Source organism: Pseudomonas sp. CIP-10, from assembly GCF_020911845.1.
Taxonomy (GTDB): domain Bacteria; phylum Pseudomonadota; class Gammaproteobacteria; order Pseudomonadales; family Pseudomonadaceae; genus Aquipseudomonas; species Aquipseudomonas alloputida.
Genome location: NZ_CP087160.1, coordinates 57,131 through 113,557 on the forward strand (window position 1 = coordinate 57,131; position 56,427 = coordinate 113,557).

General features: G+C 60.2%; 55 protein-coding genes (2 of these 55 only partly in view). 23 read left to right on the plus strand and 32 right to left on the minus strand.

Annotation, left to right across the window (positions count from 1 at the left end; genetic code table 11):
- The 5 genes from LMH93_RS00285 to LMH93_RS00305 all read right to left on the minus strand — a co-directional run.
- Positions 1-1,651, minus strand: partial view of a heavy metal translocating P-type ATPase gene (locus tag LMH93_RS00285; RefSeq protein ID WP_010951452.1) — the 5' portion only. The gene continues 347 nt to the left of window position 1, outside the view; 1,651 of the gene's 1,998 nt are visible here — the first part of the coding sequence; it begins with the start codon at positions 1,649-1,651; its stop codon lies beyond the left edge, outside the window.
- 202 nt (positions 1,652-1,853) lie between these two features.
- Positions 1,854-2,177, minus strand: coding sequence for a DUF2790 domain-containing protein (locus LMH93_RS00290; protein WP_003253432.1), 324 nt, complete (start codon positions 2,175-2,177; stop codon positions 1,854-1,856).
- 162 nt (positions 2,178-2,339) lie between these two features.
- Positions 2,340-5,501, minus strand: coding sequence for a CusA/CzcA family heavy metal efflux RND transporter (locus LMH93_RS00295; RefSeq protein WP_010951454.1), 3,162 nt, complete (start codon positions 5,499-5,501; stop codon positions 2,340-2,342).
- Between the two features lie 24 nt (positions 5,502-5,525).
- The gene (locus tag LMH93_RS00300; protein WP_010951455.1) at positions 5,526-6,776 is read right to left on the minus strand and encodes an efflux RND transporter periplasmic adaptor subunit; all 1,251 of its coding nucleotides are present in this window, start codon (positions 6,774-6,776) and stop codon (positions 5,526-5,528) included.
- 68 nt (positions 6,777-6,844) lie between these two features.
- Positions 6,845-8,116: a TolC family protein gene (locus tag LMH93_RS00305; protein WP_010951456.1), complete on the minus strand. Its 1,272-nt coding sequence runs from the start codon at positions 8,114-8,116 to the stop codon at positions 6,845-6,847.
- Positions 8,117-8,519: 403 nt separating this feature from the next.
- On the opposite strand from LMH93_RS00305, the gene LMH93_RS00310 reads away from it, so the two are divergent.
- The 3 genes from LMH93_RS00310 (at position 8,520) to LMH93_RS00320 (ending at position 11,467) form a co-directional block, all read left to right on the plus strand.
- Positions 8,520-9,863, plus strand: a complete 1,344-nt coding sequence (locus LMH93_RS00310; RefSeq protein WP_003253422.1) for an OprD family porin — start codon at positions 8,520-8,522, stop codon at positions 9,861-9,863.
- A gap of 488 nt (positions 9,864-10,351) precedes the next feature.
- Positions 10,352-11,026 carry a heavy metal response regulator transcription factor gene (locus LMH93_RS00315; RefSeq protein WP_003253420.1) on the plus strand — a complete coding sequence of 225 codons (675 nt, stop codon included), beginning with the start codon at positions 10,352-10,354 and terminating at the stop codon, positions 11,024-11,026.
- A gap of 117 nt (positions 11,027-11,143) precedes the next feature.
- Positions 11,144-11,467: a hypothetical protein gene (locus LMH93_RS00320; protein ID WP_010951457.1), complete on the plus strand. Its 324-nt coding sequence runs from the start codon at positions 11,144-11,146 to the stop codon at positions 11,465-11,467.
- Between the two features lie 101 nt (positions 11,468-11,568).
- On the opposite strand, the gene LMH93_RS00325 is transcribed toward LMH93_RS00320, so the two are convergent.
- The 6 genes from LMH93_RS00325 to LMH93_RS00350 all read right to left on the minus strand — a co-directional run bounded on the left by LMH93_RS00325 (position 11,569) and on the right by LMH93_RS00350 (position 18,418).
- Positions 11,569-12,096, minus strand: a complete 528-nt coding sequence (locus tag LMH93_RS00325; RefSeq protein ID WP_012269855.1) for a hypothetical protein — start codon at positions 12,094-12,096, stop codon at positions 11,569-11,571.
- Positions 12,097-12,285: 189 nt separating this feature from the next.
- Positions 12,286-13,683 (minus strand): hypothetical protein, encoded by a 1,398-nt coding sequence (locus LMH93_RS00330; RefSeq protein WP_224765890.1) that lies wholly within the window; start codon positions 13,681-13,683, stop codon positions 12,286-12,288.
- 81 nt (positions 13,684-13,764) lie between these two features.
- Positions 13,765-14,166: a hypothetical protein gene (locus tag LMH93_RS00335; RefSeq protein ID WP_012269857.1), complete on the minus strand. Its 402-nt coding sequence runs from the start codon at positions 14,164-14,166 to the stop codon at positions 13,765-13,767.
- Positions 14,167-14,525: 359 nt separating this feature from the next.
- Positions 14,526-15,962, minus strand: coding sequence for an IS1182 family transposase (locus tag LMH93_RS00340; RefSeq protein ID WP_028697700.1), 1,437 nt, complete (start codon positions 15,960-15,962; stop codon positions 14,526-14,528).
- Positions 15,963-16,588: 626 nt separating this feature from the next.
- Positions 16,589-16,996, minus strand: a complete 408-nt coding sequence (locus LMH93_RS00345) for an RcnB family protein (RefSeq protein WP_003253149.1) — start codon at positions 16,994-16,996, stop codon at positions 16,589-16,591.
- Positions 16,997-17,125: 129 nt separating this feature from the next.
- Positions 17,126-18,418: a sigma-54 interaction domain-containing protein gene (locus tag LMH93_RS00350; protein WP_185279851.1), complete on the minus strand. Its 1,293-nt coding sequence runs from the start codon at positions 18,416-18,418 to the stop codon at positions 17,126-17,128.
- Positions 18,419-18,640: 222 nt separating this feature from the next.
- On the opposite strand from LMH93_RS00350, the gene LMH93_RS00355 reads away from it, so the two are divergent.
- Genes LMH93_RS00355 through LMH93_RS00365 form a run of 3 tightly spaced genes read left to right on the plus strand, consistent with a single transcriptional unit; the run spans position 18,641 to position 21,649 of the window.
- Positions 18,641-19,525: an MBL fold metallo-hydrolase gene (locus LMH93_RS00355; protein ID WP_185279852.1), complete on the plus strand. Its 885-nt coding sequence runs from the start codon at positions 18,641-18,643 to the stop codon at positions 19,523-19,525.
- A 40-nt stretch (positions 19,526-19,565) separates the two neighbouring features.
- Positions 19,566-20,834, plus strand: a complete 1,269-nt coding sequence (locus tag LMH93_RS00360; RefSeq protein WP_185279853.1) for an NAD(P)/FAD-dependent oxidoreductase — start codon at positions 19,566-19,568, stop codon at positions 20,832-20,834.
- Positions 20,831-21,649, plus strand: a complete 819-nt coding sequence (locus tag LMH93_RS00365; protein WP_004575176.1) for a sulfite exporter TauE/SafE family protein — start codon at positions 20,831-20,833, stop codon at positions 21,647-21,649. Before LMH93_RS00360 ends, LMH93_RS00365 begins: the two co-directional genes overlap by 4 nt.
- On the opposite strand, the gene LMH93_RS00370 is transcribed toward LMH93_RS00365, so the two are convergent.
- Positions 21,638-22,525, minus strand: coding sequence for a LysR family transcriptional regulator (locus tag LMH93_RS00370; RefSeq protein WP_003253138.1), 888 nt, complete (start codon positions 22,523-22,525; stop codon positions 21,638-21,640). The two genes, LMH93_RS00365 and LMH93_RS00370, sit on opposite strands and share 12 nt — an antisense overlap.
- A 234-nt stretch (positions 22,526-22,759) precedes the next feature.
- Here LMH93_RS00370 and LMH93_RS00375 point away from each other — a divergent pair, with 234 nt between their 5' ends.
- Both LMH93_RS00375 and LMH93_RS00380 read left to right on the plus strand, forming a co-directional pair.
- Complete coding sequence (locus LMH93_RS00375) at positions 22,760-24,406, plus strand: GMC family oxidoreductase (protein WP_070095366.1); 1,647 nt, start codon at positions 22,760-22,762, stop codon at positions 24,404-24,406.
- Between the two features lie 97 nt (positions 24,407-24,503).
- Entirely contained in the window at positions 24,504-26,123 is a 1,620-nt protein-coding gene (locus LMH93_RS00380; protein ID WP_011953118.1) for an MFS transporter, read from the plus strand.
- Between the two features lie 174 nt (positions 26,124-26,297).
- Here the strand turns inward: LMH93_RS00380 and LMH93_RS00385 are convergent, their stop codons facing one another.
- The 4 genes from LMH93_RS00385 to glyQ are packed head-to-tail and all read right to left on the minus strand — an operon-like array spanning position 26,298 to position 30,660.
- On the minus strand, positions 26,298-27,083 hold the full coding sequence (locus LMH93_RS00385) for a lysophospholipid acyltransferase family protein (protein ID WP_010951467.1): 786 nt from the start codon (positions 27,081-27,083) through the stop codon (positions 26,298-26,300).
- 47 nt (positions 27,084-27,130) lie between these two features.
- Positions 27,131-27,658, minus strand: a complete 528-nt coding sequence (gene gmhB / locus LMH93_RS00390; RefSeq protein WP_003253129.1) for a D-glycero-beta-D-manno-heptose 1,7-bisphosphate 7-phosphatase — start codon at positions 27,656-27,658, stop codon at positions 27,131-27,133.
- Positions 27,659-27,661: 3 nt separating this feature from the next.
- Entirely contained in the window at positions 27,662-29,716 is a 2,055-nt protein-coding gene (gene glyS / locus LMH93_RS00395; RefSeq protein ID WP_004575173.1) for a glycine--tRNA ligase subunit beta, read from the minus strand.
- Positions 29,713-30,660, minus strand: coding sequence for a glycine--tRNA ligase subunit alpha (gene glyQ, locus LMH93_RS00400; protein ID WP_003253126.1), 948 nt, complete (start codon positions 30,658-30,660; stop codon positions 29,713-29,715). Before glyQ ends, glyS begins: the two co-directional genes overlap by 4 nt.
- 83 nt (positions 30,661-30,743) lie before the next feature.
- On the opposite strand from glyQ, the gene LMH93_RS00405 reads away from it, so the two are divergent.
- Both LMH93_RS00405 and LMH93_RS00410 read left to right on the plus strand, forming a co-directional pair.
- Positions 30,744-31,295 carry a DNA-3-methyladenine glycosylase I gene (locus LMH93_RS00405; RefSeq protein ID WP_003253123.1) on the plus strand — a complete coding sequence of 184 codons (552 nt, stop codon included), beginning with the start codon at positions 30,744-30,746 and terminating at the stop codon, positions 31,293-31,295.
- Positions 31,296-31,336: 41 nt separating this feature from the next.
- Positions 31,337-32,224, plus strand: a complete 888-nt coding sequence (locus tag LMH93_RS00410) for a lysophospholipid acyltransferase (RefSeq protein ID WP_003253121.1) — start codon at positions 31,337-31,339, stop codon at positions 32,222-32,224.
- 97 nt (positions 32,225-32,321) lie between these two features.
- Here LMH93_RS00410 and LMH93_RS00415 read toward each other — a convergent pair whose 3' ends face one another.
- From LMH93_RS00415 to def, 5 genes are read right to left on the minus strand one after another with little or no spacing between them, the layout of a single operon-like run.
- Positions 32,322-32,636, minus strand: coding sequence for a tetratricopeptide repeat protein (locus tag LMH93_RS00415; RefSeq protein ID WP_060538151.1), 315 nt, complete (start codon positions 32,634-32,636; stop codon positions 32,322-32,324).
- Between the two features lie 11 nt (positions 32,637-32,647).
- Positions 32,648-34,021 carry a Trk system potassium transporter TrkA gene (gene trkA, locus LMH93_RS00420; RefSeq protein ID WP_003253117.1) on the minus strand — a complete coding sequence of 458 codons (1,374 nt, stop codon included), beginning with the start codon at positions 34,019-34,021 and terminating at the stop codon, positions 32,648-32,650.
- A 23-nt stretch (positions 34,022-34,044) separates the two neighbouring features.
- The gene (rsmB, locus tag LMH93_RS00425; RefSeq protein WP_003253115.1) at positions 34,045-35,355 is read right to left on the minus strand and encodes a 16S rRNA (cytosine(967)-C(5))-methyltransferase RsmB; all 1,311 of its coding nucleotides are present in this window, start codon (positions 35,353-35,355) and stop codon (positions 34,045-34,047) included.
- The gene (fmt, locus tag LMH93_RS00430) at positions 35,352-36,284 is read right to left on the minus strand and encodes a methionyl-tRNA formyltransferase (protein WP_003253113.1); all 933 of its coding nucleotides are present in this window, start codon (positions 36,282-36,284) and stop codon (positions 35,352-35,354) included. Before fmt ends, rsmB begins: the two co-directional genes overlap by 4 nt.
- Positions 36,285-36,344: 60 nt before the next feature.
- Positions 36,345-36,851, minus strand: coding sequence for a peptide deformylase (gene def, locus LMH93_RS00435; protein WP_003253111.1), 507 nt, complete (start codon positions 36,849-36,851; stop codon positions 36,345-36,347).
- 206 nt (positions 36,852-37,057) lie between these two features.
- Here def and dprA point away from each other — a divergent pair, with 206 nt between their 5' ends.
- From dprA to LMH93_RS00450, 3 genes are all read left to right on the plus strand, one after another.
- Positions 37,058-38,155, plus strand: coding sequence for a DNA-processing protein DprA (gene dprA, locus LMH93_RS00440; protein WP_019750121.1), 1,098 nt, complete (start codon positions 37,058-37,060; stop codon positions 38,153-38,155).
- A gap of 42 nt (positions 38,156-38,197) precedes the next feature.
- Positions 38,198-38,755: an L-threonylcarbamoyladenylate synthase gene (locus tag LMH93_RS00445; protein WP_010951476.1), complete on the plus strand. Its 558-nt coding sequence runs from the start codon at positions 38,198-38,200 to the stop codon at positions 38,753-38,755.
- A gap of 447 nt (positions 38,756-39,202) precedes the next feature.
- The gene (locus LMH93_RS00450; protein WP_011953123.1) at positions 39,203-39,520 is read left to right on the plus strand and encodes a hypothetical protein; all 318 of its coding nucleotides are present in this window, start codon (positions 39,203-39,205) and stop codon (positions 39,518-39,520) included.
- 126 nt (positions 39,521-39,646) lie between these two features.
- Here LMH93_RS00450 and LMH93_RS00455 read toward each other — a convergent pair whose 3' ends face one another.
- The gene (locus LMH93_RS00455; RefSeq protein ID WP_003253102.1) at positions 39,647-40,624 is read right to left on the minus strand and encodes an NADPH:quinone reductase; all 978 of its coding nucleotides are present in this window, start codon (positions 40,622-40,624) and stop codon (positions 39,647-39,649) included.
- 134 nt (positions 40,625-40,758) lie between these two features.
- Between LMH93_RS00455 and hemF the strand changes: the two genes are divergently transcribed.
- Positions 40,759-41,670, plus strand: coding sequence for an oxygen-dependent coproporphyrinogen oxidase (hemF, locus tag LMH93_RS00460; RefSeq protein ID WP_185279854.1), 912 nt, complete (start codon positions 40,759-40,761; stop codon positions 41,668-41,670).
- 25 nt (positions 41,671-41,695) lie between these two features.
- A complete protein-coding gene (gene aroE, locus LMH93_RS00465) occupies positions 41,696-42,520 on the plus strand; it encodes a shikimate dehydrogenase (RefSeq protein WP_102886210.1) in 825 nt (274 codons plus the stop codon).
- 128 nt (positions 42,521-42,648) lie between these two features.
- Here aroE and LMH93_RS00470 read toward each other — a convergent pair whose 3' ends face one another.
- From LMH93_RS00470 to betC, 3 genes are all read right to left on the minus strand, one after another.
- Entirely contained in the window at positions 42,649-44,214 is a 1,566-nt protein-coding gene (locus LMH93_RS00470) for a SulP family inorganic anion transporter (protein ID WP_087535202.1), read from the minus strand.
- A 128-nt stretch (positions 44,215-44,342) separates the two neighbouring features.
- Positions 44,343-45,266 carry a choline ABC transporter substrate-binding protein gene (choX, locus tag LMH93_RS00475; protein ID WP_230064762.1) on the minus strand — a complete coding sequence of 308 codons (924 nt, stop codon included), beginning with the start codon at positions 45,264-45,266 and terminating at the stop codon, positions 44,343-44,345.
- Positions 45,267-45,280: 14 nt separating this feature from the next.
- Complete coding sequence (betC, locus tag LMH93_RS00480) at positions 45,281-46,798, minus strand: choline-sulfatase (RefSeq protein WP_011953129.1); 1,518 nt, start codon at positions 46,796-46,798, stop codon at positions 45,281-45,283.
- 108 nt (positions 46,799-46,906) lie between these two features.
- Here betC and LMH93_RS00485 point away from each other — a divergent pair, with 108 nt between their 5' ends.
- Positions 46,907-47,806, plus strand: coding sequence for a choline sulfate utilization transcriptional regulator (locus LMH93_RS00485; protein WP_003253089.1), 900 nt, complete (start codon positions 46,907-46,909; stop codon positions 47,804-47,806).
- Positions 47,807-47,927: 121 nt separating this feature from the next.
- Here LMH93_RS00485 and LMH93_RS00490 read toward each other — a convergent pair whose 3' ends face one another.
- Complete coding sequence (locus tag LMH93_RS00490) at positions 47,928-48,545, minus strand: NAD(P)H-binding protein (protein ID WP_003253087.1); 618 nt, start codon at positions 48,543-48,545, stop codon at positions 47,928-47,930.
- 52 nt (positions 48,546-48,597) lie between these two features.
- Here LMH93_RS00490 and LMH93_RS00495 point away from each other — a divergent pair, with 52 nt between their 5' ends.
- On the plus strand, positions 48,598-48,930 hold the full coding sequence (locus LMH93_RS00495) for a DOPA 4,5-dioxygenase family protein (RefSeq protein WP_003253084.1): 333 nt from the start codon (positions 48,598-48,600) through the stop codon (positions 48,928-48,930).
- A 120-nt stretch (positions 48,931-49,050) separates the two neighbouring features.
- Here LMH93_RS00495 and trpA read toward each other — a convergent pair whose 3' ends face one another.
- Both trpA and trpB read right to left on the minus strand, forming a co-directional pair.
- Positions 49,051-49,860: a tryptophan synthase subunit alpha gene (gene trpA / locus LMH93_RS00500; RefSeq protein WP_047603773.1), complete on the minus strand. Its 810-nt coding sequence runs from the start codon at positions 49,858-49,860 to the stop codon at positions 49,051-49,053.
- Complete coding sequence (trpB, locus tag LMH93_RS00505) at positions 49,857-51,074, minus strand: tryptophan synthase subunit beta (protein ID WP_004575268.1); 1,218 nt, start codon at positions 51,072-51,074, stop codon at positions 49,857-49,859. Before trpB ends, trpA begins: the two co-directional genes overlap by 4 nt.
- Positions 51,075-51,184: 110 nt before the next feature.
- Between trpB and LMH93_RS00510 the strand changes: the two genes are divergently transcribed.
- Positions 51,185-52,081 (plus strand): LysR family transcriptional regulator, encoded by an 897-nt coding sequence (locus LMH93_RS00510; protein WP_003253079.1) that lies wholly within the window; start codon positions 51,185-51,187, stop codon positions 52,079-52,081.
- Here the strand turns inward: LMH93_RS00510 and LMH93_RS00515 are convergent.
- Positions 52,078-52,401 carry a DUF883 family protein gene (locus tag LMH93_RS00515; protein WP_003253078.1) on the minus strand — a complete coding sequence of 108 codons (324 nt, stop codon included), beginning with the start codon at positions 52,399-52,401 and terminating at the stop codon, positions 52,078-52,080. The genes LMH93_RS00510 and LMH93_RS00515 overlap by 4 nt on opposite strands.
- Before the next feature lie 150 nt (positions 52,402-52,551).
- Here LMH93_RS00515 and LMH93_RS00520 point away from each other — a divergent pair, with 150 nt between their 5' ends.
- Positions 52,552-52,767 (plus strand): dodecin, encoded by a 216-nt coding sequence (locus LMH93_RS00520; protein WP_003253076.1) that lies wholly within the window; start codon positions 52,552-52,554, stop codon positions 52,765-52,767.
- A gap of 100 nt (positions 52,768-52,867) precedes the next feature.
- Positions 52,868-53,089, plus strand: coding sequence for a DUF1161 domain-containing protein (locus LMH93_RS00525; RefSeq protein WP_003253075.1), 222 nt, complete (start codon positions 52,868-52,870; stop codon positions 53,087-53,089).
- Between the two features lie 72 nt (positions 53,090-53,161).
- On the opposite strand, the gene LMH93_RS00530 is transcribed toward LMH93_RS00525, so the two are convergent.
- On the minus strand, positions 53,162-54,166 hold the full coding sequence (locus tag LMH93_RS00530) for an LLM class flavin-dependent oxidoreductase (RefSeq protein ID WP_003253072.1): 1,005 nt from the start codon (positions 54,164-54,166) through the stop codon (positions 53,162-53,164).
- A gap of 152 nt (positions 54,167-54,318) precedes the next feature.
- Between LMH93_RS00530 and LMH93_RS00535 the strand changes: the two genes are divergently transcribed.
- Positions 54,319-54,744: an OsmC family protein gene (locus tag LMH93_RS00535; protein WP_003253070.1), complete on the plus strand. Its 426-nt coding sequence runs from the start codon at positions 54,319-54,321 to the stop codon at positions 54,742-54,744.
- A 75-nt stretch (positions 54,745-54,819) separates the two neighbouring features.
- The gene (locus LMH93_RS00540; protein WP_003253067.1) at positions 54,820-55,053 is read left to right on the plus strand and encodes a DUF1161 domain-containing protein; all 234 of its coding nucleotides are present in this window, start codon (positions 54,820-54,822) and stop codon (positions 55,051-55,053) included.
- Positions 55,054-55,088: 35 nt separating this feature from the next.
- Here LMH93_RS00540 and LMH93_RS00545 read toward each other — a convergent pair whose 3' ends face one another.
- Complete coding sequence (locus LMH93_RS00545) at positions 55,089-55,502, minus strand: PA0061/PA0062 family lipoprotein (RefSeq protein ID WP_014859486.1); 414 nt, start codon at positions 55,500-55,502, stop codon at positions 55,089-55,091.
- 55 nt (positions 55,503-55,557) lie between these two features.
- Complete coding sequence (locus LMH93_RS00550) at positions 55,558-55,971, minus strand: PA0061/PA0062 family lipoprotein (protein WP_003253063.1); 414 nt, start codon at positions 55,969-55,971, stop codon at positions 55,558-55,560.
- A gap of 85 nt (positions 55,972-56,056) precedes the next feature.
- Here LMH93_RS00550 and LMH93_RS00555 point away from each other — a divergent pair, with 85 nt between their 5' ends.
- Positions 56,057-56,427: the 5' portion of an aminopeptidase gene (locus LMH93_RS00555; protein WP_230064763.1), read on the plus strand. The gene runs 703 nt beyond the window's last position; only the first 371 of its 1,074 coding nucleotides appear in the window; the start codon lies at positions 56,057-56,059; its stop codon lies beyond the right edge, outside the window.

The following is a 56,427-nucleotide window of genomic DNA, read 5'->3' on the forward strand; positions in this document are numbered from 1 at the left end:
CGCTAAGGCGCAGGTTTTTGATGGCCTTGACCTTGTCTTCCGGCATCAGGTCTCCCCACGCTTCATCTAAGCCAACTTGTTTGGCTACAGCCTCTGCAACGCGGTTGTGGTCTCCAGAAATCATGACCATGCGTTCGATGCCCATCTCTCTAAGCTTCTGGAGTGCCTCTTTGGCCCCCTCCCGGGGTGTGTCCAATAGCCCGATAGCGCCCAGATCCTTGTCAGCACGCCGTACCACCATGGTGGTACGGCCTGACTGACGTAGACGCTCCGCAGCCTCCAGGGCTGCCTTGCTGAGTGCGGGAATACCATTGGTACCGAACATCTCGACCTTGCCAATCCAGACGAACTGCCCATCAAGCTCAGCACGCACGCCGCGGCCAATCATGTTGCTCATGTTCTTGGCTTGGAATCGGCGCCGTGTGCCAATCATCTCTTCACCGTCACGCACAATTGCCGCAGCCAGCGGATGGTCGCTCATCGACTCCACAGCGATGGCGACGTTTAGCAGATCCTCGATCTGCGTGCCGCCTATGGGTATTACATCGGTGATACGTGGGCGCCCTTCGGTCAGGGTACCGGTCTTGTCGAATGCCATGGCATTCAATGATCCAAGCTCTTCAAGTGGCGCACCGCCCTTGATCAGCACGCCACCTCGGGCTGCCCTGGCGATGCCAGAGAGAATGGCGCTTGGTGTAGCGATCGCGAGCGCGCAGGGGCTGGCTGCAACCAGTACGGCCATCGCCCGGTAGAACGAGTCACGGAACGGCTCGTCAAGGAAAATGCCGGCAAATAGCAGCCCGACTACCAGCAGTAAAACCAACGGGACGAATATGCGTTGGAAGCGGTCCGTGAATCGCTGGGTCGGTGACTTCCTGACTTCGGCTTCACTGACCATCTTGATGACCCGCGCCAAGGTACTCTCCGTAGAGCGCCGTGTTACCTCAACCTCGATGAGCGTTTCGCCATTGATGGTACCGGCGAAGACTTTCGAGGCTGCATCCACTGCATCTGGCTTGCTGCGTGCGAGTTCGGCATCAGGAACAGGTTGCTTGTCCACGGGGACGCTCTCACCGGTTACTGGCGCCTGGTTGATACTTGAGGAGCCTACGACTACAAAACCATCGGCCGGCAGGCGGTCATTGGGGCGCACGATGACAACGTCACCGGGAACCAGCAGCTCCACGGGCATCTCCACCGTGCCATTTGCTCTGCGTACGATCGCGGTGGCTGGTGCGAGCTTGGACAGTGCCTCAATCGCTTTCTTGGCCCGCCCCATCGCGTAGCTTTCAAGGGAATGCCCCAGACTGAACAGGAACAGCAGCAGAGCCCCCTCCGCCCAGGCGCCGATGCTCGCGGCACCGACTGCGGCGAGAAGCATCAGCGAGTCGATCTCGAAGCGTTTCTGACGGATGTTGGTAACCGCTTCCTTAGTGGTGAACCATCCACCGAACACGTAGGCCGACACGTACAGAATCAGAGGCAGACGATCAATCAGGCCAAGTTTTCCTGCGAGAGCTCCGGCACCCAGGAGAGCACCACAGATCAGCGCGAAAATCAGCTCTGTGTTCATTCCAAAAATGCCGCCATGCTCATGGCTATGACCTTCATGCCCGGCTTGGTCATCAGGGCGTTCAAGCAAACTCTTCATAACTCGTCCCTTCTGGGGTCAAGGCTTCCAATTGCCCTCTGCAGTTGGGGAGCCGTCTCTGTTGGTTGGCTAAGATCTATTGCACGGTTTGCCCGAGCCCAGGCGTTAACATTTCGAAGCTATGGGGTATCGGGCGTAATAAAAAATGCCAGGCACTGCCTGGCATTTATGAATTCTCTAATTGTTCTGTTCAAATCGTTTACTACTTGTTGTTGATGCATTGCGAATACATCGAGTAACGAACAGTCTTGAGCGTGCCCTGGGAGTCCTCGAAGGTCATCAACCGTGGATAGACCTGGCAGGTACGGGGGTCCTGCGACTGACGTACGAATTTCGCAACGTCTATCTTCATGCCATATTTGTAATCCTGAATCTCTGGCATTGGCTTGCCATTTTTCTCCGCGTACTTGGCCACTGCGGTCTGGTGTTCCTTGGTGTATTGAAGCTGCTTGCTCTCGGAGAAAGTGTTGGCCTGCGAAGCCACCGAGAAAACAACAAGTGCAGCAGCGATAATTAGCTTTTTCATAAAACCCTCTCAATTTCAAAACTTCTCGGGCGTAACCTTAGCAATGCATAGGCATCACCGGCATGACGAGAAACTTACAATTTTGAAAGGTAAGTGCATCTACTTCACTTTAAACAAAAAAGCCCACAACACGTGTTGTGGGCTTCTCTTTAGCGGAGGCTGTTAGCTAACCACTTCGGCCTCGTCGCCGTCTTCATCCTTGCGGTGTGCCCAGTGATACAGGGCAGGCAGTACCAGCAAGGTCAGTGCGGTGGAGGACAGGATCCCGCCAATCACCACCGTCGCCAATGGCCGCTGAACTTCGGCACCGGTGCCGGTGGCCAAAGCCATCGGGATGAAGCCCAGGGACGCTACCAAGGCTGTCATCAGAACAGGTCGCAGACGGGTCAATGCACCTTCATCGACTGCCTGTCTGAGCGTTCGTCCCTCCTCCCTTAGCCCGCGGATGAAGGCAATCATCACCAGGCCGTTCAGTACTGCAACGCCGGACAGTGCAATGAAGCCGACACCTGCCGAGATCGACAGTGGGATGTCCCGCAGCCACAACGCCACAACACCACCGGTGAGTGCGAATGGAATACCGGTGAAGACCAGCATGCCGTCCTTCAGGTTGTTGAACATCAGGAACAACAAGGTCATGACCAGCAGCAAGGCGACTGGAACAACGATCTGCAGGCGTTTGGCAGCCGACTGCAGCTGCTCGAACTGGCCCCCCCAAGTCGTCCAGTAGCCCGCAGGGATTTGCACCTTCTTGTCCAGCGATGCGGTCGCCTCCTCAACGAAGGACCCCAGATCGCGGCCTCGAACGTTGGCGCTGACGATAACCAGACGTTTGCCGTTCTCGCGGCTGATTTGGTTCGGGCCCAGTTGCAGGTCCAGATTGGCGACCTGGGACAGCGGGATGAAGCCGATCTGATTGGCACCCTGTGCCGCATTGGCAGGTACCGGGATCAGCAAGCTGGACATACCCGCTACGTCGGTGCGAACGGTCTCTGGTAGGCGTACTACCATGTCGAACCGACGGTCGCCCTCATACAGCGTGCCGGCCTGACGGCCACCCACGGCGATAGCGATCGAGTTCTGAACATCCGCGATGTTCAGGCCGTAGCGTGCTGCTTTTTCGCGGTCAATGTTGATGGTCAGCACCGGCAGGCCGGATGTCTGCTCAACTTTCACTTCCGATGAGCCCGGGACCGCTTTGAGCGCTGCCGCGATCTTGTTGGCGGTGTTGTTGAGCACGTCCATGTCATCGCCGAAGACTTTCACAGCGACGTCACTACGCACGCCCGAAATCAGCTCGTTGAAACGCAGTTGGATTGGCTGCGACAACTCGTAGTTGCTTCCTGGAACACCCGCTGCGGCCTTCTGCACTTCAGCAATCAGCTCATCACGAGGCTTCTTCGGGTTAGGCCACTGATCCTGAGGCTTGAGCATGATGTAGGCGTCAGAGGCGTTCGGCGGCATCGGGTCAGATGCAATTTCTGCGGTACCCGAGCGTGCGAACATCCGCTCAACTTCAGGCACCTGCGCAATCACCGCTTTCTCCAGACGCTGCTGCATCTCGACAGATTGAGTGAGGCTCGTTCCAGGCACACGCATGGCCTGCATCGCAAAGTCACCCTCACTGAGGCTTGGGATGAACTCGCTACCCATACGACTTGCCAGCAAACCACTGAGCACGACCAAGGCTACTGCGGCCGAGAAAGCGATGTTCCGATGTCCCAGCACCCATTGCAGAACCGGTTCATAGCGCAGTCGAGCTGTGCGCATGACCACGCCTTCCTCTTCCTTCACCTTGCCAGTGACGAACATGGCAATAGCTGCAGGAACAAAGGTAACGGACAGGACCATTGCACCCAGCAGCGCCATCACAACGGTGAAGGCCATCGGGTGGAACATTTTGCCTTCGACGCCGGTGAGGGCGAAGATCGGCAGGTACACCACCATGATGATCAGCTGACCGAAGATCAGCGGCCGGCGAGCTTCTCGCGCCGCGGCAAAGACCTCGTGGAAGCGTTCGGTTTTGGTGAGCATGCGGCCATGCTTATGTTGCGCATGAGCCAGTCGACGGATCGCGTTTTCTACAATAACCACGGCACCGTCGACGATGATGCCGAAGTCGAGTGCCCCCAAACTCATTAAGTTGGCACTGACCTTGTTGTTGAACATGCCTGTGAAGGTGAACAGCATGGACAGCGGAATCACCATCGCGGTGATCAGAGCCGCACGGATGTTGCCGAGGAACAGGAACAGAATGGCGATAACCAGGATCGCGCCTTCCACCAGGTTCTTCTTCACCGTCGCGATGGCTTTTTCAACCAGGTTGGTACGGTCGTAAACAGTCACAGCCACCACGCCCTTTGGCAGGGTGCGGTTGATGTCCGCCAATTTGGCGGCGACAGCTTGAGATACGGTGCGGCTGTTTTCACCAATCAGCATGAACACGGTACCGAGCACGACTTCGCGGCCGTTCTCAGTAGCAGCACCTGTACGGAGCTCTTTACCGATGCTGACGTCAGCAACGCTGCTGATGCGAATCGGTGCACCATCCACACTGGTGATCACGATGTTGGCGATGTCTTCGATATTGCCTACCTGACCCGGTGCACGGATGAGCAACTGTTCACCATTACGCTCGATGTAGCCGGCACCGACGTTGGCGTTGTTACTTTCCAACGCTGCGACCAGGTCATTGAGTGTCAGCTTGTAGGTAGCCAGGCGCTTTGGATCCGGCGCAACCAGGAACTGCTTGGCATAACCGCCGATGGTATTGATCTCGGCCACACCCGGGACGTTACGCAGCTGAGGCTTGATGATCCAGTCCTGGATCACGCGCAGGTCGGTCGGGGTGTACGGCGTACCGTCCTCTTTGACCGCGCCATCTTCGGCTTCAACAGTCCACAGGAAGATCTCGCCGAGGCCGGTAGATACCGGACCCATGACGGCCTCTACACCTTCTGGCAGCTGTTCCTTCGCAACCTGCAGCCGCTCGTTGATCAACTGGCGGGCAAAGAAGATGTCAGTGCCATCCTTGAAGATCACGGTGACCTGAGACAGGCCAGAGCGAGACAGGGAACGGGTCTGCTGAAGGCCCGGGAGACCGGCCATGGCCGTTTCAACTGGAAACGTGATCCGTTGTTCGGTTTCCAAGGGCGAGTAACCAGGCGCTGCAGTGTTGATCTGCACCTGGACGTTGGTGATATCGGGTACCGCATCGATGGGCAGCTTTTGATAGCTGTAGATACCGATACCCGCCATGATCAGAACGGCGATCATTACTACGATGCGCTGCTCGATGGCGAATCTGATGATACGTTCAAACATGAGAAATCATCCTGTCAGTTCGCATCAGTGACCGTGTTCGGCAGAAGCTTTGCCGAGCTCGGACTTGAGTGTGAAGCTGCCACTGGTTGCTACCTGGGCGCCGGCTTCAATACCGTCGATGATTTCCACGTACCCATTGTCGCGGCGACCCAGTTTTACCGGGCGGGTGTCAAAGCCATCTGGGGTGCGTACGAATACCGAAGGTTTGTCTTCAACGGTCTGCACAGCGTGCTCAGGGACCGCTACGGCAACTCGATCGGTCTGGGAGGTGACCGCAATGTTTACGAACAGGCCTGGACGCCAGGCGCCGTTGGGGTTGGTCAAGGTGACGCGGACAGTAGCTGCACGGTTTTGCTCGCCCAGCAGGCTGCCGACATAACCCACCTTCCCTTCGACCTCGACGTTCATGTCAGGCGAAGAGACTTTCACTGCACGGCCAGTCGTGACCTTGCCCAGATCTGTCGGCGGAACTGCGAAGGTCGCCCAGACCTGATTCAGGTCGGAAAGGATGAAGGCGTTGGTCGCCTCGCTGACGACTTCGCCGACGGTCAGGTGTTTCTCCACTACCACGGCGTCGAAGGGAGCGCGGAGCTCGTAACGATTACCGCCAACGGAGTTAACCGAGGCACCGATTGCGCCGACCTTCTGCTTGGCGTTGGCCAAGGAGATCTCCGCTTCTTGCAGCGCTTGGCGTGCTTGGAGGTAGTCTTGCTCTGCAGAGATCTTGTCCTGCCACAGTTGCTTCTCACGTTCGAAGGTCACACGCGCCAGTTCGACGCGACGCTGTGCGGCCTGTTGTTCGCTGCGCAGGTCAGAGATCTGCTGGCTGGCGATTACCGCGAGGACTTGCCCTTTCTTGACCGTCTCGCCCAGGTTGGCCTGGACAGCCTCAACAACGCCAGGAACACGAGGAACCACGTGGGCAGTACGATCTTCGTCGAAGCGAATTTCGCCAGGGAAGCTCACGACGGTACCGAGGTCACGAGGCGCTGCAGCTTCCAGGGCAACACCAGCGGCCTTGATCTGTTCAGCGCTGAGCGTCAGCTTGCCCTCTTCTTCACCGCCCTCTTCGCTGTGGCCTTCTTCACCATGGCCCTCATCACCTTCCTCTTTGGCGGCAGATGCGGCTTTCTTTTCGTCGCCATGGCCATCGTTAGCGCCATGCTCGGCAGTACTGGCGGCCTGCTGTCCGGAACTGTTGTTCCAGGCAAGGCTGCCAAATCCGAGGGCTGCCACAGCGGCTACCGCGAGGGCGATCTTGCGTTTGTTATCCATTGCTACTCCTGCTGATCGTAGGCACCGGCTTGTTCAAGGCTGTGTGCCGAAGAAAATGTTTGGCCCGTTCAGCGAGTGCCGGCGGTTGAGCCGACTTCGCCATAAACCCTTTCCACCTGCGCACGCGCATTGGTCGCCGCTGCCAACGATTCGAGGTATTGGCCACGAGCGACGATCAAGGTGCGCTGGGCATCCAGCACTTCGATGAAACCGAATTTGCCCATCTCGAAGCCGCGGGTTGCGGTCTCTACGGCTTGTTGGGCTGAAGGCAGAATGGTCTTGTCGTAGGACTCGACCTCCTGCATGGCGGTGGACCATTGGTTCAACGCGGTTTGGGTTTCGGTGCGCAGGCGCAGCTCAACAGCATTGCGCTGGTCCCGGGCCTGATCTGCACGACGAGAAGCGGAAAGAATGTTGCCCTGGTTACGATCGAACAGCGGCAAAGGCATAGACAGGCCCACAGTGTTGACCCGCTCGCGCACAGAGCGGTCGTACTGGCTACCTACACTGACAGTAAGGTTCGGGATACGCTGAGCTTTCTCTGAGCCGAGCGAGGCATCGCTCTTGTCTATCTGCACCACGGCCTGACGCATTTCTGCTGTTTGGTCGAGCTTAGCCAGCAGATCTTCAGTGCGAGGTGGCAAGCCCGGGGAGAGGGTTGGCGATTCGAGTCGATCAAACACGGTGACTGAGCTCCCGGTAATTTGAGCGAGCTGTTGGTAAGCGGTCGCTTTTTCCGTTTCTGCACGTCGAACTTGCAGCTGGGCTTCGGCCAGTTGCACTTGAGCGCGGGTCGCCTCCACTGGGGACGACTTACCTGCGCGAACACGGCCATCGACGATGCGAAGACCGCGCTCAGTCAGTTCGAGAGATTGCTTGGCCAGGTCGAGACCTGTCTGGGCCCGCAACGCGGCGTAAAAGGCTTGGACGACATCTGCACGCAGGCCGTTAACGCGACGGTCTAACTCAAGCTGTGCGGCGGTCTGCCCGTATGTGGCGACGTCAACACGAGCCCCCCGCTTACCGCCCAGCTCAAGGGTCTGGCTGAGAGAGACAGTCGTCTGGCTGGTGTTACGACGGGTGTCTTCCACGTCATACGAGATTGTGGGGTTGGGGATAAGCCCGGCCTGCTTGCGAGCACCATCAGCGATCCCAATTTCTTGCCTGGCCGCGGCCAGGTCTGGGTTGGCATCCATGGCCGTCGAAAGCGCCTGGGGCAAGCTGATGCTTTGGGCAAGGGCTGCAGGCGCCATCAACCCAGAGATGACTGCACAGAGTGCAGCGATCTTCCAGGGCGAGACGGGGGTCTTGGGTAAGACATTGCGGTTATACCGGGGCACTTTGATGGTCCTCGTGCACAAACTTCGATAAAGCTTGGCGAGAACGCCGAAACAGCTGCCAAGCCCCACTTGATTAGGTGATGGCACTCTAATGAGCGGTAGCTATCAGAGGGGTGGCTAGAAAATTACAATTCCGTAAGAATGTCCTGTAATGCCCGAAAATACTGGGAAACCAAACCCGACACGATGATTTCGTTACAAGCAACGGAGATGGCAAACACGCGGTGCGAAGGCCCGAACAACAGGTAGATGACGAAATTGTAATTTTCCTATCACCCCCCCGTTATCTTCGGCCTGCAAATATGAGCTCGCGCTACGCTAGGCGCGCCGCCTGGTCAGAACAATTAACGACACCCGCGCCGGTAAACATAATAAAAACTGCCGTGAATCAAAGGAGCATCGGATGAAAATCAAAGTACCACTGTATTTGGCGGCAGTTTCTGCGCTGTCTGGAAGCTATGCTATTTCGGCACAGGCAGAAGACAAGCCAGAAGGCTTCATTGAAGGCAGCAGCCTTACAGTGCTGAACCGTAACTTCTACTTCAACCGTGATAACCGCGACAGCACTGCCCCCACTTATAACAGTGGCAAGGGCAACACCAACGGCTACTCCGAAGCCTGGGCGCACGCGATCATCAGCAAATTCAACTCTGGGTTTACCCAGGGAACCGTTGGCTTTGGCGTTGATGCCTTCGCCATGATCGGCCTCAAGCTCGACACCGGTGATGGGCGCAACGGCGGCCGTAGCTCCTTCGACGTGCTACCCGTTGATAACAAGGGCGAAGCTCGCGACGAATACACCAAGGTCGGCGGCGCAGCCAAAGTCCGCTTGTTCGATACCATCGTGAAAGTAGGTGATGTTTTCCCATCGACTCCGGTCGTTGCATCCGGCGACTCTCGCCTGCTGCCAGAAAGCTTCCGCGGCGTGACCGTTGAGAACACCAGCATCCAAGGCCTCACCCTGCAGGGTGGTCGTCTGCATGCGATGAGCCAGCCGGTCTCAAGCAACCTGAACGACAACTTCGTGACGTTCTACGGCGGCCCGGTCAACTCGCCATGGATCGGTTACGGTGGCGGTGACTACTCGATCAACGACAACTGGACTGTGAGCGTCTACGCCAGCCAGCTGAAAGACGTCTGGAATCAGTACTACGCCGGCACCAGCGTGGTTTACCCGCTGAGCGACGATCTGGCGCTGATCGGTGGCTTCAACTACTACAAAGCCGTAGATGAAGGTAAGAAGCGCCTGGGTGAATTCGACAACAACATCTGGAGTGCCAAGGTCGGCGTGCGTTACGGTGCCCATACCCTAGCCCTGTCGCACCAGCGCAACAACGGCGACGACGATTTTGACTACCTGCGTCAGTCGGACTCGATTTTCGTCGACAACTCCATCCAGTACAGCGACTTCAACTCGCCGAAAGAGCGTTCCTGGATGCTGCGCTATGACCTGAACTTCACCAGCTACGGCATTCCAGGCCTGACGTTCATGACCCGCTACGCCAGAGGCTCGGGCGCGGATTACTCGAACGCTAACCAGTTCTACATGCGCACTGATGACAACGGCAACCCGCTCGACAATCAGAAGCGTTGGGAGCGTGACGTCGAAGTCAAATACGTTGTCCAAACCGGTCCAGCAAAAGATCTGTCCTTCCGGTTGCGCCAGGCAACCACACGTGCCACTGCATTCGAATCGGATCTGGATGAAACCCGTGTGATCATTGAGTACCCGCTTTCGATTCTGTAATTCGCTAACTGGACCAGTTATTCATTAACTGGTCCTATTAGTAAAACGAGCATTACGAATTCACCTTGAGTGGCTTAAGTGCTCCTTTGGTAAAAGGTGGATATTTGGCGCCCATTGGGCGCCTTTTTTTGCCTAAAATTCAAGTAGGCGTTCGATTGTACGCATCGCATGCCGGTGAAGTTCATGACTACACCAATGACCAGTCTCTTCAATGTGAGCGACCTCGCCGTCATCTGAGCGGAACGAAGCCAGCACAAAGAAGAAAATAACCCAATACTTCATAAGGTCAAATCACCTGCTGGAGAGAGGGCCCGCAACTGTCAAACCCAAACCGCGACAAGATATACCGCCAGACTATCAACTGTATTACCTAGAAATTACAAATCCGTCATTTGAGCCCCGGCACGCTCATTTTGATTTACCATCCCTTTCAATAATGCCGGCGCGCGTGCGCGGTTAATTGCTCAGTGATATCGAGACAAAATCCCATGCGAATTCTGGTAATTGAGGATGAAGTAAAAACTGCGGAGTATGTGCGTCAAGGTCTGACGGAATGTGGCTATGTCGTAGATTGCGTCCACACCGGGTCAGATGGATTATTCTTGGCTAAGCAGCACGAATATGAGCTGATTATCCTGGATATAAATCTGCCAGAGATGGACGGTTGGCAGGTCCTTGAGTTGTTGCGTCGTAAAAACTGCCCTTCCCGTATCATGATGCTGACGGCGAGAAGCCGGCTGGCGGATAAGGTCCGGGGGCTGGAGAACGGAGCAGATGACTACCTGATCAAGCCATTTGAGTTCCCTGAGCTGCTGGCCCGGGTTCGCGCCTTGATGCGCAGGTCAGATCACCCTGCATCCGTAGAGGTCATTCGCGTCGCTGACCTGGAGCTTGATCAGAGCCGGCACAGGGCATTCAGGGACGGTCAGCGCATTGACCTGACCACGAAAGAATTCGCGTTACTGCATTACCTGATGCGTAATACCGGTGTGGTGCTGAGCCGCACCCAAATTATTTCGCAGGTTTGGGATATGAATTTTGACTGCGACACAAACGTTGTAGAGGTGTCGATTCGAAGACTCAGAGCCAAGATAGATGACCCTTTCGAGACCAAACTGATACATACGCTTCGGGGCGTAGGGTATGTGCTTGAAAAACGATAGTTGCCAAGCTCTCTAGTACCGAAAATCCGCTACATGCTCCCGTCGCTTGCGAACTTGAGGTTTCTGTTTACGATCCGCGGCGCTGATTCCTCACTCAACAAATGAGGTAGGCTGTACATGAGGTATAGCATTGATTATCAGCAGGTTTCGCAAGGACAATCCGATGCCAGCATTGATGCCTGTCCAGCTGACATTGTCTTCAACAGCGACCATGGCCTAGCTCTTATCCCGTGCGTTGGCGATGTTATCAACCTCCCCTCTACGGCGGTCAAAGAAGGGGTTTGCGGCATCGTTAGATCAAGGATTTTCAATTATCTCAGAGGTCCTGAAGAGCTGTACTGTCACGTCAATATTCTCGTTGAGGAGGCGGACATCAATTTCGAAAGTCTCATCTCGGAATACATGCGCAATCAGTCACGTGCTCGCTCGCCTTCTTCATAAAGTCGAAGGCGGGCCAGTCCATTAATGGTTGTGTATGGGTGAGGGTTCAGCAGAGCGAGCGCCTACTGAGCACCAGAGATGAATAGTCACAGCCTAGTGGTTTAACGCGGTACTGCTGGTGTACGCAGGGCCGGACTCATTGTTTTTTGAATGGCGCATTGCAGCACATAGAAATATAAAACCCCGGAAGCAAATACGATTGCGGACAGATAAGCAAACTCAGAGTCTAAAACCCCGGAAACCATATACAATTTAATCGTGATAGAACCCATAATAATTCCGGTACAGTACATGACGCCTGTGAACTGATTGCCCAAAAAACTCAGTATGCCGCTGAAGGCATTGTTCGCACTCAACAGCATTGCTTTCAGTATCGTCCAGCCGAGAACTGGCAGAAAAGCCTTGATCATGAAGGCGAATAACATCGACGATGCAAACAGTTTTATCGGGGTTTCTGCCCACGGCTTGATGGTGCCGTCTACTTCAACGCCGGTATACAAGATGATATTCAGAATAATCGCCATAAGGGTGCATATGCCGAGGCGTATCATTTCCCGCTTAAGCGGGGCCATCATTATCACTGCGTGAATCTTGTTTCCAAAGTATCGTTTTAGTCCTTGGATCGACATTTTTCTTCCTATGCTCTCGGGTATGACGCTGTTGTAGCGTTGTATGACGGTCATGCTTTTACCCGAAGAGAGGTGACGCTTCAACGGTCCTGAATTGCGCAGGGGATCTCATGTCCTTCCCCTGGCTGGGTAGCTTGCTGAGAAATTCTCATCTACCTGCGTGGCAACGATGCGGCCACCCCGCCGCCGTCAGAGCTCTGGAGGACTGGCTGCTGTCAGCAACTCATCGAGTGACGGAACCTTAGCGTTTGCACTGAGGACGAGTGTTCTGGATCGGAGTATGGATACATCAAAGAAAGATTCGCACTCGACTCTTCCGTTTACTTCTCTCCAGTGGGTGACTTCTGGTATCAACTCATTAGGCACCGGGTATAGTGCCATAGGGTTATGGAATACCTCCACTTCAGCAGACCACGGCTCGTAGCCATATTGCGGCCAGAGCTGACCGTAGTCGCTGGACGCTACATCCAACAGAAATGGGATACCTCGTGATGCTCCCGGAGAACGGTCGAAAAACTCACCAAACCGCAAGTATCGGTACCCGTCTAGATGAGCTCCACCTGAGATCGGCACTCGGCTGAGCTTTGGCACTGTGCAGGCATTGGTGAAAATGACCGCTGAAAGATGGGCATTTTCCATTAGCGTAAATAGGCCGTTGGGGCGCCCTGATAGCAGAGATGTCTCTTCCTCCACAGTTATCAGGTGCGTACCACGATGCGCAGATGAGTGAACTGCAAAGCCATAGAGATAGCTGATGAGCGACTCCCTGCTCCACAGCATTGAACTGGGCGCATGGAAATCGGCTAAGGCCAGAATGAGCGGCTTACCCTCCACGTGCGGTAGGGATTCGTAACGCTTGTCCAATTTGTTTTGGATGGTCCTCGCAAACCTTTCTGCAGCCGCTCCTAAGAAACGCTCATGTCGGTCAGCGGGTGGGGGGACCGGCGAGGCGCCAAAATGCTCATACCGCTCTTCCGGGTTGGCTGTCACTGCTTCAACCCAGGCCTCATCTCCCAGCCTATTCTCGATGTGAAAATCGGGTGATTCTTTAGGCTGGGTGACCAAGAGTCCCTGTTCACGAAAAATCGCTAATAGGTGGGCTTCCCAGAGGCGGGTGTGAAAATTCTCAGTCTGGCAATCGGGAACCCAATTTCTGTCTGGGGATGGCAGTGCGAGATACAGTTGATTCAGCGCCCACGCCCCAATACGGCGGCTTGGATCAAATAGTGATTTGAACACCACGCTTGGTGTGCGCTTACCCATTCTGCTTAGAGGAGCACGTCGTCGTTCACCTGAAGGGAGTGGAAGCGGATGGGCTTGGGTATAGAGAAAATGGCTGATTGAGGCGCGGGCTTCAGACTCGCCAGTGGTGCGCTCACTATGGCTGAGGAGCACCCACACGCTATCGACACGACGCCGCAAGGTGACAATTCCGAAGCTGCCGGAATGGATATTTCGGGTTAGAGCGGCACAAGAAATTCCGTCCTCACTAAGCCATGCCCCTACTGGCGGGCTGTCCCCAAACCCCAACCCTCGTGGAAGCGACAAAGCGATTAGATCGAACATCGGCGCAGCAATTTCTTTCATTCGCTGATCTCGGCAGCCGTCAAAATGCATTCCATCAATGCCTCGGAGCGTGCCCGCCGGCGATGGCATCGGTGGAGGTACCTATTGAAGAAGGGGGCCTTGTTCCACCAGGACATCTCGGTTGGTGAAGATGGTCTCAATGGTTGCAGCCTCGGCAGCCACATGAGTCTTTCGCGTGATCTCTTCAAGGGCCAGTTCGAGCCGGTAGTCTTGGAAATACTCGTACAGCTTTTCAGAGCTCTCGGATATCTCCTCCCCACCATTCTTCGCGAACAAGATGTGGATGATCGCTGCGAGTGGGAGAGAGATGTCGAGATCCTTCTCTTCTGCATCTGAATCCGAGTTCAAACCGTCGAAATACCTCTCCAGATGACTCTGGAGCTCCTCAAGCCAGAACTGAGATAGGTTGCTTGGAAGGGAGCTTTCAGGCCCGGTCAGAAGGACTTCATCTCTGAATAGAGCCAGCAGATTGGGGTTTGCCATGGAGGACCTCACGATTAGATTTGAGAGCAACTGGTCAGCATAGTCCACCTCAAGATGACCACCTCCTTGACGCCCATCCTGGTGCTCCTGAGCATCAGACGAGTGAATCGCCCCGAAACCTGTAGATACAAAATGACCGCTTCTCGCCGTTAGCTGCCTTTCTTGAAGGACAGCTTTGGGTCCAGGCTGTGTGAAAACGCAAGTAAGTACGTCGAGTAGCGAAAGAAGCTGGGGCAGCCTGTTAATTCAGCAGATGTAGGTGCAGATTTACTTCAGTCGGGTATCAGGTGCGGCTTGTGCTATCTGGGTCTCGGCAGCGGCCCAGATAGCCGTATACGGACGTAAAGAAACGCTTGGACTCATGTCCTGATCGCTTCAATCAGTCCAGCGATGCCAAAGATGCTCATCATTCGTTTGAGGTTGTAAGCCAGCACGTGAAGGCTCATTTCGGTGCTTACCCTCGGTAGGGTTTTGGTCAGGAAGTGAGTGCTTCCCATCCAGTATTTGAGCGTTCCGAAGGGATGCTCCACCGTTTGCCGACGAACTTTCATCTTTCCTGGATCATGCTCCAATCGGATCTGCACCGCTTCGACTACCGTTTCATGCTCCCAGCGCTTTAACCGGCGTTCCTTACCCGTCGTACACTGCTTCTGCATGGCGCAACTTTGGCAGCCCGAGAACCAGTAGCAGTGCAGCAACATGCCGTCTTCCACCGAAGAATGCCGGCGAGTCAGTAGCTGATCCGCAGGGCATCGGTATTCATCCGATGCAGCAATGTAGATGAAGTCCTGCTTGCCGAATCGGCCTTCCGCTTTGCTGCTTGATGTCAGCGGCTTCGGTACAAAAGTGGTGATCCCGGCCTGCTCGCAAGCAAGGATCTCCGGACCTTTGTAATAGCCTCGGTCGGCGACGACTGTCAGCGACTCAGCGCCGATCTCTTCGCGCGCCTGATTCGCCATATTGCTCAGTTGCGTTCGGTCATTGCCAACATTGGTGACTTCATGGGCAATGATCAGATGGTGTTTGTCATCGACTGCTGTTTGTACGTTATAGCCAACCGTGCCACTACCTCGGCCACTCGTGGCCATTGAGCGTGCATCAGGATCGGTAAGAGAGATTTGCTGATCTGGGCTGGCGTGAAGCTGCGCTTCAATGTCCTTGAGCTTCGTCATTTGCTGTTTCAGCTTCTCTATTTTTTCGCTCAGCCGTTCAACCTTGGCCTCGGCGACCTCGGGCGCTGCCCGATCCGCCGAATCCATCGCCGCAAGATAGCGGTCAATGCTCTGCTCGATCTGCTGTATGCGCGCCTTGATCTTGCCCTGGGTGAAGTTGCGGTCGCGGTTATTTACGGCTTTGAATTTGCTGCCGTCGATGGCAATGATCGACTGAGAGAAAAGATTGAGGTTGCGGCACAGCACTACGAATTGCCGGCACACGCTGCGAATGGCTTTACCGTTGTCTCGGCGAAAGTCGGCAATCGTTTTGAAGTCAGGAGCCAACCGGCCCGTTAGCCACATCAGCTCGACATTGCGCTCTGTCTCGCGCTCAAGCCGGCGGCTGGACTGAATCCGGTTGAGGTAGCCATAGATGTAGATTTTCAGCAGGACTGCTGGATGGTAGGCCGGACGCCCCGTTGCAGCCGGATCGACACCCTCGAAGCCGAGTGCTCCCAGGTCGAGTTCATCGACGAAAACGTCGACCACCCGAACTGGGTTTTCTTCGGTGATGTAATCATCCAGGCACTCCGGCAGCAGCGTGACTTGCGTCCGGACCTCACCTTCAATGAACCGCTTCATGATCGTCCCCGCCACGATCTCGACGATCAGAAGGTTAGACAATCGCAGGTGTTTTCACACAGCCTGGGTCGATAGCGGCCTTCGTGGAGGTTGGTGTCTACGGGGTCGGTTTAGTCAATCTGAATCTCCGGTTTCACCTCCGTGAGGCCGGCCATCGTCATGCATCAGATCTTGATTGACACGCGTGCCGCTTTGGATAGCCTTGCAATTGAGGGCTGCAACTGCGCATTTGTCGGGCCTGGGTACCAGCATGAGCCCCCCGCAATTTTGGCAGCAGAGGAAGCTGGTTCCTCTGAAGTAGTGACGGCGGGCATTGCCAGTCGGATTCTGAACCCAAGGTCGCCAGACTAGGAGCTAAAGGATCGCTGCGACTACTCCTCATCCCTTACCGAAAAGTCACGCGTCGGTCGTAAACGGCCCTTTCCAGGCCAATCAACTTTTGTGATTGGTGAGTAGGGATTTCTCGGCTTTTCTGTGAAAAGCACCCCTTCATTTCACAAAAAAAATGGCGAAGATTCCAATTTCACGGGGTCTGGCCTATCACCTATTTTGTGAACCTACATCAGGTGTAATTCGCCAGACACTAAGAAGCCCGCTGATGCGGGCTTTTTAGTGTCTGCAAACAATCAGTAGCCGGTGAGAATGTTCACGATCACACCGCTGGCAATGGCCACCAGCACATAGTCGCCATTCACATACAGCCAACGATGATCACGAGGTGGCGCATACAGGTGGCGCGCTTTCCAGTCAGTTACCCAGTAACGGTCACCACGGTAGTGTGGATCAACGGCATGACCACGCTGCCACTGCTTATGAGGTATCGGCATGCCTTGTTGTGGGCGGAAGTTTGGATCACGGTAAGCAGGACCGCGGCCATTGTCATGTCGGCCCTGGTGCTGTGGTTGACCCTGTGGCGGGTTGCCTTGGTGCGATGGGCCGCCATCATGCCGATCAGGCGGGCCCGGTTGCGCGAAGCTTGCCAGCGGTGTGCTGAGCATGAGCGCGGCGCAGATCACGGTTAGGGTTTTCTTCATTTGATGCGGTCCTCTGCCTGTAATCGCCTGGCAAGTATTGATTGCCAGGTTCGGTTAACTGATCAGACCACGATTTTTCCCTTTCAATGTCAGGGCGCAGGTAAAGGTCCGGTAAAGTCTGGCGTTCTTTCAGTTCAGCCCGAGCGCTTTCAAGCGGCGATACAGCGTGCGTTCACTCATGCCAAGATGACTGGCCAGTTCACTGCGCGAGCCTTTGAACTGCTCCAGCGCCTGCGCCAGCTCCCCCAGGTCATTGCGACGGCCGCTTCCTTTAGCCGCGCCAGCCAGCCCGGTGTCTTCCGGTAAATGCTCTGGCCTGATCACACCGTCATCGGCAAACAAACGCGCGCGTTCCAGAATGTTGCGCAGTTCGCGGATATTGCCCGGAAACGGATGCAACGCTAGTTGCTGCAAGGCGTCTTCACTCAGCCTGGGCGTCGGTTGGCCGGCCATGCGCTGCAGCAGGCTCTGTGCGAGCAGCGGCAGATCTTCCACCCGTTCGCGCAATGCAGGCAGACGAATCGGGAAGCCGCTGATGCGGTAATACAGGTCTTCACGGAAGGAGCCATCCGCGACCATCTGTTTAAGTGGTTTATGGGTGGCCGATATCAGGCGGAAATCCGAATGCACAGTGCGCAGGCTGCCCACGGGACGGAAACTCCCGGACTCTATCAGGCGCAGCAACTTCACCTGCATCGCCAGCGGCACTTCACCAATTTCATCGAGGAACAAGGTGCCGCCATGCGCCGCCTCGGCCAAGCCGATCTTGCGCTGATTCGCCCCGGTGAACGCGCCCTTCTCATAGCCGAACAGTTCACTCTCGAACAACGACTCGGTCAGGCCGGTGCAGTCGACCACCACCAGTGGGCCGTTGGCCCTGGGGCTGCCCATGTGCACTGCACGGGCGAACAGCTCCTTGCCGGTCCCCGACTCCCCCTGCAGCAACACCGGGATCTGCGCCGGTGCCGCACGCTGCAGGCTGGCCAGCGCGGCCTTGAAGGTTGGCGCGCGGCCGACCAACCCTTGCTCCTGTGGCTGCGCCGAAGCGAGGGTGATGGTGGTGAGGCGTTCGACAAAGGCAACTACCTTGCCCTGCTCATCCAGGATCGGCCGCAACTCCACATCCACATGCTCCGGGCCGCGTGGTGTGTGATGAATGTGCAATACCCGCTCCGGTACCTTGCTGTCCCACGCCTTGCGCATCGGGCAATGTTCGCCAGCCTGGTCGCACGGCACAGCGTAGTGGTGCGAAACCCTGTGGCACTTCTCGCCCAGTGGGGCCTGATCATGCCGGGCAAACTGACGGCGATAGGCCGCATTGGCGGCGAGGATGTTGTAGTCGGTGTCCAACACGATGGTCGGAAGGGCATCGTGCTCGAGGTAGGAAACCAGAGCTAGGATGAGAGGATGGGCTTCAGGCATGTCGGCACCGTATGGATGACCGACGCAGGGTAACAAGGACTGCCAAACACTGCCATTGGCTGTCAGTCGACTGCCACCTTGGCTGCCAGTTTTGCCCGCAGCGGTCTGCAACTGGCCGGTTTTACTGGCCAGTGAGTGGCAAAAAGCCTGGCATGCATCTTGATAAAGCTCCTGTCACTGCCTACGCCTGTACAAGGCGGGGCGGATAAATTGGAGAACGTGATGATCATCGGCAACAACCTTCACGTGGACGCCTTCTACGACGAGGCGACCTCGACCATCAGCTACCTGGTCATGGACCGTGAAACCCGACAATGCGCATTGATCGACAGCGTGCTGGATTACGACCCCAAGTCCGGGCGCACCTGTAGCGCTTCGGCTGATCGCTTGGTCGAGCGTGTGAATGAACTGAATGCCAGCGTGCGGTGGGTGTTGGAAACCCATGTGCACGCTGACCACCTTTCAGCGGCTGCCTACCTGAAAGAAAAGCTGGGCGGCCATACCGCAATTGGCGCGCACATTACCCAGGTGCAGAAAGTGTTTGGCGCCTTGTTCAACGCAGAGCCCGGCTTCGCCCGTGATGGCAGCCAGTTCGATGTGCTGCTCGAAGATGAGGAAGGTTTCCGTATTGGCAACCTGCAGGCCCGTGCGTTGCACACGCCTGGGCACACACCCGCGTGCATGAGTTTCATGATCGAAGATGCCGGCGAGATCGCGGTGTTCGTTGGAGACACCTTGTTTATGCCCGATTACGGCACCGCCCGCTGCGACTTCCCCGGGGCCGATGCCCGCACCTTGTACCGCTCAATCCGTCGCCTGCTGGCGTTTCCCGACCAGACTCGGTTGTTCATGTGCCACGACTACCTGCCGGGTGGCCGCGACATGCAGTACGTCACAACTGTCGCCGAGCAGCGTGCCAACAACATTCACATCCATCAGGGTATCGATGAGGACAGCTTCGTTGCCATGCGCGAAGCCCGTGACAAGACGCTCGAAATGCCCGTACTGATCCTGCCTTCGGTGCAGGTGAACATGCGTAGCGGCCAGCTACCCCCTCCGGAGGCGAACGGCGTGAGCTATCTGAAGATCCCGCTGAACAAGCTGTAACCGCCCTGCCCCCATAATCAGATTTCCAGGATTTGCCGCCATGCCTGCCTTGTTGTCCCCTGCCAATACCGACCACCACAAGGTGGTCATCGTCGGTGCCGGTGCCGCCGGTATCGCCACTGCTTCCAGCCTGATCAGCCGCGACCCATCGTTGGACGTGGTCTTGATCGACCCTGCCGAAGTGCACTACTACCAACCCGGCTGGACCATGGTCGGTGCCGGTGTGTTCAAGGCACCCAGCACTGCTCGCACCATGGCGTCGACCATTCCTCGCGGTGTGCGCTGGGTCAAGGCGCGGGTAAAGGGATTCGACCCGTTGGGCCAGTTGGTCATCCTCGATGATGCTCGCGCCATCAGCTATGAACAGCTGATCGTCTGCCCCGGCCTCAAGCTGGACTGGGCGGCCATCGATGGGCTCAGCGAGACCCTGGGCCGCAACGGTGTCACCTCCAACTATCGCTACGACCTGGCGCCCTATACCTGGGAACTGGTGCAAAAGCTCAAGCAAGGACGCGCGCTGTTCAGCCAGCCGCCCATGCCGATCAAGTGCGCCGGTGCACCACAGAAGGCGCTGTATCTGTCTTGTGACCACTGGCTGCGCCATGGTCATTTGGGGGCGGTGAAAGCCAGCTTCTACAATGCGGGTGCCGTGCTGTTCGGTGTCGCGGACTACGTGCCCGCGCTGATGAAGTACATCGAAAAATACGCCGTCGATCTCAACTTCTCTCACAGGTTGGTTGCCGTAGACGGCCCGGGAAAGCGCGCTACATTCTTGCGTACCTTGCCCGATGGCAGCAGCGAGACGCGCATCGAGGTCTTCGACATGCTGCACGTGGTACCGCCACAGGTGGCGCCAGACTTCATTCGCGAAAGCCCCTTGGCTGATAGCTCCGGCTGGGTTGACGTCGATCCGCATACCCTGCGCCATCGCAAATACACTAACGTTCATGCCCTGGGTGACGTGGCTAACACCAGCAATGCCAAGACCGCCGCTGCGGCCCGCAAGCAGGCACCGGTGGTCGCCAACAATGTGCTGGTGGCGCTGGGCAGGCTGGCGATCCTGGCCCAGTACGACGGCTATGGCTCGTGCCCGCTTACCGTCGAGCGCGGCAAGATTGTCCTGGCCGAGTTCACCTATGGCGGCAAGCTGGCACCGAGCTTCCCCAACTGGTTACTCGATGGCCGCAAGCCGACACGCCTGGCCTGGCTGCTCAAGGCACAGGCGCTGCCACCGTTGTACTGGCAAGGCATGCTCAAGGGGCGCGAGTGGTTGGCACGCCCGCAGCTGGTAGCCGAGGGTGGGCAGTGATCGAGCATCAACTGTTAGGGGCGGGCCTGGGCGCAATCATCGGCGCTGTGCTGGCGCTGACCGGAGCAGGCGGTGGCATTCTCGCTGTACCCTTGCTGGTGTTCGGCCTGGGGTTATCGATGGTCGAAGCGGCACCGGTGGGCCTGTTGGCTGTAGGTTTGGCTGCAGCGGTTGGCGCAGTGCTGGGCTTGCGCCAAGGGCTGGTGCGTTATCGGGCTGCGCTGTTCATTGCGTTGGTTGGTGTGGCAGCAGCGCCGTTCGGGCTGATGCTGGCGCACCGCCTGCCGAATACACCGTTGCAGTTGGTATTCGCCGGCGTGCTGGTTTATGCCTGCCTGCGTATCTGGCGCAAGGCGGCCAAAGAACTGCGTGGCGAAGCCAATGAGGCTCATCGCTTTATCGAGCCGTGTGTGCTGAACCCGTTGCAGGGGCGTTTGCGCTGGACCCTGCCCTGCGCGCGCGCATTGGCATTCACGGGTGCCTTGTCCGGGTTGTTGTCCGGCCTGCTCGGCGTGGGTGGGGGGTTCGTCATCATCCCTGCCCTGAACCGCTACACCAACCTGCGCATGGCCAGCATCGTTTCCACTTCGCTGGCGGTGATTGCCTTGGTCTCTACCGGCAGTGTGGTCAGCGCCAGCCTTGCGGGCGTCATGCACTGGCAGGTTGGCGCCCCGTTTGCCGTCGGCGCGGTGCTCGGCCTGCTGCTGTCGCGACCCTTGGCAGCCAGGTTGGCCGGGCCGCGTCTGCAGCAGATGTTTGCCGTGGCAGGTTGGGCCGCTGCCCTGTTGTTGGCCGGCAAGGCACTACTCGGCTAGCAACTCGCTTTGTTCGGCCGCGCACAACGCCAGCAGGTAGTCCCACACCACCCGCAGGCGCACAGACTTGTGCAACTCGCGTCGGGTGCAGATCCAGTAGCTGCGCTGGATGGTTTCTCCCGGCAGCACGCGCACCAGTGTCGGGTCGTGGCGGGCCATGTAGTTGGGCAGCACGGCGATGCCCAGCCCGGCGCGGGCGGCGGCTTGCTGGGCGATCACGCTGGTGCTGCGAAACACCACGTTGGGTGCTCGGCAGAAACTGTTGAGAAACAGCAGTTCCTGGCTGAACAGCAAATCGTCAACGTAGCCGATCCAGCTGTGCCGGGCCAAGTCTTCGCGGTTGCGCAGTGGCGGTGCGCGGTCCAGGTAGTCCTGGCTGGCGTACAGCGCCAAGCGGTAGTCGGTGAGTTTGCGGGTGATCAGCAGATCGGCGTTGGGTCGCTCCAGATGGATGCTGATTTCTGCCTCGCGGTTGAGGATGCTGACGAAACGCGGCACCGCTACCAGTTCCACCTCCAGGCCGGGGTAGCGCTCGAACAACGCGTTCATGCGTGGGGTGAAGAACATGATGCCGATGCCTTCGGTTACCCCCAGGCGAATCTTGCCCAGTGGGGTGATGGCCTGGGTGATTTCCTCCTGTGCCAGCAAGGCGACGTTCTCCATGGCTTCGGCATGCTTGAGCAGGGCTTGGCCCGAGGGGGTCAGCTCGTAGCCCTGGGCATGCTGCACGAACAGCGCGGTTCCCAGGCTCTGCTCGATGCTCTCGATATGCCGGGCCACGGTGCTGTGGGTAGTGTTCAGGCGCTTGGCGGCGGTCAGCAGGCGGCCGCTGCGCTGCAACTCGAGGAAAAACCGCAGATCATTCCAGTCGAACATGCTTGTCCTTTATGGCAGTTCGTTCCGGCCTCTTCACGGGCATGCCCCACAGGTGCGGTGAACACCCTGAAGGTAACGTGATCCCTGAGGTGCGGGCGAGCCCGCGAAAAGGTCGGTACAGGCTTGCCACTGTGCTAAAACGCACAGCGGCTGCGCGAAATCTCGTGTTTCATCCACGAAATTACTCACTAAGATGGATCGGGACAAGAATAAAAAACAGGCGCGAGGTTGCACATGCCATCAGCCGATTCTGTCTTCGACTACGTGGTCGTAGGGGCCGGTCCCGCCGGATGCCTGCTGGCCAATCGTTTGTCCGCCGACCCTTCCTGCCGCGTGCTGCTGCTGGAGGCGGGTGGCCGCGACAATTATCCCTGGATCCACATCCCCGTCGGTTACCTCTACTGCATCGGCAACCCGCGCACAGACTGGTGCTTCAAGACCGAGGCACAGCCTGGCCTCGGCGGTCGCGCTTTGGGTTATCCAAGGGGCAAGGTGCTAGGTGGCTGTTCGTCGATCAACGGCATGATCTACATGCGGGGCCAAGCCGCCGACTATGACCATTGGGCCGCGCAAGGCAACGACGGCTGGGCGTGGAAAGATGTGTTACCGCTGTTCAAGGCCAGCGAAAACCACTTTGCCGGCGCCAGCGAGCACCACGGCGCGGAGGGCGAATGGCGGGTCGAGCGCCAACGCTACAGCTGGCCGATCCTTGATGCTTTCCGTGATGCCGCCGAGCAGAGTGGTATTGGCAAGGTCGACGATTTCAACACTGGCGACAACCAGGGTTGTGGATATTTTCAGGTCAACCAGCGCAGTGGTGTGCGCTGGAACGCTTCCAAAGCTTTCCTGCGGCCGATCAAGGATCGCGCCAACCTCACTGTGCTGACCGGCGTGCAGGTTGACCAGGTACTGCTCGACAACACCCGCGCACGGGCGGTGAAGGCGCTCTGGCAAGGGGCCTGGCATGAGTTTGCGGCGCGCCGCGAGATTATTCTCTGTGCTGGGGCGGTTGGTTCTCCGGGCATCCTCCAGCGCTCCGGCATCGGCCCGCGTCAGTTGCTGGAAAGCTTGGGTATTGGTGTTCGCCACGATATGCCAGGCGTTGGTGGCAACTTGCAGGACCACCTGCAACTGCGCCTGATTTACCAGATCCGCAACACCCGTACCTTGAACCAGATGGCCAACAGCCTGTGGGGCAAGATGGGCATGGGCCTGCGTTACCTCTACGACCGTAGCGGGCCGCTGGCCATGGCGCCGAGCCAGTTAGGCGCGTTCGTGCGTTCAAGCCCTGAACAGGCCACCGCCAACCTTCAGTATCACGTGCAGCCGCTGTCACTGGAACGCTTCGGTGAGCCGTTGCATCAGTTCCCGGCCTTTACGGCTTCGGTGTGCAACCTGCGCCCGGTCAGCCGCGGGCGCATCGACATCTGCAGCACCGACATGAACAGCACGCCGCTGATCGACCCCAATTACCTCAGTGCTCCGCAGGACTTGCGGGTTGCTGCCGATGCCATTCGCCTTACCCGGCGCATCGTCCAGGCCCCTGCCCTCGCCGCTTTCGAGCCCAAGGAATATTTGCCGGGCCCAGCGCTGCAAAGCGAGGAAGAACTGTTCGAGGCCGCTGGCAAGATCGGCACCACCATCTTCCACCCGGTCGGTACCTGTCGCATGGGCAACGGTGCCATGGACGTTGTGGATAACCAGCTGCGCGTGCATGGCATCCCCGGTCTTCGTGTGGCTGATGCTTCGATCATGCCGCAGATAACGTCCGGCAATACCTGTTCCCCCACCCTGATGATCGCCGAAAAGGCGGCGCAACTGATCCTCAAAGGAGCTGCTACCCAGACCTACCTGAACGAAGACGCGTTACCGACGCCCTGACCCGGGTGCGTGCAGTACCGGCGGCTTGCGGTCAGAAGTCGCCGACAGTGGAACAACAAGAATAATCACTGTGGCCTAAGGGCCGAGGACAGCAACGATGTCGGATTACATCCAAGAGCAGGGTGCGGCGGCCAGCAGCTCCAGCCGCCGTGAAGAACGCAAGATCATTTTCGCGTCATCCCTCGGGACGGTTTTCGAGTGGTATGACTTTTTTCTCTATGGTGCGCTGGCAGCGGTCATCAGCAAGCAGTTCTTCGCTGGCGTGAACGATACCACCGCTTTCATCTTCGCCCTGATGGCCTTTGCTGCGGGCTTTCTGGTGCGGCCGTTTGGCGCGCTGGTGTTCGGCCGCCTGGGTGACATGATCGGGCGCAAGTACACCTTCCTGGTCACCATCGTGCTGATGGGCCTGTCCACTTTCGCTGTGGGGTTGTTGCCCACCTACGCCAGCATCGGCATCGCCGCACCGATCATCCTGGTGATCCTGCGCATGCTTCAGGGGCTGGCGCTGGGCGGTGAGTATGGCGGTGCCGCCACTTACGTGGCCGAGCATGCGCCGCCCGGCAAGCGTGGCTTGCATACCGGTTTCATCCAGTCCACCGCAACGTTGGGCCTGTTGTTGTCGCTGTTGGTGGTGCTGGGTAGCCGGTATGTCAGTGGCGACCAGTTCGAAACCTGGGGCTGGCGCTTGCCGTTCCTGCTGTCGATCGTGCTGCTGGCGATCTCCACCTGGATTCGCATGAGCATGCACGAGTCGCCGGCCTTTGTGAAAATGAAGGCTCAGGGCAAGGTCAGCAAGTCGCCCATCCGTGAGTCATTCACCTCCTGGCCAAACCTGAAAGTGGTGCTTACCGCCCTGTTCAGCATCAACGCGGGGCAGGCTGTGACCTTCTACACGGCGCAGTTCTACGTTCTGTTCTTCATGACCCAGATGCTGAAAATGGACTCGGCTCAGGCCAACACCCTGCTCATCATCAGCGTTGTGATTGGCGCGCCGTTCTTCGTGTTTTTTGGCTGGTTGTCCGACCGTATCGGCCGCAAGCCGATCCTGATGCTCGGCCTGTTGCTGGCCACGGTACTGTACTTCCCACTGTTCAAGGCGCTGAGCCACTACGCCAACCCGCAGATCGACGCTGCCAGCCGTCAGGCGCCGATCGTGGTCACCGCCGACCCGCAAGGCTGCACATTCCAGTTCGACCCAGTGGGCAAGGCTCGTTTTGACAGCCCGTGCGACAAGGTCAAGACCTTCCTGGTCAAGCAGGGCCTGCCGTACAGCTCGGTTAGCGTGGCCGGCAGTGAAGTGGTGGTGAACATCGGTGACAAGACCATCAACGGCTTTGATGAAACCGCCATGCGCGCTGCAATCGAGCAGGCTGGTTATCCGGCCAAGGCCGACCCTGCGCAGGTCAACCAGGTAATGGTGGTGGTACTGATCGTGGCGATGATCCTGATCGCGACCATGACCTATGGTCCGTTGGCGGCGGTGATGGTCGAGCTGTTCCCGACCCGCATCCGCTACACCTCGATGTCGCTGCCCTACCACATTGGTAATGGCTGGTTCGGTGGTTTCCTGCCTACCGTATCGTTCGCGCTGGTGGTCTATACCGGGGATATCTTCTACGGGCTGTGGTACCCGGTGCTGGTGACCGGGATCAGCCTGGTGGTTGGGATCTTCTGTCTGAGAGAAACCAAGGATGTAGATATCGACAAAGTCTGATGTCCACATGCCATAAAAAAACCGGCTGTAAAAGCCGGTTTTCTTATGCTTCAAAAAAACTTATGCACGATTTTCAGAAAAAATTCATACAAAGAAATAACTAGAAAATTCATACACTTAGGTATCAATTAAAGCATTTAATCCAAAAACTGCACACAAGTTATCCACAGAAGGTCAAGCCATCTGCTCCTGAGGTTTTTCCGCAGCTGGCGGCAGCGATCCCATGGCCCGCTGGGTCGCTTCGTTCCAAGCTGCAGCGCGGTCGTTGAGTTCGGCAATGGCACGTGGCCCCGTGCCGTTGGCGTACATCGGCTCACCAATTACCACTTCGATTGTACCGGCACGCTTGCCCCAACCGGTCTTGGGCCAGAACTTCCCAGCGTTGTGGGCAATCGGCAGCACCGGCAGCCCGGCATTCACGGCCAGGGCGGTACCGCCGCGCGAGAACTTGCCGATGGTGCCGAACGGTACACGGGTGCCTTCTGGGAAAATCAGCACCCACGTCTTCTGCTTGAGCAGTTCGTCACCCTTGCTCGCCACCTGGCGCAACGCTTCCTTGGGGTTGTCGCGGTTGATCGCGATGGGCCGCAGCATGGCCATGGCCCAGCCGAAGAACGGTACATACAGCAGCTCGCGCTTGAGCACCTGGCTAAGCGGCGAGAAGTACTGGGACAGGAAGAAGGTTTCCCAGGTGCTCTGGTGATTGGACAGAATCACGCAAGGCTCAGCTGGCACGTTCTCGGCGCCAGTGATCTTGTAGTCGATGCCCAGGATGGTGCGCACCAGAAACAGCGCGCAGCGGCACCAGTACACGTTGATGAACTTGTAGCGCTTGGGGAACGACAGGAACGGCGCGACGAAGAAGCTCAGCGAGCACCACAGCAGCGAACTGGTGCCCAGCAGCAGGTAAAAAAGAAAGATTCTGATCGCCTGCAGGATCGACATAGTGGCTTGTACCATTGCGGGGCATGCCCGCCTGAAGAAAAATGCGCCAGAAGGCGCACTGTTTAAATTAGTTCTCTGGCGATAGCTGCCAGATCGTCGAAAATCAGTGTAGTTTCCGGGACGCCTTTTTCCAGGGTCCGCTCGCCCTTGCCGGTCTTCACCAGCACGGGTTGTGCACCGACGGCCAGGGCGGCCTCCAGGTCACCTTTGCTGTCGCCGACGAACCAGACGCCTTCAAGGCCGATCTGGTAATGCTCGGCGATCGCCCGCAGCATGCCGGGCTTGGGCTTGCGGCAATCGCACCCTTCGTCCGGCCCATGCGGGCAATACACGATATGGCCCACCTCACCGCCCTGCTCGGCCACCAGCGCGCGCAGGCGCGCATGCATGGCCTCAAGGGTTGCCAGCGGGTAGTAGCCACGGGCAATGCCGGACTGGTTGGTGGCCACGGCCACCGTCCAGCCCGCCTTGCTCAACTGCGCGATCGCATCGACCGAACCGGGGATCGGCACCCATTCTTCCAGCGTCTTGATGTACGCATCGGAGTCGTAGTTGATCACCCCGTCACGGTCGAGAATCAGCAGTTTCAAGGCTTACCCCAGCAGCGAAATGTCAGCCACGCCCAGGAACAGGCCGCGCAGACGGCTGAGCAGGGCATAACGGTTGGCACGTACCTTGGCGTCTTCGGCGTTGACCATGACCGCCTCGAAGAAGGCATCGACCGGGTCACGCAGGGCCGCCAGGCGGGCCAGCGATTCGCTGTACTGACGTGCTGCAGCCATCGGTTGCACGGCCTGGTCGGCCTGCTGGATGGCCGAGTACAGGGAGAACTCGTTGGCATTGTCGAAGTACTTCGGCTCGACCTGCTCGGCGATGGCACCTTCGGCCTTGCTCAGCAGGTTCGACACGCGCTTGTTCACCGCGGCCAGGGCCTCGGCTTCCGGCAGTTTGCGGAACGCCTGCACGGCTTGTACGCGCTGGTCGAAGTCCAGGGCGGAGCCTGGCTGCAGTGCGCGTACCGACAGGTACGTGGCCACGTCGATGCCTTCGTCTTCGTAACGCGCGCGCAGGCGGTCGAAAATGAACTCCAGTACTTGCTCGGCCAGGCCGGGGGCCTTGACCTTGGCGCCGAACTGCTTGACCGCAAACTCGACTGCACCGGTCAGGTCCAGGTCCAGTTGCTTCTCGATCAGAATACGCAGCACGCCCAGAGCCGCACGGCGCAGGGCGTACGGGTCCTTGCTGCCGGTAGGCAGCATGCCGATGCCAAAGATACCCACCAGGGTGTCGAGCTTGTCGGCGATGGCCACAGCAGCACCGGTGAGGGTCTGCGGCAGCTCGGCGCCTGCACCGCGCGGCATGTACTGCTCGTTCAGGGCCAGGGCTACGTCTTCCGGCTCACCGTCGTTGAGCGCGTAGTAGTAACCGGCAACACCCTGCATTTCAGGGAATTCGCCGACCATCTCGGTGGCCAGGTCGCACTTCGACAGCAGGCCGGCACGGCCAGCGCGCTGGGCGTCGCCGCCGATCAGCGGAGCAATGAAGGCGGCCAGCCTGGAAACACGTTCGGCCTTGTCGTACACGGTGCCGAGCTGAGCCTGGAACACCACGTTCTTGAGGCGCTCGTTGAAGGTTTCCAGTGGCTGCTTCTTGTCCTGCTTGAAGAAGAACTCGGCGTCGGTCAGGCGCGGGCGCACGACTTTTTCGTTGCCTTGCACGATCTGCTTCGGGTCGCGGCTTTCGACGTTGGCCACGGTAATGAAGCGCGGCAGCAGCTTGCCTTCGCTGTCCAGCAGGCAGAAGTACTTCTGGTTGTCCTGCATGGTGGTAATCAGGGCTTCCTGCGGCACCTCAAGGAAACGCTCTTCGAACGAGCACACCAGCGGCACTGGCCATTCGACCAGAGCAGTCACTTCGTCCAGCAGCGCCGGCGGCACGATGGCCGTGCCTTCCTGCTGCATGGCAAGCTCAGCGGTACGCTTGCTGATCAGCTCGCGGCGTTCGGCGAAGTCGGCCAGCACGTGAGCTTTACGCAGGTCTTCGACATAGTTGGCCGGGGTAGTGATGACCACGGTTTCCGGATGATGGAAGCGGTGGCCACGGGATTCACGGCCGGCCTTCTGCGACAGAATGGTGCAGTCGACCACCTGGTCGCCCAGCAGCATTACCAGCCATTGGGTCGGGCGCACGAACTCTTCACGGCTGGCCGCCCAGCGCATGCGCTTGGGGATCGGCAGGTCGTTCAGCGAATCTTCGACGATGGTCGGCAGCAGGTCAGTGGTGGCCTTGCCCGGGATGTGCTGGGAGAAGCGCAGCTTGGGGCCGCTCTGGTCGATTTCGGCCAGTTCCACGCCGCACTTCTTGGCGAAGCCCAGCGCAGCCTGGGTCGGCTCGCCTTCGGCGTTGAAGGCAGCCTGCAGGGGCGGGCCGTCGATGTTGATGCTGCGGTCAGGCTGCTGCACGTCCAGCTGGCGAATCAGCACGGCCAGACGACGCGGCGCGGCGTACACCTGCTTGCCGGCGTAGTTCAGGCCAGCAGCCTGCAGGCCTTTTTCGATACCGGCCAGGAAGGCGTCGCCGAGGCTGGCGAGGGCCTTGGGTGGCAGCTCTTCGGTGCCCAGTTCTACCAGAAAATCTTGAGCACTCATTGTGCAGCCTCCAGCTTAGCCAACACTTCGTCACGCAGTTCAGGGGTGGCCATCGGGAAGCCCAGGCGTGCGCGGGCTTGCAGATAGCTTTGCGCCACGTCCCGGGCCAGGGTACGTACACGCAGGATGTAACGCTGGCGCTCGGTTACCGAGATGGCGCGGCGGGCGTCCAGCAGGTTGAAGGTATGCGATGCCTTCAGGACCATTTCATAGGTCGGCAGCGGCAGCTCCAGCTTGATCAGGCGGTTGGCTTCGCTTTCGTAGAAATCGAACAGCTCGAACAGTTTGTCGACGTTTGCATGTTCAAAGTTGTAGGTCGACTGCTCCACCTCGTTCTGGTGGAACACGTCGCCATAGGTGACCTTGCCGAACGGGCCGTCGGCCCACACCAGGTCGTACACCGAATCGACGCCCTGGATGTACATGGCCAGGCGCTCCAGGCCGTAGGTGATTTCACCGGTGACCGGGTAGCACTCGATGCCGCCAACCTGCTGGAAGTAGGTGAACTGGGTCACTTCCATGCCGTTGAGCCAGATTTCCCAGCCCAGACCCCAGGCGCCGAGGGTCGGCGATTCCCAGTTGTCTTCGACGAAACGAATGTCGTGCACCAACGGATCCAGGCCGATGGCTTTCAGCGAGCCGAGGTACAGCTCCTGGAAGTTGGCCGGGTTCGGTTTGAGCACCACCTGGAACTGGTAGTAGTGCTGCAGGCGGTTGGGGTTTTCGCCATACCGCCCGTCGGCAGGACGACGGCTCGGCTGCACATAGGCGGCGTTCCAGGTTTCTGGACCCACGGCGCGCAGGAATGTAGCGGTGTGGAAAGTGCCGGCGCCTACTTCCATATCGTAGGGCTGAAGTACCACACAACCTTGAGCTGCCCAGTAGTTCTGCAGGGCAAGGATCAGGTCTTGGAAGGTACGCACGGCTGGCGTAGGCTGGCTCACGAAATTCACCTGTATCTGGGGATGCGGATGTAAAGAGCGGGAGTATAACCTGATTCGCCTCGCCCTCTACTCATTGGAGCCTTATGCCACGCTGCTTTTGGTGTACCGACGATCCGTTGTACCAGGCCTACCACGACCAGGAATGGGGGATGCCACAGCGCGACCCGGCGTTGCTCTTCGAGATGCTTTTGCTCGAAGGGTTCCAGGCAGGGCTTTCATGGATTACCGTTTTGCGCAAACGCGAGCGTTATCGCCAGGTGATGTACGGCTTCGACCCCGTAAAGCTGGCGGCCATGGGCGACGAACGCATCGAAGAATTGATGCAGGATGCAGGCATCATCCGCAATCGCCTCAAGCTCAAGGCTGCGCGGCGCAACGCCCAGGCCTGGCTGGCTGTGGATAACCCCGCCGAATGGCTGTGGTCGTTCGTCGGCGGCTCGCCAAAGATCAACCACTTCAAGGCGCGCGGCGACGTGCCAGCTGTTACCGATGAAGCCAAGGCAATGAGCAAGGCCTTGCAGAAAGCTGGCTTCACGTTCGTCGGTCCGACCATCTGCTACGCCTTCATGCAGGCCACCGGCATGGTCATGGACCACACCACCGACTGCGATCGCTACGCCGCCTTGTTGCGCTGAGGGGTTACAATGCGCGCCTTGCTGAAATAAGGAATTCGCCTGTGGAAAAGTTCAAGGGCGCCCTGATGGTCGGGGTGCTGCGCCTGTTTGCCAAGCTGCCCTGGGGCGCTGTGCAGCGTGTCGGCGCCGGTATTGGCTGGCTGATGTGGAAAATCCCCAACAGTTCGCGCAACGTGGTACGGATCAACCTGGCCAAGTGCTTCCCGGAGATGGACCCGGTTGCCCGTGAGCAACTGGTGGGCCAGGCGCTGCGGGATATCGGTAAATCCTTTGTCGAAAGTGCCTGTGCCTGGATCTGGCCGCCACAACGCTCGCTGGAGCTGGTCAAGGAAGTGCATGGCCTGGAAGTGCTGGAGCAGGCTTTGGCCTCAGGTAAAGGGGTGGTCGGCATCACCAGCCACCTGGGCAACTGGGAAGTGTTGAACCACTTCTACTGCAACCAGTGCAAACCGATCATCTTCTACCGCCCGCCGAAGCTGAAGGCGGTGGATGATCTGCTGCGCGAGCAGCGCGTGCAGATGGGCAATCGCGTGGCACCGTCGACCAAGGAAGGCATCCTCAGCGTGATCAAGGAAGTGCGCCGTGGTGGCCAGGTGGGTATTCCTGCCGACCCGGAGCCGGCGGAATCGGCGGGCGTGTTCGTGCCGTTCCTCGGCACCCAGGCGCTGACCAGCAAGTTCGTGCCGAACATGCTGGCCGGTGGCAAGGCGGTAGGTGTGTTCCTGCATGCGCTGCGGTTGCCGGATGGCTCGGGCTTCAAGGTGTTCCTGGAGGCGGCGCCAGAGGAGATGTACAGCACCGACGTGAATGTGTCGGCGGCGGCGATGAGCAAGGTGGTCGAGCGCTATGTGCGCGAGTACCCCAGCCAGTACATGTGGAGTATGAAGCGCTTCAAGAAGCGCCCGGCTGGCGAGCCGCGCTGGTATTAAGCTATTCACCGTCCTCTGTAGGAACGGGTTTACCCGCGAATGCGATGTTGGATTCACCGACGCATTCGCGGGTAAACCCGCTCCTACAGGGACCGCGTCAAGCCGATGTCTTGTTCAGCTTCTTGAGAAAAACGGTCATTTCTTTTTCGGCCTGCTTGTCACCATGGGCCTGCGCCGCCACGATCCCGTCTTCCCACGCCTTGCGCGCCGCCGCCAGGTCGCCCTGCAACTGATAGGCCTTGCCCAGCAGCTTCCACGCTGCCGAGTATTTCGGATCCTGCTCTACACAGCGCGCCAGGTGCACCGCTGCTTCAGCGCCGTTGCCTTCATCCAGCCAGGCCTTGCCCAGGCCAAACCTCAGCAGCGGGTTATCCACACCTTTGGCCAGCATCTTCTCCAGCGATTCGCGCATGCCCTCTTCTCCTAGAAGAAACTCAAGCCGACGTGGAACAGCTTCTCCACATCACGAATATGCTTTTTATCCACAACGAACAGGATCACATGGTCACCCGATTCGATCACGGTGTCGTCGTGGGCAATCATCACCTCTTCGTCACGGATGATCGCGCCGATGGTGGTTCCCGGTGGCAGGGCAATGTTCTCGATCGCCTTGCCGACCACCTTGCTCGACTTCGAATCGCCATGTGCCACCGCCTCGATCGCTTCGGCCGCACCGCGGCGCAGCGAGTGCACGCTGACAATGTCGCCCCGGCGCACGTGCGCCAGCAGGGTACCGATGGTGGCCAGCTGCGGGCTGATGGCAATGTCGATATCGCCGCCCTGCACCAGGTCGACATAAGCCGGGTTGTTGATGATGGTCATCACCTTGCCTGCGCCCAGGCGCTTGGCCAGCAGCGACGACATGATGTTGGCTTCGTCATCGTTGGTCAGGGCCAGGAAAATATCGGCGTCGGCGATGTTCTCTTCGAGCATCAGGTCTTTGTCCGAGGCGCTGCCCTGCAGCACTACCGTGCTTTCGAGGGTATCGGAGAGGTGCCGACAACGCGCCGGGCTCATCTCGATGATCTTCACCTGATATCGGCTTTCGATGGCTTCCGCCAGGCGCTCGCCGATCTGCCCGCCGCCGGCGATGACAATGCGTTTATTGGTTTCGTCGATGCGGCGCAGTTCGCCCATCACCGCACGGATATCCTTCTTCGCGGCAATGAAGAACACCTCGTCGTCGGCTTCGATCACCGTGTCGCCACGTGGGGTGATCGGCCGGTCGCGGCGGAAGATGGCTGCCACGCGGGTGTCGACGTTGGGCATATGCGCACGGATCTGGCGCAACTGCTGGCCGACCAGCGGGCCGCCATAGTAGGCCTTCACTGCCACGAGCTGGGCCTTGCCCTCGGCGAAGTCGATCACCTGCAGCGAGCCTGGGTGTTCGATCAGGCGCTTGATGTAATTGGTCACCACCTGCTCGGGGCTGATCAGAACGTCGACCGGGATATGGTCGTTGTCGAACAGCTCTTCGCGGGTCAGGTAGGACGATTCGCGCACCCGTGCAATCTTGGTCGGGGTATGGAACAGCGAATAGGCCACCTGGCAGGCAACCATGTTGGTCTCGTCACTGTTGGTTACCGCCACCAGCATGTCGGCGTCGTCGGCACCGGCCTGGCGCAGCACCGTCGGCAGTGAGCCGCGGCCCTGGACGGTGCGGATGTCCAGGCGGTCGCCGAGGTCGCGCAGGCGGTCGCCGTCGGTGTCGACCACGGTAATGTCGTTGGCTTCGCTGGCCAGGTGTTCAGCCAGCGTACCGCCTACCTGCCCTGCGCCGAGGATGATGATCTTCATGCGCTACTCCCTATCCTTTGTTCTTATCCGCGCGAGGCGGCGATCTTGATCAGCTTGGCATAGTAGAAACCGTCGTGGCCGCCTTCCTGGGCCAGCAGCTGACGGCCGTGGGGCTGGCGCAGGCCGGCTTCGGTCGCCAGGTCCAGCTCACGGGCGCCCGGGGTGCGGGCGAGGAAGGCTTTGATCACTTCAGTGTTTTCGGTCGGCAAGCTGGAGCAGGTGGCGTATAGCAGCATGCCGCCCACTTCCAAGGTCGGCCACAGGGCATCCAGCAGCTCGCCTTGCAGCGTGGCCAAAGCCGGGATGTCGTCGGCTTGGCGGGTCAGCTTGATGTCCGGGTGGCGGCGAATCACGCCGGTGGCCGAGCACGGCGCGTCGAGCAGAATGCGCTGGAATGGCTTGCCGTCCCACCAGCTGGCAGTGTCGCGGGCATCGCAGGCGATCAGCTCGGCGTCCAGCTGCAGGCGGTCGAGGTTTTCTCGCACGCGGGTCAGCCGCTTGGCTTCGAGATCGATGGCCACCATGTGCGCCAGGCCAGCCTCGGCCTCCAGCAGGTGGCAGGTTTTGCCGCCCGGTGCGCAGCAAGCATCGAGCACGCGTTGACCGGGGGCCAGTTCCAGCAGGTCGGCAGATAGCTGCGCAGCTTCGTCCTGCACGCTCACCCAGCCTTCGGCGAAGCCTGGCAGGCCGCGCACGTCGCAGGCTTCGGCCAGCACGATGCCATCCCGGCTGTACTGGCATGCGCTGGCGCCGATGCCGGCTTCGGCCAGCAGTGCCAGGTAGGCATCGCGGCTATGGTGACGGCGATTGACCCGCAGAATCATCGGTGGGTGGGCATTGTTGGCGGCGCAGATGGCTTCCCACTGCTCTGGCCAGAAAGCTTTCAGCGCTTTTTGCAGCCAGCGCGGGTGCGCGGTACGCACCACCGGGTCGCGCTCCATGCCGGCGAGCAGCTCCTCGCCTTCGCGCTGTGCACGGCGCAGTACGGCATTGAGCAGGCCCTTGGCCCACGGCTTCTTCAGTTTGTCGGCACAGCCCACGGTCTCGCCGATGGCGGCATGGGCCGGAATGCGCGTGTAGAACAGCTGGTACAGGCCGACCAGCAGCAGCGCCTGAACATCGGCATCGGCTGCTTTGAAGGGTTTTTGCAGCAGCTGTGCGGCCAGCAGGTCGAGGCGTGGCTGCCAGCGTGCGGTACCGAACGCCAGGTCCTGGGTCAGGCCGCGGTCGCGTTCATCTACCTTGTCCAGTTGCGCCGGCAGCGAGCTGTTCAGCGAAGCCTTGCCGCTGAGCACAGCAGCAAGCGCACGGGCGGCGGCGAGGCGTGGGTTCATTGGCCCAGCACCTTGCCGGCGGCGAACTTCTCGCGGCGGCTGTTGAACAGGTCACTGAAGCTCAATGCCTTGCCGCCAGGCAGTTGCAGGCGGGTCAGGCTCAGGGCTTGGTCACCGCACGCAACTACGAGGCCGTCCTTGCTGGCGGAAAGTATCTCGCCCGGGGCGCCTTGGCCTGTGGACAGGTTGGCGGCCAGCACCTTGACGCTTTCACCGTCCAGCATGCTGTGGCACACCGGCCATGGGTTGAAGGCGCGGATCAGGCGTTCCAGCTCGACGGCCGGGCGGGTCCAGTCGATACGCGCTTCGTCCTTGTTCAGTTTGTGCGCGTAGGTGGCCAGGGCATCGTCCTGTATTTCGCCTTGCAGCGAACCGTCAGCCAGGCCGGCGATGGCCTGAACGACTGCGGGCGGGCCCATTTCGGCCAGGCGATCGTGCAAGGTGCCGCCGGTGTCCTCGGCGCTGATCGGGGTGACGACCTTGAGCAGCATCGGGCCGGTGTCCAGGCCGGCCTCCATGCGCATCACGGTCACGCCGCTTTCAGCGTCGCCAGCTTCCACGGCACGCTGGATCGGCGCGGCACCGCGCCAGCGTGGCAGCAGGGAAGCGTGGCTGTTGATGCAACCCAGGCGCGGGATATCCAGCACCACCTGCGGCAGGATCAGGCCGTAGGCGACCACTACCATCAGGTCTGGTTTCAGTGCGGCCAGTTCGGCCTGCGCATCGGCATTGCGCAGGGTCTGCGGCTGGAACACCGGGATGTCATGGGCCACGGCCAGTGCCTTGACCGCACTTGGCATCAGCTTTTGGCCACGGCCGGCCGGGCGGTCGGGCTGGGTGTAGACGGCCACGATCTCGTAGGGGCTGTCGAGCAGGGCCTTGAGGTGTTCGGCGGCAAACTCTGGAGTGCCTGCAAAGACGATGCGCATGGAGTTCTCGCTTCAAAAAAGAAAAAGGCTTGCCGGAGCAAGCCTTCAGGAAGGTGGGGATCAGGCTTGCTGGCGATGCTGCTTTTCCAGCTTCTTCTTGATCCGGTCGCGCTTGAGCTGCGACAGGTAGTCGACGAACAGCTTGCCGTTGAGGTGATCGAATTCGTGCTGTACGCACACCGCCAGCAGGCCTTCGCATTCCAGTTCGAACGGCTTGCCGTCGCGGTCCTGGGCCTTGACCCGGACACGCAGCGGACGGTCGACGTTCTCGTAGAAGCCCGGTACCGACAGGCAGCCCTCCTGGTACTGGCCCATGTCATGGGTCAGCTCTTCGACCGACGGGTTGATGAAGACGCGCGGTTCGCTGCGGTCTTCGCTGAGGTCCATGACCACAACCTGCTTGTGCACGTTCACCTGGGTAGCGGCCAGGCCGATGCCAGGGGCTTCGTACATGGTTTCAAACATGTCGTCGATCAGCTGACGCAGGGCGTCGTCGAACTCCGTCACCGGTTTGGCGAGGGTGCGCAGGCGCGGGTCCGGGAATTCGAGAATGTTCAAGATGGCCATAAGGTCAGGCAGTCACTGTGCGTTCGGTTGAAAACTGAGCACACATAATAAAGGGAAACGGGGATTTCGGCACCTGGCAAGCTCGTCTAGGGTGACTATGGGCTTGATAGCCCCCAATCAATGGACAGCTTTCCAAAGTGTTACTCACAGAGTTATCCACAGGTTGTGCCACGTAGATGGCCCTGTTTCGATCAAGGACGATCCCCATGCCCAGTTACCATTCGTCGCTCTGCCCGCCTGCTGAACTGGAGGCCCGATTACGCCTGCATCGCTTGCCCGAGACAGGATTGCGACGTTTTCGCACCTTGCTGGATGCGTTCGGCAGCGCCTCTAGTGCGCTTAGCGCTCCCGGTTCGGCCTGGCGAGCGTTGGGCATCCCCCAGGCTACCATCGATGCCCGGCGCAGTGCCGAGGTACGCGAGGGCGCGCTCGCCGCAATGGCCTGGTTAGAGCGCCCTGGCCAGCATTTGCTGATGTGGGACGGCCCAGACTACCCAGCCTTGCTGGCAGAAATCGACGATGCCCCGCCGCTGCTTTTTGTCGCTGGCGAACCAGCCTTGCTCGATCGTCCTCAGTTGGCGATCGTGGGCAGCAGACGTGCCACACCCCCGGCGCTCGACACCGCCCGGGCATTTTCCCGCTACCTCGCGCAGGCTGGTTTCACCATTACCAGCGGGCTGGCGGTAGGTGTCGACGGTGCCGCTCATCGGGCCGCGTTGCAGGCTGGCGGCGGCACGATTGCCGTGCTCGGGACGGGGTTGCAAAAACTTTATCCACAGCGCCATCGGGACCTTGCGCAGGCGATGATCGACAACGGCAGCGCGCTGGTTTCCGAGTATCCCCTGGATGCCGGGCCGCTGCCCGGCAACTTCCCCCGGCGCAACCGCATCATCAGTGGGCTGTCGCTCGGTGTGCTGGTGGTCGAGGCGAGCCTCGCCAGCGGCTCGCTGATCACGGCGCGCCTGGCGGCGGAACAAGGCCGCGAGGTGTACGCCATTCCGGGCTCCATTCATCACCCAGGGGCCAAGGGTTGTCACCAGCTGATTCGTGATGGGGCGCTGCTGGTGGAAACTGTGGAACAGATCCTGGAAAGCTTGCAGGGTTGGCAGAACCTGCCGCCTGCGGTTGTGGACAGGTTCGACCATCCCCTGCTTGCCCTGCTGCATGCCGCACCCCAGACCAGTGAAAGCCTGGCCCACTGCAGCGAGCAGCCGCTGGCCGACGTGCTGGCGCAGTTGACCGAGCTGGAGCTGGAAGGCCGGGTCAGCAATGAAGCCGGGCGTTGGTTTGCCCGCGCGGGCTAAGTACACTGCGCACAAGCAAGGTATTCAGGCGGAGAAACAGCAATGGTGAGCAGTTTTCGTGTGCAACAAGCCGCACGTGAGATCCGGGCGGGCGCAGTAATCGCCTACCCGACGGAAGCGGTCTGGGGCCTGGGCTGCGACCCATGGAACGAGGACGCGGTGTATCGCCTGCTGGCGCTGAAGTCGCGTCCTGTGGATAAAGGGCTGATTCTGATCGCTGACAACATCCGTCAGTTCGACTTCCTGTTCGAGGACTTCCCCGAGGACTGGATCGACCGCATGAGCAGCACCTGGCCGGGGCCGAACACCTGGCTGGTGCCGCACCAGGACCTGTTGCCCGAATGGGTGACCGGGCAGCATGACACGGTAGCGCTGCGGGTCAGTGATCACCCGGTGGTGCGTGAGTTGTGCGCGCTGGTGGGGCCGCTGATTTCCACCTCGTGCAACCCTGGCGGGCGCCCGGCGGCGAAGACCCGCTTGCGGGTTGAGCAGTACTTCCATGGCCAGTTGGACCTGGTGCTCGGTGGTGCGCTGGGCGGGCGGAAGAACCCGAGTGTGATTCGCGACCTGGCAACCGGCGAAGTCGTTCGCCCGGGTTGATACCAATCCACAGGCCTGGCTCGGGACTCGGGCCCCTGTGGGAGCGGGCGCGCCCGCGAAGAATACAACTCGGTGCCTGGCACGGGCTTCGCCCGTGTTCGCGGGCATGCCCGCTCCCACAGGTCCGGGCCTAGCCACCGCAGATTTTTCTGATTTTGTCTCGAATGGTTGTCCGGTTTGAGGATTGGGAAATATCCTACGACCCGCGTCTCCTTCCATCACCTTCTAAGTGGGAACCTCTGCCTCTAGGCTCTATCCGTCGCCGAATAACTTGGCGATCGGGTGTGGTAGCCCGGATGCATTTTTTCCATGACAGTCTATGGTGGCTGTGCGTGGGAGGCTTTCGAGCCTGCCTGGATTGGAAAATGCCCGGGTCTACCACCTCGCGTACAGTCGCCACCCATTCACGTGGTAGTGAGGGTTGGCGGCCTTGAGGAGCATTTTCCAATGATGAAGAAAATAGTCCCCGATCCACCTCTCCCATGCACCTCCACCCGCCCCTTCGGCCGCTGCGATGCCGGCCACGATCCACTCTTCACCGTCAACCCAAACATTTCTGCCGAGGACGCTCTGGTCCACGTAGCCCTGTACCTGCGTAGCGCTTACGAAACCGGCTACAAAGCTTTGGACTACATGCGTGAAGAAGGCCGTGGCATGTTCTGGTCGAACCTGCATGCGATTGAGATGGCAGAGGGTGTGATCGAGGCGATACTCGATGGCATCGAGTCGACTCCACCGCTGACAAACCGACCCTCACAGGCATAGCGAAGCTATCGAAGCCGACGCAGTACCTGTGGGAGCGGGCTTGCCCGCGAACACCGGCAAAGCCGGTGCCATCCATCGCGGTGGCTTCTTCGCGGGTAAACCCGCTCCTACATGGATGTGTGTGGCTCAGGGGATTAGTACAGTCGATCCTACAGTCCGCCGCGCCGACAGCTCTGCCTGCGCCTTGGCCGCCTCGCTCAGTGGATACCGCTGCTGGATATCCACAACCAGCTTCCCGCTCGCAATCATCGCAAACAGGTCATCGGCCATGGCCTGGGTGTTCTCGGCATTGTTGGCATAGGTGGCCAAGGTCGGCCGGGTGACATACAGCGAGCCCTTCTGCGCCAGGATCCCCAGGTTCACCCCGCTCACTGCACCGGAAGCGTTGCCAAAGCTCACCATCAACCCACGCGGGCGCAGGCAGTCCAGCGAGGTCAGCCAGGTGTCGGCACCCACGCCGTCATACACCACCGGGCATTTTTTGCCGTCGGTCAGCTCCAGTACGCGCTTGGCCACATCTTCATGGCTGTAGTCGATGGTCGCCCATGCCCCCAGCGCCTTGGCCCGTTCGGCCTTCTCGGCAGAGCTCACGGTGCCTATCAGCTTGGCGCCCAGGGCCTTGGCCCATTGGCAGGCCAGCGACCCTACACCACCGGCTGCGGCATGGAACAGGATCACATCGCCCGCCTTCACTTCATAGGTCTGCTTTAGCAGGTACTGAACGGTCAAACCCTTGAGCATCACCGCTGCCGCCTGCTCGAAGCTGATGGTGTCCGGCAGTTTGACCAGGTTGGCTTCCGGTAGCGTATGCACCTCGCTGTAGGCGCCCAGCGGGCCACCGGCATGTGCCACACGGTCTCCTACCTTCAATCGGGACACGCCTTCGCCCACGGCCTCTACCACACCTGCCGCTTCGGTACCCAGGCCAGAAGGCAGGGACGGCGGCGCATACAGCCCGCTTCGGAAGTAGGTGTCGATGAAGTTCAGGCCGATCGCATGGTTACGCACACGCACCTGCTGTGGCCCGGGCGGGGTGGGTTCGAATTCCACAAACTGCAGCACTTCCGGGCCGCCATGCTGGCTGAACTGGATACGCTTGGCCATCTCGCACTCCTGTAGTCGGGATCGGGAAAGGCCTTCTATCGGACGCCTTTGCTTGGTCGTCGTCAACTGCGGCGCGCACGCTGGCGGTGGTATGCTACGCGGCGAATTCTTCCCTGCCCGTTCCTGGTGACCCGATGACTAGCCGCACCGAGGCCGTGAAAGCCTACCTGCTCGACCTGCAAGACCGCATCTGCTCTGCCCTCGAAACAGAAGACGGCGGTGCCCGCTTCGTCGAGGACGCCTGGGTGCGCGAAGCCGGTGGCGGGGGCCGCACGCGGGTTATCGGTGAGGGCAACGTGATCGAAAAAGGCGGGGTCAACTTCTCCCATGTGTTTGGTGCCGGCCTGCCGCCGTCGGCCAGTGCCCACCGCCCCGAGCTGGCAGGCCGTGGCTTCGAAGCCTTGGGCGTGTCGCTGGTGATACACCCGCACAACCCGCATGTGCCGACTTCCCACGCCAACGTTCGCTTCTTCATCGCCGAAAAGGAAGGTGAAGAGGCCGTATGGTGGTTCGGCGGCGGCTTTGACCTGACGCCATACTATGGCAACGAAGAAGACTGCGTTCACTGGCACCGAGTGGCCGAGCAGGCCTGCGCGCCGTTTGGCGCCGATGTGTACCCACGCTACAAGGCCTGGTGCGACCGCTACTTCCACCTCAAGCACCGTGGTGAGCCACGTGGTATCGGCGGCTTGTTCTTCGATGACCTGAACGAGTGGGATTTCAACACCTGCTTCGCCTTCATCCGCGCCATCGGCGATGCCTACATCAACGCCTACCTGCCGATCGTCCAGCGCCGCAAAGACACGCCTTACACCCCGCAACAGCGCGAGTTCCAGGAATACCGCCGCGGCCGCTACGTGGAGTTCAATCTGGTCTACGACCGTGGCACCCTGTTCGGCCTGCAATCCGGTGGCCGCACCGAGTCCATCCTCATGTCGCTGCCGCCTCAGGTGCGCTGGGGCTACGACTGGAAGGCTGCACCCGGCAGCGAAGAAGCGCGCCTGACCGAGTATTTCCTGCAGGACCGCGACTGGCTCGGCCAGTAAGCCTGTGGATAACCAAGGAGCCGTCATGGACCAGTACGTCGTTTTTGGTAACCCCATTGGCCACAGCAAGTCGCCGCTGATCCACCGCCTGTTCGCCGAGCAGACCGGTCAGGACCTGGAATATGCCACTTTGCTGGCGCCGTTGGACGAGTTCAGCGACTGCGCGCGCGGCTTCTTCAAGCAAGGCAATGGCGGCAATGTCACCGTGCCGTTCAAGGAAGAGGCCTACCGCCTGTGCGACAGCCTGACCCCGCGTGCCCGGCGCGCAGGCGCAGTGAACACGCTGAGCAAGCTGGCTGATGGCACCCTGCAGGGCGATAACACCGACGGCGCTGGCCTGGTGCGCGACCTGACGGTGAATGCCGGGGTCGAGCTGGCGGGCAAGCGCATTCTCATCCTCGGTGCCGGTGGCGCCGTGCGCGGCGTGCTGGAGCCTATTCTGGCGCACAAGCCGCAGTCGCTGGTGATTGCCAACCGTACCTTGGAAAAGGCCGAGCAGCTGGCGCGCGAGTTCGATGAACTGGGGCCGGTGGTGGCCAGCGGGTTTGCCTGGTTGCAGGAACCTGTGGATGTGATCATCAACGCCACCTCGGCGAGCCTGGCCGGGGAGTTGCCGCCTATTGCCGACAGCCTGGTCGAGGCGGGTCGTACGGTTTGCTACGACATGATGTATGGCAAGGAGCCGACGCCGTTTTGCCAGTGGGCTACCAAGCTGGGGGCTGCCAAGGTATTGGATGGGCTGGGGATGCTGGCTGAGCAGGCGGCTGAGGCCTTCTTTATCTGGCGTGGCGTGAGGCCGGATACGGCGCCGGTGTTGGCTGAACTGCGCCGGCAACTCGCTCGGGGCTGAGATGGCCGGGGCCGCTTTGCGGCCCTATCGCGACGCAAGGCCGCTCCCACAAAGTAAGTCGTACGCCGATCCTCTGTGGGAGCGGCCTCGTGTCGCGATGGGCTGCAAAGCAGCCCCAGGACCCAACCTCATTCCTCAAACCGGATCGGGCACAACTCCACCCCTTCCAGCTTCTGCAACTCCTCGATCACTTGGGGCCTGGCCCGGTGCAAGGTCAAACTCCCCCCCAATCGCCGCAACCGCCGTGCCTCACGGTGCAACATATCCACACCCGAGTAATCGATGAAATTCACCTGCCGGGCATCGATCACTACATGCGGCCCTTGGCAGCGCTGCAAGCGCACCTGCAGGTAATGCGCCGCACCAAAGAAAATCGACCCACCTACCCGCAAGACATCCGCGTCCCCTTCACGGCTTTGTTGGATCCGTGGTCGTGAGGTGCGCTTCAAATAGAAGAACAGCGAAGCCAGCACCCCGGCATAGATGGCCGTCTGCAGCTCCAGCAGCAATGTCGCTGCAGCTGTCAGCGCCATCACCAGAAACTCCGAGCGGCTGACCCGGAACAATGCACGGATCCCTCGGTGGTCCACCAACCCCCAGCAGATCAGCAAAATGCTGCCGGCCATGGCCGGTATCGGCAGGTGCGCGATCAGGCCGGCGCCGGTCACGGCGAACAACGCCACCCACAGCGCAGAAAACACCCCGGCCATCGGTGAGCGGGCGCCCGCCTCGTAGCTCAGGCCCGAGCGGGTGAAGGAGCCGGCAGACAGGTAACCAGAGAAAAATGCACCGGCAATGTTCGACAGGCCCTGTGCGCGTATTTCCTGGTCCGGGTCGATCAGCTGTTCTGAACGTGCCGATAGCGAGCGGGCAATCGACAGGCTGGTGACCAACCCCAGCATGCCTACCGCAACGGCGCTGGGCAGCAAACGCAACATAAGCTCCACGTCTAGCAAAGGCAGCGGGCTGAAAGGCGGGAGTTGCCCTGTGAACGCTGCCACCCGCGGCACATGGCCAAAGAAGCCCGGCAACAGCCAGGCCAGCAAGCTGACCAGGATCAGGCTTATCAACAGGCTCGGCCAGCGTGGGCGCCAGAGCTTGAAGGCCACGCCGATCACTACGGTGGCCAGGCCCAGCAGCAAGGAAGGCAAGTCGACCTCGCCTGCGTGGCTGGCCAGGTCTTGCACGGTCTTCAGCGCGGTGGCCTGGCTGGGCAGGGCCATGCCCAGCAGGTTGGGTAGCTGGCCCAAGGCAATGACGATGGCGGCACCCAGCGTGAAGCCGAGCACCACGGAATGGGAGACGAAGTTGACCAGCGCGCCGAAGCGCAACAGCCCGAGCAGCAGCTGGAAAATGCCGCCAAGGAAGGTCAGCAGCAACACCAGCGTGATGTAGTCAGCGCTACCGGCCACGGCCAGCGGGCTGATGCTGGCGTAGAGCACGATGGAAATGGCGGCTGTCGGGCCGCAGATCAGGTGCCAGGAAGAGCCCCACAGGCAGGCGATCAGTACCGGCACGATGGCGGCGTAAAGCCCGTATTCGGCGGGCAGGCCGGCGATCAGGGCGTAGGCGATGGATTGCGGCAGGGCGAGGATGGCGCCGCTCAGGCCTACCAGCAAGTCCTGGCGCAGGCTGCGGCCCGATTGGCGGGGAAGCCAGCTGAGGAAGGGCAGCAGGTGGATGATGCGATGCATGAGATATTCACATTTCCGAAGGTCCACTGTCCCCTTGTAGGCGCGGGTTTACCCGCGAATACGGCGGTACATTCACTGCAGCATTCGCCGGTAAACCCGCTCCTACAAGGGGCGCGTCGTGTCTGAGATTACAGTTTGGCTTTGACGGCCTCCAGGGCATCACCATCGGCCTTGGTGGTAACCCCGGCCAACCACCCATCCAACCGTTCAGGGTGCGCTTTCACCCAGGCCTTGGCCGCTTCATCGAAGCTGATCTTCTTGTCCACAACCTCTGCCATGATGCTGTTTTCCATGTCCAGTGTGAACTTGAGGTTACCTAGCAGCTTCGCCGCATTCGGGCAGGCTTGTGGATAACCCTTGCGGGTCAGCGTGTATACCTCGCCCTTGCTGCCGAACCATTTTTCACCACCGGTCAGGTAATGCATTTTCAGTTTCACGTTCATCGGGTGCGGGGTCCAGCCAAGGAAAGTGATGAATTGCTGCTTCTTCACCGCCCGGTCGACCTGGGCCAGCATCGCCTGCTCGCTGGACTCCACCAGCTTCCACTGGCCGAGGTTGAATTCATTCTTGTCGATGATTGCCTTGAGCGACAGGTTGGCCGGGGCGCCGGAGCCGATTCCGTACAGCTTTTTGTCGAACTGCCCGGCGTGTTTCTGCAGGTCAGCGAAGTCCTTCACCCCGGCATTCCACACATAGTCGGGCACTGCGAGGGTGAACTCGGTTCCCTCCAGGTTGCGCGACAGCTGCTGCACGTCGCCGTTGGCGATGAACTTGTCATGGAAGCCTTGCTGCGCCGGCATCCAGTTGCCGAGGAAGTCGTCAACCTGGCCGTCCTTGAGGCCGCCGTAGATGATCGGTACGGCCAGGCTGTCGATCTTCACCTGGTAACCCAGGCTTTCCAGTAACAGGCGTGCCACGGCATTGGTCGAGGCAATATCACTCCAGCCGGGGTCGGCCATTTTCACGGTACTGCATTGCGCATCGCTGTCTGCGGCGTGGGCCGTGGTGGCGCTCAGGGCCAGGACGAACACGGCGGCGGAGAACTTGTGCATGGCGGCCTCTCTTCTCAATCCAGGGGGGCGGGCTGTGGATAACGTGCCTTGCGCTCGAGGTCATCGAGATCGATGTGGTTGCGCATGTACTGTTGGCTGGCGTCCACCAGTGGTTGGTGATCCCAGCTTTTCAGCTTGCCGATGGCCAGCGCTTCGGCCACCAGCCGGCGGCGGCGCTGGCTGGCCAGCACTTGCTGGCGCAGGCTGGGGATGTCCCAGCGCTGTTGTGCTTCATCGACAAATGCCTGCAGCAGCACCTGGTGGTCCGGGCTGCCGGTGAGGTTCTCCCGCTCGTGCGGGTCGCGGCTCAGGTCATAGAGTAGGCATGGGTCGTCTTCGCTGTACACGAACTTGTAGGGCCCGCGGCGGATCATCATCAGCGGGCCGACGGTGCCTTCGGCCATATACTCGCCGATCACCTCGTCGTGACCGCCCTGCCCTTGCAGGTGGCCCAGCAGTGAGCGGCCGTCCAGCTGCAGGTCTTTATCCACAGCGCCGCCAGCCAGTTCGACCAAGGTTGGCAACAGGTCGCAGGTCGACACCGAGGCAGTGACCCGGCCCGCTGCAAAGCGCTTCGGCGCATGGATCAGCAGCGGCACCCGCGCCGACATTTCGAACCAATGCATTTTGTACCAGAGGCCACGCTCGCCAAGCATGTCGCCGTGGTCGCCGGAAAACACGATCAGTGTGTCATCGGCCAGGTTGCATTCCTCCAGGGTCTGCAGCAATTGGCCAATGTTGTCATCGATATAGCTGCAAGCGCCGAAGTAGGCGCGGCGGGCGTCGCGGACCTTGTCCACAGGCAGCGGCTTGTTCCACAGGTCGTAGACTTTCAGCAGGCGCTGGGAGTGCGGGTCGAGTGCTGCCTGGCTGAACTCGGCACGGGGCATGGGGATATCCACACCTTCGTAGCGGTCCCAGTAGCGTTTGGCAATGGTGTAGGGGTCGTGCGGGTGCGTCATCGAAACGGTCAGGCAAAATGGCCGGCCATCGTTTTCGCGCACATGGTCGTACAGGTACTGGCGCGCCTTGAACACCACCTCCTCGTCGAAATCCAGCTGATTGGTGCGCACGCACGGACCGGCCTGCAGCACCGAGGACATGTTGTGGTACCAGCTTGGACGCACATCGGGTTCGTCCCAGTTCACCGCCCAACCGTAGTCGGCCGGGTAGATGTCGCTGGTCAGGCGTTCTTCGTAGCCGTGCAACTGGTCCGGGCCGCAGAAGTGCATCTTGCCCGACAGCGCGGTGCGGTAGCCCAGGCGACGCAGGTAATGGGCGTAGGTCGGCACATCGGCAGGGAAGTCGGCCGCGTTGTCGTAGGCGCCAATGCGGCTGGGCAACTGACCGCTGACCAGGGTGAAGCGTGATGGCGCGCACAGTGGGCTGTTGCAGTAGGCCGAGTCGAACACCACGGCTTGCTCGGCCAGGCGGCCGAGGTGCGGCATCTGGATGGGCGAAGGGCCGTAGATGGGTAGCAAGGGCGCGGCCATCTGGTCGGCCATGATGAACAGGATATTCGGACGCGTCATGGTGGCTCCCATCGTTGAGGGTTATGCGAACTGCTTGCCTACCAAGATGCGACTGTGGATAACATGGGTAAAGCCCATGGCGGGCAATGACTGGGATTAGCCAAGCTTATGTTTGACCACCTTGCCGGGTTGTCGCTGGATACCCTGCGCGTATTCGAGGCTGCTGCACGCCTGCGTGGCTTTACCGCTGCGGCGCTGGAGTTGGGTACCACGCAGCCGGCAGTGAGCCAGCAGGTGAAGCGCTTGGAGGCACAGTTGGGCACGCGCCTGTTTGACCGCATTTACCGGGGCATCGAGCTGACCGAGGCTGGCCAGGTGCTGTTCGAACAGGTGCATCAGGGGCTGCAGACCATGGATGACGGTATTGCCCAGGCCAGCGGGCGCGGCCAGCGCGAAGTGCTGCAGGTCGCCACTGACTTTGCCTTTGCGGCGTTCTGGCTGATGCCAAGGCTGCAGCGCTTTCATCAGGCTTATCCACAGGTGGATGTGAGCCTGGTGACGGGTGAGCGCAGCCAGGGCATGTTGCGCCCGGACATCGATGTGGCGGTGCTGTTTGGCGATGGACGCTTTCACCAAGGAGAAAGCCGCTGGCTATTCGATGAGGAAGTGTTCCCGGTGTGCAGCCCCCATTTGATTCATGGCAAAGCCTTGTCAGCTGTGGCTTTGCAACGATTGCCGCTGCTGCATCTGAAGGGCGAGCAGGCCAGCCGCTGGTTTGACTGGGCGGGGGTATTTCGTGGGTTTGGTGTGGACAGCCCACCGCCGGCGGGGCAGTTGCGGTTTGATAACTATACCTTGCTGATTCAGGCCGCGATTGCCGGGCAAGGGGTGGCGATTGGCTGGGCTCACCTGGTGGATGGATTGGTGGAGCAAGGGTTGCTGTGTCGGCCGCTGGAGGGGAGTTTGCGCTCGGAACGCGGCTATTACGCAGTTTTGCCACCGCGCAAGCGGCGTGGGGCATTGATCGAGCGGTTCGTGGATTGGTTGGAGCAGGAGCGCAGCCTTTGAGATTTTGGGGCCGCTTTGCGGGCCATCGCGACACAAGGCCGCTCCCAAAAAGACACTGCGTACGCCGGCCCATGTGGGAGCGGCCTTGCGTCGCGATGGGCTGCGCAGCAGCCCCGGCAATCTAGACCACGAAGTTCAGATGCTCGCCCCGGTGCAAGTCCAGCTCCAGCATGTCCACCATCCCCGCTGCGATCCTGGCCAAGCGCCGCAACGGCTCAGCCAGCCCAGGCTCCAGCGTCCCTTCGGTATTGCGAAAATGCTCCATGCCCAACCCGGCCAGTTCCTGCGGTGCATTGATCAGCGTCCAGTGCAATGCACTGCGCTGCAACCCATCAACCACTTGGGCCACGCAATCCCGCTCCATCTCGCTGTACTTGCTCGGCTCATCCAGCACATCGAAATCGCCCACAAGCAGCAGCCGGCGTATAGTCGTATGCGCAAGCCCCGCCACCAGCGCCTCGCTCAAGCGTGCCTGCCCCGGCAGGTCACCCGGCGCCAGCGCTGGTAACAGGGCGATCACCGCCGAGCCGCCCGCTGCGCCCTGCTCCGCCTGGTGGGCATCACCCAGCCCCCCTATCTTGAAGTGCAGGCCCGGGCGCGGTGAATGGCGGTTGAGGTCGTCCACCACGGCGATGACTTCGTGCTGGCGCGACAGCAGCTCGACCATCAGGGCATTGCCCAGGCTGCTTTCAGGCCCGAACAGGACCAGTTTGAACACTGGGGTTTCGGCGTTTTTCACTGCATCACTCCCGTTGCAGGTGGTGATGGTTGGACCGCAATCAGGAGTTATCGTGCAGAGGATCAAGGGTTACCACGCCCACGTTTATTACGACGCAGCCACCATGGAGCAGGCCCGGGAACTGTGCGAGGAGGCGGCGCGGCTGTTCCCCGTGACCATGGGGCGCATGCACCAGAAACCGGTTGGGCCGCATCCGGACTGGAGTTGCCAGCTGGCGTTCGGGCCCGAAGTGGTGGGGGTGGTATTGCCTTGGTTGGCGCTGTACCGCAAGGGCCTGGTGGTATTCATGCATCCGGAAACCGGGGATGAACTGGCGGATCACCGGGATCATGCGATCTGGATGGGGGCCGTGCGGCCCTTGAATCTGTCGATTTTTGGGGGCTAGGCGGGGGTAGCCTGTGCTGGCCTCTTCGCGGGTGAACCCGCTCCTACAACGATATCGCAGAGCCAGAGGGTGGCGCTGGCCCCGTAGGAGCGGGTTTACCCGCGAAGCAGACGACGCGGTTTAGCGGCGTGCGCCACGCACCCCTTCAGCCAATGCCGAGCACAGGCTCAATACATCGGTCACCGCCTGATCGGCGCTTTGGGCTTGGGCGATCTTGTCGACCAGTGCCGAGCCCACCACCACGCCATCGGCCAGGCGGGCAATGTTCGCAGCCTGTTCCGGCGTGCGAATGCCGAAGCCAACGCTGATCGGCAGATCGGTATGCCGGCGCAGGCGGGCAATGGCTTCGGTCACATGCTCGGTGGTCGCCGAACCTGCACCGGTTACACCAGCCACCGACACGTAGTAGACGAACCCGGAGCTGCGCTCCAGCACGCGCGGCAGGCGCGCGTCGTCGGTGGTCGGGGTGGTCAGGCGGATGAAGTCGATGCCTGCAGCCTGGGCCGGGGTAGCCAGTTCGGCGTCGTGCTCTGGCGGAAGGTCGACGATGATCAGGCCATCGACGCCCGCGGCCTTGGCTTCAGCCACGAACGTGTCCACACCAAAGCGGTGGATAGGGTTGTAGTAGCCCATCAGCACGATCGGCGTGGTCTGGTTATCCACACGGAATTCGCGAACCATCTGCAGGGTCTTGGCCAAGGTCTGACCAGCCTCAAGGGCGCGCAGGGTGGCCAGCTGGATGGCCACGCCATCGGCCATCGGGTCGGTGAACGGCATGCCCAGCTCGATCACGTCGGCGCCAGCAGCCGGCAGGCCCTTGAGGATCTGCAACGAGGCGTCGTAGCCCGGGTCGCCAGCTGTGACGAAGGTGACCAGTGCCGAGCGGCCTTCGGCCTTCAGCTCGGCGAAGCGTTGTTCAAGACGGCTCATGCGTGTTTCTCCTGGGCGGCCATGTGGTTCATGACGGTTTGCATGTCTTTGTCGCCGCGGCCCGACAGGCACACGACCATCAGGTGGTCCTTGGGCAGCTTCGGTGCGCGCTTGATCGCTTCGGCCAAGGCGTGGGAGCTTTCCAGGGCTGGAATGATGCCTTCCAGACGGCAGGTTGCGTGGAACGCATCCAATGCTTCGTCATCGGTGATGCTGACGTACTCGACGCGCTTCACCTCATGCAGATAGGCGTGCTCCGGGCCGATGCCCGGGTAGTCCAGGCCTGCGGAAATCGAGTGGGCATCGGTGATCTGGCCGTCTTGGTCCTGCAGCAGGTAGGTGCGGTTGCCGTGCAATACGCCCGGTACGCCGCCGTTCAGGCTGGCGGCATGCTTGTCGGTGTGTACGCCGTGGCCACCGGCTTCAACGCCGATGATCTGCACGCTCGGCTCTTCGAGGAACTCATGGAACAGGCCCATGGCATTGGAGCCGCCGCCGACGCAGGCAACCAGGCTGTCTGGCAGACGGCCTTCCTTCTCTTGCAACTGGGCACGGGTCTCTTTGCCGATGATCGACTGGAAATCGCGGACCATGGCGGGGTACGGGTGTGGGCCAGCCACGGTGCCGATCAGGTAGAAGGTGTCTTCGACGTTGGTAACCCAGTCACGCAGGGCTTCGTTCATGGCGTCTTTCAGGGTGCCGGTGCCGGCGGTAACCGGCACGATCTCGGCGCCCAGCAGCTTCATGCGGAACACGTTCGCCTGCTGGCGCTCGATGTCGGTGGCGCCCATGTAGATCACGCAAGGCAGGCCGAAGCGCGCGGCGACGGTGGCGGTGGCGACACCGTGCATGCCGGCGCCGGTTTCGGCGATCAGGCGCTTTTTGCCCATGCGCTTGGCCAGCAGCACTTGGCCGATGCAGTTGTTCACCTTGTGCGCGCCGGTATGGTTGAGCTCTTCACGCTTGAAGAAAATCTTCGCCCCGCCGCAATGCTCGGTCAGGCGCTCGGCGAAGTACAGCGGGTTGGGGCGGCCGATGTAGTCGCGCTGAAAGTAAGCCAGCTCTTCAAGGAACTTGGGGTCTGCCTTGGCCGCTTCGTATTCGCGGGCCAGGTCCAGCACCAGTGGCATCAGGGTTTCGGCCACGTAGCGGCCGCCGAACGAGCCGAACAGGCCATTGGCGTCGGGGCCGGGGCGGTATTGGGACTGGGTCATGGGGCGCTCCAAGGCGTAGTGAATGAGTGATGGGCTTTACTCTAACCACGGCAAGCTCGGCTGAAAACCGATAAGATTGCGTAAACTTGTCAGAAAAACTCACAGGTAAAATGGCCCACGACCTCCCTCCCCTCAATGCCCTGCGCGCCTTCGAGGCTACAGCCAGGCTCAATAGCGTCAGCCAGGCGGCGGAAGCGCTGCACGTGACCCACGGCGCTGTCAGCCGGCAGATCAAGGTGCTTGAGGAGCATCTGGGCGTAGCCCTGTTCGTCAAGGACGGGCGTGGCATCAAACTCACAGATGCCGGTGTGCGTCTGCGCGATGCCAGCGGTGAGGCCTTCGACCGGCTGCGCAGCGTGTGTTCCGAGCTCAGCCGTGATGTGAGCGAGGCGCCATTCGTGCTGGGCTGCTCGGGCAGCCTGCTGGCGCGGTGGTTTATCCCGCGGCTGGGCCGGTTGCAGGCGGATTTGCCTGAGCTGCGCTTGCACCTGTCGGCGGGTGAGGGCGACCTTGACCCGCGGCGGCCTGGGCTGGATGCGTTGCTGGTGTATGCCGAGCCACCGTGGCCGGCGGACATGCAGGTGCATGTGCTGGCCGAGGAATGCATCGGGCCGGTGCTCAGCCCACATTTCGCAGGTTTCCAGCGCTTGCAGGGGGCGCCCGCCAAGGCATTGTTGGGCGAAGCCTTGCTGCACACCACTTCACGCCCGCAAGCGTGGCCTACCTGGGCGGTGCAACAGGGCCTGGACCCGACGGCCATTCACTATGGTCAGGCTTTCGAGCACCTGTATTACCTGCTGGAGGCTGCCGTGGCCGGATTGGGCGTGGCGATTGCACCGCAGCCACTGGTCGCCGATGACCTGCGGGCGGGCCGTTTGAGTGCGCCTTGGGGCTTTTCACCTACCCAGGCGGCGCTGGCATTGTGGGTGCCACGGCGCGCCGCAGACGGGCGCGCCGAGCAGTTGGCGCAGTGGTTACGGGCGGAACTTGCGCGGCAGAGCGCTTAGTTTCGCTTGCATATCAGGTAAGCCGCCAGCAGGCCCAGCGCACCAATGGCCACACCGGCGGTGGTGTAGGGGTGCTCCTGGGCGTAGTCCCGGGTGGCTATGCCGGTCTGGCGGGTGCGCTGCTTCACTTCCTCGTACGCATCGCTCAGTAGGCTGCGCGAATGACGCAGTGCGCTTTCAGCGTTGCTGCGGATTGCCTTCACCGACTTCTGGGACTCTTCCGACGCATCATGCTTGAGGTGTTCCAAGCTTTTCAGAAGGCTCTCGATCTCCGCTTCCATGCTTTCCAGGGATGTTTTACGCAGCGAGTTGCGGTGCATGTTGACTCTCCTTTGCAGTATGGGCTGTAAGGATTGCGACCCTTGGGCTGCGTGAAAGTGCGATCGAACTTTCGCTGACAGTGACCGCTCGCAGGTAAACCAGGCCTGCGCTGCTAGGCTGAATCTCACTGTCAACCATGGAGAGCACTCATGACCGATCATCACACCTACAAGAAAATCGAACTGGTCGGGTCTTCGCCCACCAGTATCGAAGAGGCGATCAACAATGCTTTGGCCGAAGCCGGTAAAAGCATCAAGCACCTGGAATGGTTCGAAGTGGTCGATACCCGCGGCCATATCCGCGACAACAAAGCGGCGCACTTCCAGGTCACGCTGAAGGTCGGCTTCCGTATCGCCAATAGCTGAAACAACGTTGGGTTGTATGATCCCGGCGTGATGAGGTATTCAGAAAAGGGGCGCCTTGGTGGGGCCCCTTCTGATTTCATCTGCACAAGGAACGCGAGTGATGAACAAACTGATTCTGGCGCTGGGCCTGATGACCCTGGCCGGTGGTGCGCTGGCAGCGGGCAAACCGTGCGAGGAACTGAAGGCGGAAATTGCGGCCAAGCTGGATGCCAAGGGCGTCACTGGCTACAAGCTGGAGATCGTCAAGAAAGGCGACCCGGCGGGCAAGGTCATTGGTAGCTGTGAGGCCGGGACCAAGGAGATTGTTTACCGCCGCGGCTGATGCGTTTGCCCTTTCGCGGACTTGCCCGCTTCCACAGTCAACCTATGGGAGCGGGCGAGCCCGTGTCGAGGGTCACTCGGCCTTGAGGGCCTGCGCCATCAGCTCATATGACCGAATGCGGTCCGCATGCTCATACAGGTCACAGGTAAAGATCAGCTCATCCGCACCCGTCTGTTCCAGCAGCACTTCTACCTTGGCCTTTACCTTCTGCGGGCTGCCGATCATGGCCAGCCCCAGGAAGCTGGCCACCGTCTCCCGCTCATGGGGCAACCACAGCCCATCCATGCTTTCCACGGGTGGCTTTTGCATCAGGCTCTGTCCGCGAATCAGCGCCAGGATGCGCTGGTAAACCGAGGTGGCCAGGTATTCGGCCTTCTCGTCGGTCTGCGCCACCACCATGGGGATGCCCAGCATCACATACGGCTTATCCAGCGTGGTCGAGGGCCTGAAGTGGTTGCGGTACACGCGAATGGCCTCGTGCATGTAGCGTGGCGCGAAATGCGAGGCGAAGGCGTAGGGCATGCCGCGCATGCCCGCCAGCTGGGCACTGAACAGGCTGGATCCCAGCAACCACATCGGCACGTCGGTGTCGTGCCCCGGCACGGCGATCACTTTTTGATCATCAGTGCGTGGCCCGAGGTAGCGCGAAAGCTCCTCGACATCGTCCGGGAAGTCATCTGGGCCGCCAGCGCGGTCGCGTCGCAGGGCATAGGCCGTCATCTGGTCCGAACCCGGCGCGCGGCCCAGGCCAAGGTCGATACGCCCCGGATACAGGCTGGCCAAGGTGCCGAACTGCTCGGCGATCACCAGTGGCGCATGGTTGGGCAGCATCACCCCGCCAGAGCCCACGCGAATACGTGAGGTGCCACCGGCCAGGTAGCCGATCAGCACCGATGTCGCCGAACTGGCGATGCCGTCCATGTTGTGGTGCTCAGCCACCCAGAAGCGGTTATAGCCAAAGCGCTCGACATGCTGCGCCAGGTCCAGCGAGTTGCGCAGCGATTGCGCGGGACCAGCGTCGGCGCGCACGGGCACCAGGTCCAGGGTGGAAATCTTCAGGTCACGCAGCTGCGTCATGGAGCCTCCGCAAGAATGATTGGCCAGAGGCCTTTTTGATTCTGTATGGGCGCATTCGTTGGATTCAATGCCTGCAATCTAATTGCGCTGAACTTGCGGCAGGCGGCAGGCCTCTGAACCGTAGATAAGCAACCCAGTCACCAGGAGGCATCATGAAAAAGACAGCATCGGCGATCTGGCAAGGTGGCCTGAAGGATGGAAAAGGTCTGCTTTCTACCGAAAGCGGCGCACTCAAGCAGAACCCTTATGGCTTCAACACACGTTTCGAGGGCACGCCCGGTACCAACCCGGAGGAACTGATCGGCGCGGCCCATGCCGGTTGTTTCTCGATGGCGCTATCCATGATGCTCGGCGAGGCGGGGCTGACTGCGGAGCGGATTGACACGGCTGCAGAGGTGACGCTCGACAAGCAAGCTGACGGTTTTGCCATTACCGCTGTGCACTTGGTGCTCAGGGCCAAGGTACCGGGGGCCAGCGAGGCTCAATTCCTGGAGATTGCCAACAAGGCGAAGGAAGGCTGCCCGGTGTCCAAGGTTTTGAATGCGAAGATCAGCCTGGATGCGGCGTTGGTGGGGTGAAACGGTGCAACGGTGGTGGTTTGCTGTAGTCTAAAGAACGTCGGCAGCGCCACTGCCCTTTCCAGGAGCCGTTCCATGATTCGCGTAGCTATCGCTGTGTTGGCTTCCCTTGTCGCCACGTCTGCGCTGGCGGCCGTCAAGCCTTGCGAGGAGCTGAAAACCGAGATCGAGGCCAAGATCCAGGCCCAAGGGGTTTCGTCCTATACGCTGGAGATCGTGCCCAACAGCGAGGTCAAGGACCAGAACATGGTCGTCGGGACCTGCGATGGCGGGACGAAGAAGATCATCTATCAAAAGAATGATCGATAAGTACTATGGCCCGGGGCTGCAAGGCAGCCCCACGTTCACGGTATGCAGAACACATCGCTAGGCTCGTTCACCACCACCTTGCGGTCGGCGTCATACAGCAGCACCTGCGGCTCCATTACCGGCGCCCGCGCTTCCAGGCGATAGCGTTCGCCGGCCTTGAAGTTGTCAAAGCGTACGGTCAGGTAGCAGGTTCGGTCCCTGGGCTCGGACATGATGCCGCCCGAGTAGATTTCATAATCGAAGCGCACCACCAGTTCGTGCTTGCCCGGCGTCACCTGAAAATATCGGCCATCGTCCAGACGCTTGCCGTCGAGGCGGTCGGCCATGATCACCCGGCCGGGGGTCATGGTGTACAGATCGACCCAGGCCTGCTTGGGGTCGACGGGCGGCAAGGGGCTGGCGCAAGCCCCCAGTGCACTGAGGGCGATCAGCATCATGGGCTGGCGCATGGCAAAACTCCCACTTGCGATTTACAAGTAACAAGCATAGCGCCGTTTGTGCGGTTCAGGTGCGCTGACAACCCGCCGGCAGCCCTTGACCCAGCAGTTTTTGCTGGTGGTCGTAGAGTTTGATCCAAGGGCGGAAGCCAATGCTGCCGGCTTGCAGCTGATAACGCTGCCCGGCGCTGAAGTCCTTGAAGGTCAGCTTGACCTGGCAATCGCGCCACAATGGCTCCTCGACGGGGCCGATATTGCTGGGGTTAACCGGAAATTGATAGCGCACGGTCAGTTCGTGGCTGCCGGGTTGAACCTCGAAATAGCGGCTGTCAGCCCAGTCACGCTCATCTACCTGCACGGCGTCCAGCGACGTATTGTCGTAACGGGTGAGGTCGATCCAGGCCTGGTTCGGGTCTGGGTCTGGCAAGGTTGAACAGGCAGAGATCAATAACAGTGAGCCGGCGACCAACAATGCACGCATGGCGAAACTCCCCCTTGGCGAGATAGTCTTGGAGCGAAATGGTGTTGAGCGAGTCAGACAGTCCCGGATGCTTCGACTTTTTCTTATGCAGCGCTCAGGCCTTGGGGCACTCGACCGCATTTTCACCCGTTTGGTTCCGCTGCTTGCGGCGCTCCTGCTGAACGGTTGCAGCAATGCCGCCTACTACGGGCAGCTGGCGCAGGGCCAGTGGCAGTTGCTGCGGGCGCGGCAGCCTGTAGAGCAGGTATTGGCCGACCCTGCTACCCCTACACCCTTGCGCGCGCACCTGCAACAGGCCGAACAGGCGCGGCTGTTTGCCAGCCAGCAATTGAAACTGCCAGACAACCGCAGCTACCGGGTATACGCCGACCTTGGACGCCCCTACGTGGTGTGGAATGTGTTCGCCACGCCCGAGTTGTCGTTGCAACCGGTAACGCACTGCTTTCCGATTGCCGG

Coding starts and splice junctions, on each gene's coding strand:
- LMH93_RS00290 (WP_003253432.1), bottom strand. CDS start 2,177: ATGAAAAAGCTAATTATCGCTGCTGCACTTGTTGTTTTCTCGGTGGCT.
- LMH93_RS00295 (WP_010951454.1), bottom strand. CDS start 5,501: ATGTTTGAACGTATCATCAGATTCGCCATCGAGCAGCGCATCGTAGTA.
- LMH93_RS00300 (WP_010951455.1), bottom strand. CDS start 6,776: ATGGATAACAAACGCAAGATCGCCCTCGCGGTAGCCGCTGTGGCAGCC.
- LMH93_RS00310 (WP_003253422.1), top strand. CDS start 8,520: ATGAAAATCAAAGTACCACTGTATTTGGCGGCAGTTTCTGCGCTGTCT.
- LMH93_RS00315 (WP_003253420.1), top strand. CDS start 10,352: ATGCGAATTCTGGTAATTGAGGATGAAGTAAAAACTGCGGAGTATGTG.
- LMH93_RS00320 (WP_010951457.1), top strand. CDS start 11,144: ATGAGGTATAGCATTGATTATCAGCAGGTTTCGCAAGGACAATCCGAT.
- LMH93_RS00325 (WP_012269855.1), bottom strand. CDS start 12,096: ATGTCGATCCAAGGACTAAAACGATACTTTGGAAACAAGATTCACGCA.
- LMH93_RS00330 (WP_224765890.1), bottom strand. CDS start 13,683: ATGAAAGAAATTGCTGCGCCGATGTTCGATCTAATCGCTTTGTCGCTT.
- LMH93_RS00335 (WP_012269857.1), bottom strand. CDS start 14,166: ATGGCAAACCCCAATCTGCTGGCTCTATTCAGAGATGAAGTCCTTCTG.
- LMH93_RS00340 (WP_028697700.1), bottom strand. CDS start 15,962: ATGAAGCGGTTCATTGAAGGTGAGGTCCGGACGCAAGTCACGCTGCTG.
- LMH93_RS00345 (WP_003253149.1), bottom strand. CDS start 16,996: ATGAAGAAAACCCTAACCGTGATCTGCGCCGCGCTCATGCTCAGCACA.
- LMH93_RS00350 (WP_185279851.1), bottom strand. CDS start 18,418: ATGCCTGAAGCCCATCCTCTCATCCTAGCTCTGGTTTCCTACCTCGAG.
- LMH93_RS00355 (WP_185279852.1), top strand. CDS start 18,641: ATGATCATCGGCAACAACCTTCACGTGGACGCCTTCTACGACGAGGCG.
- LMH93_RS00360 (WP_185279853.1), top strand. CDS start 19,566: ATGCCTGCCTTGTTGTCCCCTGCCAATACCGACCACCACAAGGTGGTC.
- LMH93_RS00370 (WP_003253138.1), bottom strand. CDS start 22,525: ATGTTCGACTGGAATGATCTGCGGTTTTTCCTCGAGTTGCAGCGCAGC.
- LMH93_RS00375 (WP_070095366.1), top strand. CDS start 22,760: ATGCCATCAGCCGATTCTGTCTTCGACTACGTGGTCGTAGGGGCCGGT.
- LMH93_RS00380 (WP_011953118.1), top strand. CDS start 24,504: ATGTCGGATTACATCCAAGAGCAGGGTGCGGCGGCCAGCAGCTCCAGC.
- LMH93_RS00385 (WP_010951467.1), bottom strand. CDS start 27,083: ATGGTACAAGCCACTATGTCGATCCTGCAGGCGATCAGAATCTTTCTT.
- glyS (WP_004575173.1), bottom strand. CDS start 29,716: ATGAGTGCTCAAGATTTTCTGGTAGAACTGGGCACCGAAGAGCTGCCA.
- LMH93_RS00405 (WP_003253123.1), top strand. CDS start 30,744: ATGCCACGCTGCTTTTGGTGTACCGACGATCCGTTGTACCAGGCCTAC.
- LMH93_RS00415 (WP_060538151.1), bottom strand. CDS start 32,636: ATGCGCGAATCGCTGGAGAAGATGCTGGCCAAAGGTGTGGATAACCCG.
- trkA (WP_003253117.1), bottom strand. CDS start 34,021: ATGAAGATCATCATCCTCGGCGCAGGGCAGGTAGGCGGTACGCTGGCT.
- rsmB (WP_003253115.1), bottom strand. CDS start 35,355: ATGAACCCACGCCTCGCCGCCGCCCGTGCGCTTGCTGCTGTGCTCAGC.
- fmt (WP_003253113.1), bottom strand. CDS start 36,284: ATGCGCATCGTCTTTGCAGGCACTCCAGAGTTTGCCGCCGAACACCTC.
- def (WP_003253111.1), bottom strand. CDS start 36,851: ATGGCCATCTTGAACATTCTCGAATTCCCGGACCCGCGCCTGCGCACC.
- dprA (WP_019750121.1), top strand. CDS start 37,058: ATGCCCAGTTACCATTCGTCGCTCTGCCCGCCTGCTGAACTGGAGGCC.
- LMH93_RS00445 (WP_010951476.1), top strand. CDS start 38,198: ATGGTGAGCAGTTTTCGTGTGCAACAAGCCGCACGTGAGATCCGGGCG.
- LMH93_RS00450 (WP_011953123.1), top strand. CDS start 39,203: ATGATGAAGAAAATAGTCCCCGATCCACCTCTCCCATGCACCTCCACC.
- LMH93_RS00455 (WP_003253102.1), bottom strand. CDS start 40,624: ATGGCCAAGCGTATCCAGTTCAGCCAGCATGGCGGCCCGGAAGTGCTG.
- hemF (WP_185279854.1), top strand. CDS start 40,759: ATGACTAGCCGCACCGAGGCCGTGAAAGCCTACCTGCTCGACCTGCAA.
- aroE (WP_102886210.1), top strand. CDS start 41,696: ATGGACCAGTACGTCGTTTTTGGTAACCCCATTGGCCACAGCAAGTCG.
- LMH93_RS00470 (WP_087535202.1), bottom strand. CDS start 44,214: ATGCATCGCATCATCCACCTGCTGCCCTTCCTCAGCTGGCTTCCCCGC.
- choX (WP_230064762.1), bottom strand. CDS start 45,266: ATGCACAAGTTCTCCGCCGCCGTGTTCGTCCTGGCCCTGAGCGCCACC.
- betC (WP_011953129.1), bottom strand. CDS start 46,798: ATGACGCGTCCGAATATCCTGTTCATCATGGCCGACCAGATGGCCGCG.
- LMH93_RS00485 (WP_003253089.1), top strand. CDS start 46,907: ATGTTTGACCACCTTGCCGGGTTGTCGCTGGATACCCTGCGCGTATTC.
- trpA (WP_047603773.1), bottom strand. CDS start 49,860: ATGAGCCGTCTTGAACAACGCTTCGCCGAGCTGAAGGCCGAAGGCCGC.
- trpB (WP_004575268.1), bottom strand. CDS start 51,074: ATGACCCAGTCCCAATACCGCCCCGGCCCCGACGCCAATGGCCTGTTC.
- LMH93_RS00510 (WP_003253079.1), top strand. CDS start 51,185: ATGGCCCACGACCTCCCTCCCCTCAATGCCCTGCGCGCCTTCGAGGCT.
- LMH93_RS00515 (WP_003253078.1), bottom strand. CDS start 52,401: ATGCACCGCAACTCGCTGCGTAAAACATCCCTGGAAAGCATGGAAGCG.
- LMH93_RS00520 (WP_003253076.1), top strand. CDS start 52,552: ATGACCGATCATCACACCTACAAGAAAATCGAACTGGTCGGGTCTTCG.
- LMH93_RS00525 (WP_003253075.1), top strand. CDS start 52,868: ATGAACAAACTGATTCTGGCGCTGGGCCTGATGACCCTGGCCGGTGGT.
- LMH93_RS00530 (WP_003253072.1), bottom strand. CDS start 54,166: ATGACGCAGCTGCGTGACCTGAAGATTTCCACCCTGGACCTGGTGCCC.
- LMH93_RS00535 (WP_003253070.1), top strand. CDS start 54,319: ATGAAAAAGACAGCATCGGCGATCTGGCAAGGTGGCCTGAAGGATGGA.
- LMH93_RS00540 (WP_003253067.1), top strand. CDS start 54,820: ATGATTCGCGTAGCTATCGCTGTGTTGGCTTCCCTTGTCGCCACGTCT.
- LMH93_RS00545 (WP_014859486.1), bottom strand. CDS start 55,502: ATGCGCCAGCCCATGATGCTGATCGCCCTCAGTGCACTGGGGGCTTGC.
- LMH93_RS00550 (WP_003253063.1), bottom strand. CDS start 55,971: ATGCGTGCATTGTTGGTCGCCGGCTCACTGTTATTGATCTCTGCCTGT.